The organism is Arcobacter siniprincipis (SeqCode), assembly GCF_048571125.1.
Classification (GTDB): Bacteria; Campylobacterota; Campylobacteria; order Campylobacterales; family Arcobacteraceae; genus Arcobacter; species Arcobacter siniprincipis.
On sequence record NZ_CP182343.1, the window covers coordinates 2,417,350 to 2,475,020 of the forward strand.

Genomic DNA, 57,671 nt, shown 5'->3' on the forward strand with positions numbered 1-57,671 from the left:
GTTTTATTTATAACAACACAAGTAAAAGAGCCAAAAGATGAGTTTGAATTTAGTGGTGGTGAATTGGTTTTTGATTTTTTATATGATGATAAATTTAGAAAAATATCAATCAAACCTAAAGAGGGAGATTTTGTTGCCTTTTTAAGTAACCCATACTTTTCTCATAGCGTGAAAAAAATAAAAGATGGAATGAGAGTCTCTGTTGTACAATGGCATAATGCCATTGTGCACTAATTAAGATCTTTAGGAAGTTTTTTCAGATTCTTTAAAAACTTATACTTATCAGATTCTGTGTAAAGAACTCTTAAGCCTTTTACATCTCTCTTTGAAGTTGATTCATATTCAATATAATATTCCCCATGTATACAAGTAAATATAACTGATGTTTTTGAAACTGGTGATTGAACACACTCTTGCAAATTTTGTGCAGAAAATAGTGAACTCACTAATAATGTTAATGCAATTAAATATTTCATTTTGATACTTCTCCTATTTGTTTTTCTATAGATTCAACTTTTGTTTTTAATCTATTATCATGACCTTTTCTAATGTCAAAGGTTAATGTAGCATAAACTCTATTACAATCAAGTGATTCTAAAACCTTATAACAATCCTCTATAAGCTTCAAAGCTTGCCCTATCTCTTCTGTTTCAATAATAGTACACATAGAAGTCAGTTGATAAGAATAACCACTTTTTCTAATAGTATCAATCACCTTAGCCACATGTGCACTCTTGCTTTCACCATAATCAGTTGGAAACATCGCCATTTCTAATAATACACTCATCTAAACTCCTAAACTTCTTTTTCTACTCTATTTTTACCACTATTCTTTACTTTATATAAGGTTTCATCTGCCCTTGAGATGATTTTTTCTATTGTATCATCCTCTTTAAAAGTACTTACACCAAAACTTGCTGTAATCCCCTCTTTTACTAGATTATTTAATTCTATATCATTCTCAAAACAATTCTTTAACTTTTGGGCTATGTCAAAAGTTTGTTCCAAATTTGAATTATTTAAAAGAATCAAGAACTCTTCTCCACCCCACCTTGATATGCTATCACTATCTCTAATTTGTAATTTTAAAATAGCAGCAATTCTTTTTAAAACATCATCTCCAACTAAATGCCCATAGTTATCATTTACAAGTTTAAAATCATCTAAGTCTAAGAATATGATTGATTTAGGTATTTTATCCCTTTTAAATTGTTTTAAAGACTTCTCAAAATAATCATTGAAGGTTCTTCTATTATGTAAGTTTGTTAAGCTATCATAAGCAGCTAAACTTTCCAATTTTTTATTATATATCTTTATTGTATACAAAATTATAATTATGATAAGAATAGTTACAAATAAAGAAATAATAAGATTTAAAATAAAAGTCTTCCTAACTTCTCCGGTAAAGGTATCAAGCTTGGCTTCAACAAATAAATATAGATTTAACTCTTTTACAAATTTACCATTTAAGATATATGTTTTGTCATTTTTTTTATATTCAAAAAGCTGTGGGCTTTCAAATTCTAAATCTTTATTTGCCAAATCTAATTCTTTTATTGTTATTAGTTTATCAGGATTATTAAATTCATTTTCACTTAAAACAACTTCACCATTTTTATCTGTAAAGAATACATTAAAATTATATTTGAGCCTAAAGTGTTTTAACATTTCATTTATATATGAAATCTTTATTCCTATTCCTGTAGCCCCTAAATAATGGAACTTATCATCAAAAATTTTATAATTTATAAACATGATTAAAGAATCAGCTAGTTTTTTATTAAAGTCTAAATTTATCTCATGATTTTCTGGGGTTTCTTTAAATTTAAAATACCAAGCATTTTCAGGATTGGATTTTTTAACTTTATCTATTAGGCCTTTAGAAGTATAATAATTACCCGTTTGATTAGAAACCAAAAAAGTACTAAACATATTGTATTTATTTTTTATACTCTCCAAATATCTACTTATTTTTTCAGTTTGATTTTCTTCATGAAGAATCCAATCTTTTAAAAAAGTGTCATTTGCCATCATTGAAGATACTAAGGTAGGCTCTATAATATTTTTTTGCACTTCTGAGTAAATATTATCAATAGACAAAGGAAGTGATCTTTCTTTAAGATTTATTTCCATTTCTTTTAATGCTTTTTCATAGTTCATTACAGAAGAACCAATAGTAAAAGTAAGCAACAGAAATGTCACTGTAATTACTACATAATTTTTAATATTCATTTCTTTTCCTAATTTTATTTTTTCAACTCTTGAGGTAACGAAATCTTAAAACTAGCACCTTTGTACATTTTTTTATCAATTTCATATTTTACATTTTCAACTTTTATAAAACCCTTTAAATGTTTAGTAATTATTTCTTGTGTCATATAAAGTCCTATTCCAGTGCCTTGACTTTTATGTTTAGTGGTAAAATAAGGTTCAAATATTTTTTGAATAATATTATCATCTATTCCACCTGCATTATCTCTAATGTCAATAATTATATTGTCATATTTTTTAGAGATTTTTATAATTATAAATTTTTTTTCTGATTTATTTTTCATAAGTGCATCATGTGCATTATTAAAAATATTCATTAAACATTGAACTAGTTCATTTTCTAATGTATAAGTAAATAAATCTTCGCATTCATCTTTTATTTCAATATTTAATGTATCAAATTTTGGTTTTAAAAGTTTTATTGTATTTTTATAAACTTCTTTTATATTGCATCTTACTATATTTTTATCTTTTGCAAAATATTTTCTAAAATCTTCAATTGTATTTGATAAGTATTTAGTATTATCAATGATATTACTCAAACCCTCTTCAATTTTTTCTTTATTTAAAATCTTATATTCACTTTCAAGTTTAAGACCACTTGCACTTATTGAAATAGCTGAGAGTGGTTGTCTCCATTGATGAGCAATATTTTCAATCATTTCTCCCATTGCTGCCATTTTGGACTGATTAAACAACAGTTGAGATTGTTCTTCGATTTTTTTATCTTTCTCATATTTTTCTGTAATATCTTGAAGTGTTCCTACTATTATCACAGCATTATTTTCAATAAAAACTTCACATTGATTATTGACCCATTTAATTTTTTTATTTATTACAAGTCTATGAATGATCTCATAAGGTTTTTTTTCTTTAACAAGTCTATCAAGAAGTACATTTACCCTTCTTTTATCATCACTATGTACAAAAGACAAAAGATATTTTGAAGAAATTCTTCTTTTGCCTTTTTCTATTCCAAAAAGATCATATGTCTCATCGGAAAGGACTAAATCTTCTGTTTCATATGAATAACTCCATGATCCTATTTTTGATATTTTTTGTGCTTTTTTCAAGTTTTCTTGACTTTTCAAAAGACTTACTTGATTATTCTTTATTCTTTTTCGAATTTTATAAAAAATAGTAATTGATATAGAAATCATTACTAAAGAAAAAATTATTCCCCAAATTAACGAATTTTTTATTAATTCTTTTAAATAAACATCTGTCTCATTTTTTAGTTTATCAATTTGTTCATTTAAATCTTCAAAATAAAATCCAGATGTTATAATCCAATTCCACTGTTTATTCCAATAAAAGTATGCATATCTTTCTTTTTCAATATCAAAGCCTGGTTTTTTAAACCAATATTTATGATAACCTTCCCCTTTTTCCTTTAAAAGTTTCAATACTTCTTTTCTATAAAAATTTCCTGTTTTATCTTTAACATTATCATCAATTTTTCTTTTTAAAACTTCTTCTTTATTATTGCTTACAATTAATTGAGCAAAATCTTTACCACCATTTATATCAAAAATATCAAAAATTAATATATATTCTTTTAAGTCAGGATTTAATTCTATTTTATTAATTAAATCTATTTTTTCTTCATTTAAAATATCACGAGGATATACTAATGTTCCTATATATATATCCAATGGTTTAAAATATATGACAGCAACTGCTTTTAAAAATACATTATCCCTAAGATTTGGCTTTTTAAAATAATATTGAGTAAATCCAATTTTTTCATTATTTGATAAACTATTAAATAATTTTAAGCCTATTTTTTTATTATCTGTATCAAAATAATCATTTAAGTTTTTTCCAATTAAGTCTTTTTCAGGATGGGCAAGGATAGTTCCTGCTTTATCAAAAATAAAATAATAACTCTTATCTTTGTTATATGTTAAAATTGAAAGCCTACTTTTTAGTACATTTATTAAACTCTTTTTTGATAAGTTTTTATTTTTTTTATATGTATTTTTAGCAACTCTTAATGCAATTATAATTTTTTCTTCTAATTGGCTTTTAACTTTTTTATTAACTTTATTGTTATCTATTTTTATTATATTATTTATATTATGAACTTTGTTATATATCAGATTTTTCTTTTCTTCAAAAAATTCGGCTTTTTTATTTTTTATTTGATTTTCTAACTGTTTCTTAGTAATATGTATATTATAAATAGTAATACTTGTGATGAGAAAAATTATAATTATTATTGGTAAAAATATAATTTCAAAAATATAATTATTTTGCTTTTGCATGATATCCCTTGTGTTGAGACAATATTACAAAAAATAATAGAAATAATAACTTAATTATATATTAGCCATTAGATAATACAATAAAATATTAACCAACATTTCAATTCATTTTTGATATATTTACTATTCAAAATATTAACAAAGGATTACTATGCAAATAGAAATGTCACCTGAAGTTGTTCTATCACAATTAGGTTATTCAAAAAGTGAAAGTGCACTAAAGCAAGCAGAAGTTATGATAAAAAATACAAAAGATTTTGAAAAGTTTGCAAAACATATTATTAGTTTAAATGACCATTTAAAAAAAATGAATGCTTATGTAGGGTTTTCAAATAAAACAGAATACTTAAAAATTAAGTGTGATGAAAATGATTCAGATGAAATTCTAAAAGAATTTCATAATGAAGTTTCACATTGGGCTGACAAATATGGGGTAAAAGTTCAACAAATAAGTGAAAGACCAATTTATTATATTTTAGGTGTAAATAACTAAAATATTTTCTTATAAGTATGACAATATGGCACCTTTTGGTGTCTGTCATAATAATTTTGATGATATTCTTCTGCTTCATAAAAAGTTGATGCTTCGTATAATGCAGTAGCCACTTTGTACCCTTTACTTTCTAACTCATCTATTATTTCCAAAGATTTTTCTCTTTGCTCATCATTTTTATAAAATATTGCAGATAAATATTGACTACCTATGTCAGGACCTTGACCATTGGATTGAGTGAAATCATGAATTTCAAAAAAATATTTGACTAACTGTTCAAAAGTGACTACTTTCTTATCATATTCTATTTTTACTGTTTCTAAATGCCCCGTTGTACCAGTACAAACACTTTGGTAATCAGGATGAAGTGTATCTCCACCCATATATCCAGAAACTGCACTATAAACACCTTTTAAGTGTTCAAAATGATATTCTACACCCCAAAAACAACCTGCTGCAAAATAACATATTGCTTGGTCTTCATTTGTTTTATTTATATAATCAAAATTTAATGAAATAGAATTTACACAATGTCTTGTATTTTTTGATGTAAAACCTTCACCTTCAAATACATGACCTAAATGAGCACCACAGTTTGCACAAACAATTTCTGTTCTTCTTCCATCACTATCTTGAACTCTTTTTACAGTTCCAAAATCATCATCAAAACTTGGCCAACCACAACTTGAGTTAAATTTACTATCAGATGAATACAGCTTTGTATCACATTTTTTACATTTATAAATACCATCCGAATAAAAATCATTATATTTACCAGAAAAAGGTCTCTCTGTTCCTTTATTTTCTATTACTCTTATTTCTTCTTCAGTTAATTTATTAAATGACATTTTATATCCTATAATTTATAATTTCTGAAATTCTATCTAAAGAAAAAAAGTTCTTTAATAAATTATAAATATAGTTTTTGCTCTTAATAAAAATTAAATTTTTGAAGATTCTTTAACATCAAACTTTACATTTATTAACACTTCATTTTTATATAAAAGCTTACCTTCAAAGATATCATTTACTTCAAATTTTCCTACACCACTAGGAGTTCCACTCATAAGTATATCTCCATCTTCAAAAGATGAAAAAGTGTTTAAATTTTTTATTATTTCATTTGGTTTATATATCATCATAGATACATCACCTTTTTGTTTAAGTTCCCCATTAATATATAACTCAATACCAAGATCTGAAACATCTCCATCAAAACTTACAAACTTTGAGAAAACAGCTGCTCCATCAAAACATTTAGCTCTTTCCCAAGGTAAACCCTTTTGTTTAAGCTTTGATTGTACTTCTCTTAAAGTTAAGTCTAATCCAAATCCAACAGCTGATATTTTATTTTCTTCCATTAAAAATGATATTTCAGCTTCATAATGACAACTAGTATTTCCTTTTGGAAATACCAATTCATCACTTATTGAAGAGTTTGGTTTGAAGAAAAAAACTGGTTCTTCTGGTGTCTCATTATTTAGCTCTTTTATGTGATCTACATAGTTTCTACCTATGCATACTACTTTTGAAGGGTATATCTTTTTATTATCTATTAGTATTTTATTCATTTTTCTACTTTTATATAAATTTTACATAGCTTTTACTTAAAACTGTAGTTGAAAAATTATATCGAAAATGAACTAATTTTGATAATTTATATCTCATAAATTTTGAAAGATCTTCTTATTTCTTTCTATGACATATATCTAATCACTTATTCATATGGGTGTTTTTGATAGACTAAAATACAATCTAGTTTCAAAAGGGTATAGTTATAGAAAACTATTTTGGCTTACTGGATTTTTATCTTTCTTTATCTCACCAATTGCAGATAACTTAACAACAGCACTTATTCTTTCAACTGTTTTAATTACAATTGAAAAAGAGAAAAAAGAGTTTTTAGTTCCAGGTGCAATTAATATCGTAGTTGCAGCTAATGCTGGTGGTGAGTGGTCTCCATTTGGTGATATTACAACTTTGATGGTTTGGACTTCAGGTAAGGGTCAATTTATGGACTTTTTATATCTATTCCCTGCCTCAATATTAGGATATTTAGCAACTGCTTTTTTATTATCTCTTGTTGTTCCAAAAACAAAACCAGAATTTGATTCAAAAGTTGAAGTTCCTCAAATGAAAGACGGTGCAAAAACTATCATTTTCTTAGGTGTTGTTACAATTGTCATGGCAGTAATTTCTCATCAATTCTTAGACTTCTCAGCTATGTGGGGTATGATGTTTGGTTTAATGTTATTAAAATTCTGTTCATTTAAATTAAGAAAAAAATATGGAAGTGAACACTTTGATATTTTTTATTCGATGTCAAAAATTGAAAATAATACTTTGATGTTTTTCTTTGGTATTTTAGCAGCAGTTGGAGCTTTATATTTTGTAGGTTGGCTAACTCTTACTTCAGTAGTATATCATCCAAATCATTTAGGACCAACTTTATCAAATATTGCAGTTGGGTTCTTATCAGCAATTGTAGATAATGTTCCAGTAATGTCTGCTATTTTAAAAGCAAATCCAAATATGGATATTTCAAACTGGCTATTAGTTACATTAACAGCAGGTATTGGTGGTTCTTTAATCTCATTTGGTAGTGCTGCTGGTGTAGGTGTTATGGGAAAACTAAAAGGTGTTTATACTTTTAGTAGTCATATGAAATATGCGTGGACTATTTTAATTTGATATTTTGTATCAATTGGTATTTGGTATTTTCAATTTGAGATGTTAAAACTTTATTAATTAAACTTAAAAAAAGAAGAATTTAAATCTTCTTTTTTTATAAAATATAGTAAATATCTTGAGATTTATCATAATTAATATTATTCTATATTACCCTTCTTTTTTAATTCTCTTCTAATACGACTCAAATGAGTAGGTGAAATACCCAAGTATGATGCTATATAGTGCTTAGGAATTCTTTTTATGATATTTTTAAATTCTTCGTTGAATTTTTCATATCTTTTTTTAGCATTATCAAGAACAAGAGAAGAGCCTATATCATCTCTTTCTAATACCCAATGTTTTTCTAAATAAAAAATATGAAAAAATTTTAAATCATCATATGTTTCTAAAAGTTTTCTATATTTGTCGTGTTTAATATCTATAACTATTGAATCTTCAATTGCTTGAACTACTGCATTTATAGGTTTTTTATATAAAAGTGCAACCATTGGTCCATAAAATTTAGTTTCCCAGAAAAATTTTTTTGTATATTCTTCTGCTTTTTCATTAAATGAAAATGTTCTAAATAAACCTTTATATACATAAGAAAAAGCATCTACTTTATCATAAAGTTCAAATGCATATGCATTTTTTTTTATTTCTTTTATTGTGCATATATTTTTAAACTCTTTCCATGTTTTTTCTGAAAGTGGATAATAAGAATCTAAAGTCTTTTTAAGTGAGTTAAATATTTCTTCTGTACTTGTGTTCATAAATAATCTTTAATATTTTAGAAAGGATATTACAAATTTATTTAAAAATCAATATATGTATATGACAAAGATAAATAATTTTGATAATCTGTATCAAAAAAGGATATTTTATGTCAAAAACATTATATGCACATATTTTAATTTTATTTGCAACGTTTATATCAGGAGGATCATTTATAGTATCTCAAAAATTATCAGGAGTAATTAATCCTATTTCGATTAATTTATTAAGATTTTTAATAGCAACTGTAACTTTGCTTCCTTTTATATTTTTAAAAAAAGAGTATAGAATAAAACTTATTTCAACTTTTAAAAGAGCATTTATAATAAGTTTTTTTTATACATCATTTTTAATAGGAATGTTCATCTCTTTAGAATACACAACTGCTTTAAACACTGGAGCAATATTTACCCTTGTACCTTTAATTACTGCAATATTATCAATGATATTTTTCAAACAAAAAATCCCAAAAAAACAATATTTAGTATATCTTTTTGGAATTATTGGAACTTGCATTGTTATTTTTAAAGCAAGCTTACAACTTTTTTTGTCACTTACTTTAAATAAAGGAGATATATTTTTTTTTATATCTATTTTATTTATATCAATGTATTCTATTTGTGCAAAATATTTTTATGAAAAAGATGATAAGTTAGTTGTTTTAGTTTTTATGACATTAGTTGGTGGTTGCATTTGGATGTCAATTGCTTTAATTATATTCAATATACCTTTACAATGGAATAGAATCAATACAAATGATTTTGTTTCCTTAGGTTATATTAGTATACCTGCAACTTTGGTTACTGCATATTTATATCAAAAGTGTACAGTGATTTTAGGACCTAAGAAAATTATGGCTTATACTTACTTAACTCCTGCTTCTATTGCAATACTTATGTTTGTTGTGTCATCACAAGTTTTAACTTATTGGGTAATTATAGGTATATTGATATCTACTTTTTCTACAGTAATGTTATTACGAAAAAGTTAAAAGAATTTTAATGGAGCAATTCAAACTATAGTAGAAAATATTCTATTTAACCTTATTATTTGCTTCACTAATTTTCCCTAATACTTTATACAACAATGCATAAAGATTTTCTACATCGTCTTTATCCATCTGTAAAGAACGCCCTAGTTCCTCTGGAACTTTAATGGCATTATCTTTTAGCTTTTCACCTTCTAAAGTAAGTCGTACAACTAAATTACGTTCATCTTCTTGTGCACGTGTCCTAGTAATATATCCTTTAGACTCTAGTTTTTTCAATAAAGGAGTTAATGTTCCAGAATCCAAATACAAATATTTACCCAATAATTTGCTATTTATTTCTTTGTGTTCCCACATAACCATCATTGTAAGATATTGAGTATAAGTTAAATCAAGCTTGTCCAAAAAAGGCTTATAAATTCTTACAACTTCTTTTGAACAAGCATACAAAGGAAAACATAGTTGATTTTCAAGTTTTAAAATTTCATCTTTGTTTTCTTCTAGCATACAAATCCTTGTTTACAATATATTTCATACAATGAAGTGTATCAAGATTTGCATTAATAAAAGAAGACTTATAGGAGTGCCTTGATTTGTTCTTCAATAACCTCAATATCAACAGTTGGTTCGAATCGTGCTACAACATTTCCATTTTTATCAATTAAAAACTTTGTAAAATTCCATTTGATAGATGGATCATTTTTATAGTTAGGATCAACTTTAGCTAGCATTTCATCCAATCCCTTTGATAGAGGATGTTTTGCATCAAATCCTTCAAATCCTTTTTGTTCAACTAAATATGAGAATAAAGGTTCAGCATTATCACCATTAACATCAATTTTCCCAAAAATTGTAAATTGAATTCCAAATCTTGAATTACAAAAACTTGCTATTTCGGCATTGCTTCCTGGTGCTTGATTACCAAACTGATTGCAAGGGAAATCCATTATTTCAAATTTTTCACCTTCTAATTTTTCATATAATAGTTCTAAGCCCTCATATTGGGAAGTAAATCCACACTCAGTTGCAGAATTAATAATTAATAAAACTTTCCCTTTATATTTATCTAAATTGACAACATTTCCGTAAGAGTCTTTCACTCTGAAATCGTAAATTGACATGTAAATCCTTTATTTATTTTTTAATTTTAATTGTATACAATTAAATTGTACACAATTATATAAGGTTTTATTTTTTTTGTCAAGATAAAACATTTTTTCTTCACACATTTATAAAACGTTAGGTTATCTTTAACACTGGAGCTTATTTAATTTTTGAAAATGAATATGCCAATGTAGAGTTGAGAATTATTACTTTCGCAATTGGCAATATTTTTTCAAGCTAGATTAGATAGTGAACTTAAAATTTAAGTTTAGATTTGATAGGAGTTCTCCTATCAAAATTTCTTTGGCATGGAATACTAAAATCAAAATGATGATTTTGATAATTTATATCTATTTATTTTTTAAATATAAAATTATCAAGTGAAATCTTCCCAGCTCCATGTGTAAGAAAAATTCCTAAAAATAATAAGTAGTATAAAGGTATTTCAAATCCATTATCTCCAGCTCCAAAACCATTTCCTAGATGTACTGTAAAAATAGCAACTACCATTACAACCATTAAAGGAATAGATATTAGTCTAGTAAATAATCCAAGGGTTAATAAAACAACTCCTAAAATTTCAGTTGTTGCAGCCATATATGCATTTATAATAGGAAAAGGGATTCCAATTGATTCAAACCATTGTGCTATACTACCAATATCTGCCCACTTTCTCATTGCAGGATCATAGAAACCATAAGCAAGAACTAATCTAGCTAAAAGTAAAAACAGTGATTGAATATTTTCAAAAACTCCAAAGATTTGATTATATAGTTTTACAAACATTTTTTATCCTTCTTTATTTATTTTTATTATATTCTCTAAATATTTACTTTTTGTGTATTAATATTTCATTATAATAACAAATGTAATAAAAAATATCAAGAAAAAGGTTATAAAATGTCTAAATCAAACTTATTAATCGTATTATCAAATCAAGATAAAGAAGTTGCAAATAAATTTCCTTTGCTTTATTCTTCTGTAATATTAGAAAGAAAATATTGGAAGAAAGCTCATTTAATGCTATGGGGACCTTCAATAAAACTTGTAAAAAAAGATAAAAAAATTCAAAAAAAACTACTAGAAATCCAAAAAACAGGTGTAAAAATGAGTGCTTGTATAGTGTGTGTTGAAGATTATAAAGCTATAAAAGAATTGGAAAAACTAAATATAAAAATAGAACATACAGGTGAGTTACTAACAAAAGCTTTAAAAAGTGAGAAGTGGTCAGTAATGACTATTTAGAAGATTAATATCTTCTTAATAGGTCATTTAAAATAACAGCTGTTAAACCCCAAATAACTTTTTTCTTATATTTATAAACATAAACTTTGTGTTTTTTATTTCCCCAAGGTTTTTGATAGGCTTCAGGAAGTCTTAATTCATCAACGGGGAAATAAACCTCTTTATTTCCATTTTCATCTATGTGATAAGGTTTTACTTCTGTTCTTAGATTATAAATTTCTGGTTCATTTTGTTTAAAATAATCCAATGGAATTAAATATGTATTTTCAACTTCATTTTTATCTATCTTCATATTTTTGATAGCTTTTTTCTTTATAAGCCCAATAAAAGGCTCAATAATAGTTCCAAAAGAAGCTACCATCGTATCCAATTGACCAATTATTTTTATGTCTTTTCTAGAAATACCTAGCTCTTCTTCTGTTTCTCTTAAAGCTGTTTGTTTAAAGTTTTTATCAATGCCCTCTTCATAACCACCTCCAGGAAAACAGATATCACCACCTTGTTTTATTCCCATGGCTCTTTTTTGAAAAAGAATAAAATATTCCCCTTTTATTTTTACAAAAGGTATTAAAACTGCACTATTAAAAAATCTATCTCTACCCATTACTCCGGGATTTTTTGGTAAATTTGTTATAAGTCTTTTAAATCCATTTTTATTCATATTATCTCTTTATACTTCTTATTGCTTCAACCATAGTTTTAGCAACTTTTCTTAAATCATCTTCTTCTATTGTATAAGCAACTATAGAATAAATAAGTCTACCAAAAGGTCTTATCCAAACCCCATTTTTCACACAATAATCTTGTATCTCTTGGGCATAACTATCATCATTAAGTTCAACTATTCCAATTGCTCCTATATTTCTCACATCTTTTACTATAGATAAATCTTTTAACTCTTTTAATTCTTCTGAAAATATCTCTTCAATATTTGAAACTTTTTTTTCCCAAGGTGTTTCAAGAAGTAAATCAATAGATGCAATTGCAACACTACAAGCTAATGGATTAGCCATAAAAGTTGGTCCATGCATAAGTACACCAATTTCACTATTTGATATAGTATCACTTACTTCTTTTGTTGTAAGCATTGATGCCATTGTCATATAACCACCAGTCAAACCTTTTCCTAGAGTCATTATATCTGGTTTTATATTTGCATGCTCGCATGCAAACATTTTTCCAGTATGTCCAAAACCTGTGGCAATTTCATCAGCAATAAGTAAAATATCATATTTGGTGCATAATTGTCTTGCTTTTTGCAAATAGATAGGATTATATATTCTCATTCCACCTGCCCCTTGAACGATTGGCTCAAGTATAAATCCAGCAAGTTCATTATGGTGTTTTTCAAATTTTTCTTCTAATTGTTTTAAAGAAGCTGTACAATCACTATCAAAACCTAACTCAGGCTCTTGTGTAAAAATATGTTGTGGTAAATATGAGCCATAAATAGTATGCATAGAATTTTTTTGATCACATACACTCATTGCACCTAAGGTATCACCATGATAAGCATTATTTAAAGCCAAAAATTTAAATTTTTCTTTCCCTTTTGCTTTTTGATAAAGTATTGCAGTCTTTAGGGCAACTTCAACAGAAACTGAACCACTATCACACAAAAAGACAGAATTTAGACCTGTCAAATCAACTAATTGTTTTGACAAAATTGCTGCATTTTCATGGGCAATCCCACCAAACATGACATGTGGCATAATGTCAACTTGTTTTTTTAATGCATCATTTAACTTTGGATGATTGTATCCGTGAATAGCACTCCACCAAGAACTCATTCCATCTATTAATTTTGTATCATCACTTAAAAATATAAAAGTCTTATCAGTTTTTTTTACAGGTAAAAGTTTTGTTTTAGATGGAAGAGAATTATAAGGGTGCCAAACATGCTTTTTATCTATTTCTAACCAATTCAATATAATTCCTCATTTAATTTATTAAAAGATTATATCAAAATTAAAATTATTCACCATAAAAAGTAATTGTAAATAAAGCACCTTTATATTTTTCATTTTCATATTCATATTTGCTATTTGACACTTCAATTTGTCCATCCATATGCTTTGTTATTATTTGATGGCTCATGTATAATCCAATACCAGTACCTTGGCTTTTATGTTTTGTTGTAAAATATGGATCAAATATTTTATCAATAATTGAAGAGTTAATTCCACCTGCATTATCTTTTATCTTTATAACAATTTTTGATTTTTCTTTTAAGATATCTAAAAAAATAATTCTTTTATTTACTTTTGCTTCACAAAAAGCATCTTTAGCATTATTTAATATATTTATAAATACATGAACCAATTCTGATTCATATCCAACTATTTCTACTTTTTCAATATTTTTAATTATTGTTATCTTTTCATTATTTAACTTTAAACTTAAGACATTTAAGCTTTTCTCAAAACATGATTCCAATGAAAATTTGTCTTTATCTTTACTAGGTTTAAAGAAATATTTAAAGTCATCAATTGTTTGTGATAAATAAGAAGATGACTTTAAAATTGATTCTAAGTATCTGTTAAAAATGAATCATCTAAAAGTTCTAATTCTTTTTTTAGTTTTATTCCACTAGCTCCCATAGTTATCACAGAAAGGGGTTGTCTCCATTGATGTGCAATATTTTCTAACATCTCTCCCATAGAAGCCAATTTTGATTGTCTTTGTAAAAGATGGTCTTTTTTTAGATTTTTTTCTACTTCTTCATTTATTCTTTTTTCAAGTTCACTATTTATTTTCAATAATTCTTCTGTTTTTTGTTTTACTTTGTCATTTAGTGATTTATTCATTCCACTTAAAACTTTATGTCTATACATAAAAGCTAAAAATATTACTCCTGCAATAAATAAAGTTATCCAAAGGTAAGTAAAATCAGTACTTTTTTTATATTCTATTGTCACCCATGACTTAATAAGTGCTTCAATTTTTGCATCATCAATATCATTAACTGCTCTACTTATAATCTCAAATAGAATTTTATTTTCTTTTCTAACAGCAACTCTTAAATTTGAATCAATATCAAGTTTATTAGAAATCTTTAGATTTGAATTATCATCATACAGTCTATATAAAGTTGTATATAATAAATCAACATGACCATCAATTTTATTATTTAAAACTTTTTTAATACCTTCATCCAAACTTTCTACACCTATAAACTGTATATCAGGATATTTTTCTTTAACTCGTTTACTTATATTATAACTAGCATTTATTCCTATTTTTTTATTTTTTAATGTACTTAAACTATCTACAAAAGGAAAGTTTTGTTTTGTAATTAAAACAAAAGGAATATTGACATATGGCTTTGTAAAATTAGCATATTTTTCTCTCTCTTTTGTTTTTTCTAAAGAAGCAAAAATATCACACTTTTTATTTTTGAACAAATCAACATAATTTTTAAATTTATCATCTTTTATTACTTCAAATTCCATACCAGCTTTTTCTTTAATTATCTTAAAATAATCTGCTATAAAACCCTTAAATTCATTCTTTTCAAAATAACTATAAGGTTTAATATTAGGAATAATGCACATTTTAAATTTATTATTTTTATTTAAATAAGAAATCTCTTCTTTAGATAAAAATATCTTTTTATTATCATTTGTATAATAAACAAATTTTTTGGCATCAGTTTTTTTAGGTATTAAACCCATTACATTATACAAATCATAAATTCTTTGTACTTTATCTTCTTTTATTTCGCCTAAAATCTTTGTATCTTGGTAAGATAATTTTTTTAGTTCTTCACCTTCGAAGATTAGGGCTTTTTTTGTAATATGTTGAGAATTATATTTTTTTGATATTAAATTAGCTGTCTCTTCTATATGGGAATAAGCATATTCCCAACCTTTTAAAGATGCTTTTTTAAAAGCTGCTACTGTAGCAAAATGGTTATTTATCATATCTTCACTAGTAAACAAGAAATCACTATACATATCAAATCCATAATCTTTTGGATCAAATATTTTGTATTGAATTCCTCTTTCAACAAGATCAAATGGTGATTTTGAAATATATGCTGAGATAATATCTGTTTTTTTATTGATTAAATCATTTATATTATGTGTATGTTTTATAAAATGTAATTGTTCGAATTTTACTTTTTTTGAACTAATCATAGCTTTGATAGAAACTTCACTAGAATCATCATCTGTGGTCATAATTTTCTTATTTACAAAATCTTCTACTTTATTTATGTTTTTATTTGTAGTTATTAAAATTAGAGGTGTTGATTGAAATAAAGAATAAAGAGCAACTATTTTTTTGCCTTTTGCTCTATCTAGTATTAAAGTTTCTCTTCCAATTCCAAAATCAGCTTTGCCCTCATCTACTTCTTTAGGTGCATGAATTCCAAAATTGAATGGTTTTATTTCCACATCCAAACCTAGATTTTCATAGTAACCTTTTTCTTTTGCAATATAATATCCTGCAAACTGAAATTGATCAAACCAAGATAACTGTAAGCTAACTTTTTTTAATGCTTTAGCACTTAAAGTTTCAAAAGAAATAATTATCAATATAGATATAAATATTAATCTCAACTTAACTCCTCGATAGTGTTAAGATTATATCTAAATTACATATAAAATATCTCTAAACTATTCTAAACTATTTTTTGTTGTTCATCAACCCAATCTTGATCTTGTCTTGGATCGATTTCTGGCATAACAGAACTAGAAGTAACTGGTACATTCACAAAAACACTCATATCATCATCCGCTACTCTTTTTTTAGATAATGAATAAAGGGCTAAATAAACCCCTAAAATTGCAAAAATAATAAATAATGTTTGGTATCCAAAATAATTAAAGCCAAGCCCTATAATAATTGGTGCAATAAAAGAGCCTGTTCCATATGCAAAAAGTAAAGCTCTAGAAATCTCTACTATATCTTTATTTTCATCAATAACATCATTAGCACGAGATAAACTTAAAGGATAAATACAAAAAATACTAGCCCCTAATAAAATCCCCAAAGCATATATCAATAAATCATTGGAAGGTAAAAAAATAAATAATAATGAAACAACAGTTGTAAAAAAACCAGTTACTGAAATAAGTTTTCGTCTACCATAAATATCTGAAAGTTTTCCTATTGGCCATTGGGAAATTAATCCGCCTAAAATAGTAAATGCCATAAAAAGAGATAATACTTCTTTAGAATCATAAATTTTGATAATATATAAAGGAATCATTGTAAAAAATCCACCAACTAAAAACCCACTTATAAAACTTCCCGTTAAAGCTAAAGGAACCACATTATAAAGTTTTGGAAAACTATATCTTTCAAATGGTTTAAGAATAGGCTCTTTAATCTTTGTCATTGCTATAAAAACAACAGAAAAAAGTACTAAAACTGCACCTATTGAAAAAATTATATGCTCTAAGTCTTCATCAATATTTAATAACAATTGACCAATAGCATTTGAAAGATAAAAAACAGTCGTATAGATAGCTAATATTTGTCCTCTTTGTTCATTTGAACTCTTTTCATTTAACCAACTCTCTAATATAATCAATAATCCATAATATGCAAATCCACAAATAAGCCGAAGAATAGCCCAAAAAAATTCATTTAAAAACATAGAATGTAGTAAAAATGTAATAACCATAATAGATGCAAAAGTCACAAAACTTCTTATATGCCCAATATTTGTAATAATTTTTTGACTAAAAATAGAAGATGCCATAGCACCTAAGAAAAATGCAGCATTAATTAAACCAATAACCATATCAGAAAATCCATGTTCTTTAAGAAACAGACCTATAAAAGTCATAATCATCCCATATCCAATGGCTAAAAAACCAATTGAAAAGAATAACGAAGATATAGCTATAAAAACTGATTTTGTTGCTTGCATTTCACCTCTTTTGTTTATTTTTCGTGATAATAGTAGATATATGATTAGAAAGTAATAAAGTGTAAAATATTCCACTAATTGTTTATATTATTTTACACTATCCTCTACAAATTTTATTCAAATAAGAAATTTTATCTTAATATATTATCTTTTGCAACTTCAATTAATTCATCACCTTTTCCATTAATTATTGCCCGTAACATATATATTCCAAATCCTTTTGCACTTTCAAAACTGATTTTAGGAGGCATTGTTAACTCTTGTTTTGCTGTTGTAACATCCAAAAGTGCTGCTCCGTCATATTGTAAAAACTCTTTTATTGTACTTTCTAATTCTTCTGGTTCTTCAACTCTAAAACCTTTCACTCCAACTGCTTTTGCAATTGCAGAAAAATCAGGATTTTCTAATTCTGTATTATCATACAAATATCCACCAGCTTTCATTTCAATGGCTACAAAGCCCAATGAACTATTATTATAAATAACTATTTTTGCTTTTATTTTATGTTGAAGAAGAGTTAAAAAATCTCCCATAAGCATAGCAAAACCTCCATCACCACATAAAGCAATGACTTCTTTATTGGGACAACTTACTTTTGCTCCAATTGCTTGAGGAAGAGCACTAGCCATTGAACCATGATTAAAAGATCCTATAAGCTTTCTTTTTCCATTCATAGTTAAATATCTTGCTGCCCAAACAGTAGGTGTTCCCACATCACAAGTAAATATTGCATCATCACTTGCATGTTTATCAATAAGTTTCGTTAAATATTGGGGATGTATTAATCCAAACTTACTATTTCCACTTGCTAATTTATCAAAATTTTCAACTGTACCTTTATAATGTTTTAGTGCACTTTTTAAAAAAGTGTTATCTTCTTTTCTATGAATTCTTGGTATTAACATTTCCAAGCTCGATTTTATGTCACCTACTAGACCTAAGTCAACTTGAGTATGTCGTCCAATTGCTTCAGGTTTTATATCAATTTGAACTATTTTTGCATTTTGTGGATAAAAAGATTTATAAGGGAAAGCTGAACCCAAAATAAGTAATACATCAGAGTTTTCCATAGCATAATAGCCTGATTCATATCCTATAAGTCCTGTCATTCCAACGCTATTTGGGTTATTGCCTTCTATATACTCTTTCCCACCAAGAGCATGAACAACTGGTGCATTTAAAAGTTGGGCTAATTTAACTACCTCATCATGTGCATCCTTACACCCTGCTCCACACATAAAAGTAATTTTTTTATTTTCATTTAAAATTTTTGCTAATTCAATTATATCTCCCTCATCTGCTAGTACTTTTGGCAAATTTGGTTCATTCCATAACAACTTTGAACTCTGAGGCATTGGTTTTAACATAATATCACCGGGAATGACAATTACACTAACACCATTTTTCAAAATAGCTTGTCTAATTGCAGTTTCTAAGATATGGGGCATTTGTTCAGGGTTTGAAACTAACTCACAAAAAACACTACACTCTTTGAATAAATTTTCTGGATGTGTTTCTTGAAAATAACCACTACCTATTTCAGTTGATGGGATGTGAGAAGCAATTGCTAAAATAGGAACTCCTTTTCTTTGACAATCAAAAAGGCCATTTATAAGGTGTAAATTCCCAGGTCCAGAGGAACCAGCACAAACTGCTATCTTGCCACTAACTTTTGCATCAGCACCAGCTGCAAAAGCAGCTGTTTCTTCATGTCTTGTACCTATCCACTCAATCTGTGCTAATTTTTCCAAACTATCACTTAGTCCATTTAAAGAATCACCTGTGATTCCCCATATTCTTTTAATACCAACTTTTGCTAAAAGTTTTGCGAAATACATTGCTATACTATCATTCATAAAAAAATCCTTTTAAATAATTATTGACATATGCTCATTATAATCTTTTTATTTTTATTTTTATTTAACTATTTATTGTAATTTTGGAATTTATTTTCAAAGGCATATTCATAACTTTTTTCATATTTTAAACTCTCCAAGCCCTTTTAATTACACACCTTTTAATTATTTAATCTTTAAGAATAGAAAAAACTTATTATTAATATTAAATAAATAATATAATTTATACTTATAATTATTTCTTATAATAAATTTTATAATTGTTTAATATTTATAATAGTAATATAAATTATAATTATAATGGAATTAAAAAAAATGAAAAAAATACTTATACTAGGAGGTGGTTTTGCTGGGATTGATGCAGCATCTCACCTTAAAAAAATGAATTATGATGTTACATTAGTAAGTGATAGAGACTATTTCTTTATATACCCAACTTCTATTTGGATTCCAACCCATGAAATTGCATTTAAAGAAACTTGCATTGATTTAAATGAACTTCAAAAGGCACATGGTTTTAAACTTGTAATTGATGGAGTTTATGAAATATCAAAACAGAATAATAGTGTCACTTTAAAAAGTGGTAAAGTTCTTGATGATTACGATTATCTTATTATTGCAATAGGAGCATCAAAAATGAAACCAAAAGGTGTAGAGCATACTCTTTCTATTTGTGGAAAACCAACCCAAGCACTTGATATAAGAGATGCATTAGACTCACTTATAGAAAAAGAAAGTGGAAAAATAGCAATGGGTTTTGGAGGTAATCCAAAAGATAGTTCTGCTGTTAGAGGAGGTCCTGCCTTTGAGTTACTTTTTAATGTTCACAATTTGCTTAAGAAAAAAGGAATAAGAGATAGATTTGAATTAACATTTTTTGCACCTATGGAAGAACCTGGAAAACGCATGGGAAAAAATGCCCTTAAAATGATGGAGACTATGTTTGGCAAGCTAAATATAAAAAAACACTTTGGAAAGAAAATTAGCCATTTTGAGGTTGATGGTGTAATTTTTGAAGATGAGAGTAAATTAGAAGCTGACTTGGTGATGTTTATATCAGCAGGAGATGGTCACAAAGTTATCAAAAAATCTGATCTGCCGACAAATGATGCTGGATTTATTAAAACAGATGATTTTTCTTGTGTTCTAAATAAAGATGGAAGTTTAAGTAACATTTATGCCATTGGTGATGTAGCTTCCTTAGAAGGTTATGACTGGAGAGCAAAACAAGGTCATGTTGCCGAAGTTATGGCAAAAAATGCTGCACATAATATAAATCAAAGAGAACAAAATAAAACCAACTTCAAAGGATACCATGAACACTTAAATATACTTTGTGTGATGGATACAGGCAATGGAGCAGCCTTTGTTTATAGGGATGAAAAAAAAGCATTTATGCTTCCTATGCCTATATTTGGTCACTGGCTTAAAAAAGGTTGGGGAGTATATTGTCGAAATACTAAGCTTGGTAAAATACCTAGAATACCTGGAATGTAAAAAGTTCAAGCATACCTTGAACTTTTATGAAAAAATATAGCCTAATAAGCTATACTTTTTTCATGAAATATATAATTACTGTACTGTTAGCCGTCTTATTTATAGGTTGTAGTGTATCTAATACTCAAGTTGAGAAAAAACTAACTAAAGATAACTTATCTGTTTTATTATCCTCTTTAAGTAATAAAGTAAATAAAAAAGAAGCTAAAATCCTCTCTTCTGAAATGTTTAAACAATCACTATTTTTAAAAGAATCATACGATTTAGTAAGCCCTCCTCTATTTCAAAACTTTTTAGTAAATATCGGAATAAAAGATAAAGGCTTATGCTGGCAATTTGCATATGACATGCTAAAACATGCGAAAAGTTTAGATTTAAAAAGCTTTGATTATTATATAGGTGGAGCAAATATTGGTGACTATTGGAGAGAACACACCACTTTGGTAGTTACCTGCAAAGATTGTAACTTTAGTGATGGAATAGTTCTTGACCCATGGAGAAATTCAGGAGAATTATTTTACTCAAAAGTGAAAAAAGATACTCAATATGTTTGGTCTCAAAGGGGTGAAAAAAGGAATTGATAAAATAGATATACAAATTACTGATCTGTGTAAATTTCCCCATTTTAGCGATATCATAAATAGATAAGATATAATGCATTTTTTATAAAGGAGAATAATGAAAAATGAAAAAAACTCAACTATTTTAAAACCAGTATTTTATCCCTCGGTTGCTATTATTGCAATACTTGTGATATTTGCAATGACAATGCCTCAAGTAGCAGGTGAAACTTTTAATGGAGTGAAACATTTCATAGCAGATAAATTTGGTTGGCTTTATATGCTTAGTGTTGGAATTTTTGCTATATTTGTAATCTTTCTTGCAATATCTCCTTTTGGAAGATTTAAATTAGGGCCTGACCAATCAAAACCTGCCTATAGTCATATTTCATGGTTTGCTATGCTTTTTAGTGCAGGTATGGGAATTGGATTGATGTTTTGGGGTGTAGCAGAACCTGTTATGCACTATGGAGCACCTCCTGTTGGTGACAAAGAGACAATTGAAGCTGCTAAACAAGCTATGCGAATCACTTTTTTTCACTGGGGATTACATGCTTGGGCAATATATGCTGTTGTTGGTTTAGTACTAGCGTATTTTTCTTTTAGACATGGATTACCTCTATCTATTAGATCAGCTCTTTATCCATTGATAGGAGAGAAGATTTATGGGAAAATAGGACATACAGTTGATACAATTGCAATACTTGGAACTGTTTTTGGGGTTGCTACCTCATTAGGACTAGGAGTACTACAAGTCAATGCTGGACTTAATTATATTTTCGGTATTCCTGTTGGACTTACAACACAAATTATTTTAATTGCTATTATTACAACTATGGCAACAGTTTCTGTTGTTTTGGGACTTGATGGAGGGATTAAACGATTATCTGAATTAAACCTTTACCTTGCATTAGCACTTGTTTTATTTGTATTTTTAGCAGGTCCAAGCTTCTTTTTACTTGGAGCATTAGTTCAAAATATAGGAAATTATTTATCTCATATTGTACAAATGACTTTCAACCAATACATTTATCTAGATACAAAATGGATGGGATCTTGGACATTCTTTTATTGGGCTTGGTGGATTGCATGGGCACCTTTTGTTGGGATGTTTATTGCACGAGTTTCAAGAGGTAGAACTATAAGAGAGTTTGTTCTTGGTGTTTTATTTGTTCCTGTTGGATTTACTTTAGTTTGGATGACAGTTTTTGGTAATAGTGCATTGCATTCAATTATGAAAGAAGGATTTACTAGTCTAAGTTCAGCTGTATCAGCAGATGTTGCAACTGCCTTATTTAAATTTTTAGAACACTTCCCTTTTTCTAGTGTTATTTCAATCCTTGCTATTATATTAGTTATTACTTTCTTTGTAACTTCTTCAGATTCAGGTTCATTGGTAGTTGATACTATTTCAAGTGGAGGAAGAGAAAATAATCCTGTATGGCAAAGAATATTTTGGGCAGTACTTGAAGGTGTTGTTGCAGCAGCATTATTAATAGCTGGTGGATTAGGAGCTTTACAAGCAGCTTCTATTGTTATTGCTTTACCCTTTGCTATTATTATGCTTATTGCATGTTGGGGACTTTATAAAGCCTTACATTTAGAATCTATTCGGTACGACTCACTTCAACATCATATGAATGCAGGACGACATGGAGAGGTATCTGGAACTTGGCAAAATAGACTTTCAAGACTTATTGAATTTCCAACGCCAGATGAAACACGAAGATATATCAATGAAGATGTAATTACTGCTATGAAAAATGTAGAAGAAGAGCTTGAAAGACATGGTTGGAATGTAGAAGTTACCAATAATAAAGAAAAAAGTGTTTCTATTTTAACGGTAGAACACAATGGTGATTTAGACTTTACTTATGAAGTAAGATTTAGTAGATATGATACACCAACATATGCATTTCCTGAAATACTTAATCCAAATCATGAACAAAAGAAATACGCTAGAGCAGAAGTTTACTTACAAGATGGGAATAAAGCCTATGATATTTATGGATATGAGATGGATGTAGTTGCAAGTGATATTATTGATCAGTTTGAAAAACACAGACACTTTTTACATATTACTGCAGGACTAAATCCTGTTATACCTATAGATTAAAAAATTTAAGCCAATAGCTTTTAAGGCTGTTGGTTTATTAAAACTTTCATTATATTTTTGCTGATGTTCTAATCATATCTATATGAGGAATCCCATCTTCATCGTATGGTTCAGTTATAGCTTCAAATCCTAATGATTCATAAAATTTTTGTAAATAAACTTGAGCGCCGATTTTAATACCCATTTCTGGAAATTGCTCTTCTGTGAAGCGAACTGCTTCATTCATTAAGGAACGTCCAATTTTCAAATTTCTAAATTTTTCTAAAGTCATAACACGACCAATAGAGGGTTGTACATATTTAACCCCAGAATCAACAACTCGAACATATGCAGCTAATTCACCATTTAAAAAAACAGAAAGATGCCATGAATGAAGATCCATATCATCAGTTTCTTGGTAAGGACATTGTTGTTCTACAACAAATACTGATTCACGTGCTTTGATTATTTCAAATAATTCCAAAGCGCTTAAAGACTCTAATCGCGACCACTTAAAATCCAATTTCATTAATTATTATCTCCTATTAATACTTTTAATTACTAGTTATAAATATCGATAAGTTTAGCAACTATAGACTATAAATACCCTTATTGATATACAATATTGATTAGTATCTTGTTCACAGGTTTATATTTTATTTTTACTCTACTCTCTTAAAGAACAAGTTCTCCTATTCTCTTATTTTTACCTTTCAGTATTTAGTCACTTCGTTCCGATATGTATTGACGAAAAGTAAGCAAAAACAAGAAGATTTAGGTGTTTATGAGAGTACTTGATATAGATACTTTTTAAGTACCTATATTTTAGAGAAGTTATAAATTAAAGTAAAATTCCAGCTAATAAATAAACAATAGCAATAGTTACAAGACCTTGAAGTAAAGTAGCTGTAGTATATGCTTTATATGCAGTTGCTACATCCATTTGACTAAATCTTGATACAACCCAAAAGAAACTATCATTTGCATGACTTACAGTCATTGCTCCTGCCCCAATTGCCATTACTGTTAATACTTTTCCAAGTTCACTATCTAAACCTAGACTTGCAAGTAAAGGATAAATTATAGTAGAAGTTACAACTAATGCGGTTGTTGATGAACCTTGAGCTGATTTTAAAGCGGCTGCAATAATAAAAGGAACAAGAATACCTAAACTTAGGGTTTGAAGAACATCACCTAAATATGCTCCTATCCCACTTGCTTTTAACACAGCCCCTAAAGCTCCACCTGCACCTGTAATAATTAAAATCTCACCTGCATTTTTAATCCCTTCACCTACCCAACCTGACAATCTCTCTTCATCAAATTTTGGTAAAAGCATCGTAGCAAATAATAAACCTATAAATAAAGCATTTGTAGGATTCCCTAAAAATATAAATAATTTATAAATAGAAGTTTCACTCATATCTTTAAAAACAAGTTTTATTATACTAGCTAATGCCATTAAAAGAATTGGAATAAAAATAGGTGCAAATGATTTAAAAGCACTTGGCAATTCTCCATATTTTTCAATAACTTCACTATCCTTTTCCAAATCCACAAGAGTATCTTCTCCACTTTTATAGATTTTTCCAGAACGCAAAGCCCAAAAATATCCTGCAAGCATTGTTATAATAGATATAAAAATACCAAAGATAATTACAAGTCCTAAGTTATCAACCATCAAATTACCTGCTGCTGCAATAGGACCAGGTGTTGGAGGAACTAAAGTATGAGTTGCGAAAAGTCCAGTTGCCAAAGCGACACTCATAGCAACACCTGAAACTTGTAATTGCTTAACCATAGAGCGTTTTAAAGCATTTAAAATTACAAATCCACTATCACAAAAAACAGGAATAGAAACAATATATCCAATTACTGACATGGCTAATACAGGTCTTTTCTTTCCAACAATTTTTAAAATAACATTTGCCATTTTAATTGCAGCACCACTTTTTTCAAGTATTACTCCAATAATAGTTCCAAGAACAATCACAATACCAATATAAGCTAATATTCCACCAAAGCCTTTGGTCATAGTACTTGCAATTTCATTGTAGCCCATACCAACACTGATTGCGATACCATATGCTGCAATTAACAAAGCAATAAATGGATGTAATTTCCACTTGCTTGTAGCAAGAACAATAAAAATAACAGCAAGTAATAAAATAACTACTAACATAAAACCCCTTTTGTATTTAAGAATATGTTCTTAAATTATTTTTAATTTTTAAAATTAATATAACAAAAAAGTATAACAAAAAAAAGTAAAATTTTTAGATTTAAAATGCAAATGTATTTTAATTTTTAGAAATTATTTCTTTTGGTTTTTGATTCTTTATTCTACAAAAAAATACAACAATTGAATATATAAGAATAAAATATAATAATATTGGAGTAAAAGCCATAAAAGCAGAAATAAGTAAGATCCCATATAACCAATCGCTTATGTATTGAAAATAAGGAATAATATAACCAGTTCCAGACATTGTTCCTTCATTCCAACCTGTTGCATTTATTAAAAATAGTATATTTACCAAAACTATTAAGAAAAAAGCAATTTTAATAGAGTGTTTGTTATTTTTCAAAAAAATTCTTACAAAAAGCGATATAAGACAGCTTATAACAAATAAAGAGAGAATAGCTTTTGAATCATCTCCATAATCACCACTTAATAATATAGTTATAATAAAGTATACAATTATGAAAAAAACTATTTTAAAAAATAAATTCATTTGTGTCCTATGTCAAGATTTTATTTGAGTGTTTTATTTAAAATTTCTGTAGTTAAAACATGCATTATTCTAACAAAATAGTGTATATCTTCTCTTTAAATAATTTATTCAGTATATTTATTCTTTTTAGGAAAAGTTATAACTTAGAGCTTTTCTTTATTATATATTTTGTTCTCTTGAAGAGGTAAACTTCTTCGCTTCTCTTACTTTTTGGTCTCGAAAAAGTAAGCAAAAAAGACTGCCGAATTGATGAAGGAAAAGCTTCCTTCCAGTTAAATATTTATTTTCTGCCCTGCAAAACTCACTAAAGAGTGCATTTAGCACTCTTCTTAACGTTCAAGCAGTTTCGGGCTTTACCGAAAATAAACATCTAACTTCCAGCTTCATCAAAGGCAGAAAGAAATTCCTATAGTTCAAACTATCATTTGTAAATTTACTAGATAAAAGTTACAAGTATAAACAAATTAAAAATAATAACTGAAGGAATCCGAAGGGCTTTGTAGCCATTGGTGGTTTTCACAAAGAGAGTGCAAGTACAAGGCTTACTTTGTCCACACAAAGTAAGAGAGGCAAATACCTTTAGGTGTTTATAAAAAACATTGGCATATCTCATTAATTAAATAAGTATCCTGTCACCGGAATTTTTTCTTATACATCTAACGTTTGAATACACTAATAAAGTGCCGTAGATACTTTATTAGTGTGCTATGATTTGTTATGATAACTACTTTTTTAAACCCATCATTTGAAATAATTGAACATAGTGATTAACATCCGATGTGTTCTCCGCCATTCTATATTTTTCAATTTCTGGCATCTCATTCCATCCTTTTAATGTTTTATAGTCAATGCCTTTATATTCTAACAGTTTTTCCGCGGTAATTTCTTTAATAGTAATGTTAAATTTTTCTATTTCTTTGTCTATATTTACACTAATTGGAATAATTAAATTAGAACTAATTATTTTCAACATTAAATTAAATATTATTTTTGATATCAAATCATAAAATTTTATACTTGTTTCATTTTCTGTTAATGGATATAGTAATTCTTTATCTTCAGATAAAAAAATGATATTATATTTTGATAAATTTGCATGAGCAAGTAAATTTCTAATTTTTCTTATACCATTGTCTTTATTATTCAAAAACTCACATTCTATATTATTGATATAATTTTCAGATTTTAGTTTATCTATAGCTTTAACAAAACTAGCATCATAATCATGTATTTGGGATTTAATTATATTTTCTAGTATGTTAAATAAATATATAAGTGAAGCATGACCATTTAAATTTTTTTCTTTTGAAAGTTCTTCACAAGATATTAATAAATTTCCATAATATTTTGAATATTGCCAAATATAATCAATTACTTCACCTTTATCGTATATCATCTCAGTAATTTTCCTTTATGTATCATAACTATTTATTAGTAATACATTATGTATTCCTTACATCTAAAACTACGTAATAGTTTTACACTTATGATGTTAGCCTATTAAAGATAAGAAAATATCTAAAATAAGCTCTTTTAAATAAGAACATTTCATTTTGTAATATATTTTACAATATTTCTGAACTTTTTATATACTTTTTATGTTAGATTATTGACGTATATCCTTAATAGCTTATCAAAATGTATATATATTAAACAAAAATCGTAATAGTTTAACAAAATGTATTGTTACTATAATGAATTTTATTATTAAAGCAATCTACAAAAGATTGATTATAAGAGCGAGATTTTAAAATAAATCAAGGCAGAGATAATTTTATTCGTAGGAGCTTACTTGAAGTAAGTGACTAGAATGAAATTATCTCTAACGCAGAGTTATGAAGAAAGATTGCTTTTAGAATCAATCTTTCTTAGTGTAAGAAATGTCTTTTACCGCTAAAGTATAAAGACATATCATACTCATCAGCCGCCTCAATAATCTCATCATCTCTAATACTTCCACCTGGTTCAATTACACATTTTACACCGGCTTTATTTGCTTCATCGATACTATCTCTAAATGGGAAGAATGCTTCAGATGCTAGAACTGAACCTGTTACATCTATACCTAAATCTTCTGCTTTTCGTAAAGCTGCTTTTGCTGCGTCTACTCTACTTGTCATACCCATACCAACTGCTACCATAGCTGAGTTTTTCACGTATACTACACAGTTTGATTTTGTTAAGCTTGCTACTTTATATGCGATTTCCATATCTTTTACTTCTTGTTCGCTTGCTTCTCTTTTTGATTTTAGTTCTGAGTTTCTTACCTCATCATCTTCTACTTTATCAGCATCTTGATAAACAAATCCACCATCAACTATTTTGAAGTTGAAAGCATCATTTGCCATTTCAAGTTTAGATGTTCCTTGTTTGAATAGTTTGATTCTTTTCTTTTTGTTTAATTCTTGCTCAGCTTCAAGAGTGAAGTCTGCTGCAAATACTACTTCTAAGAAGATTTCATTCATTTTAACAGCTAGGTCTAAATCAACTACACCATTTACTGCAACTACTCCACCAAATGCTGAGATTGGGTCACATCTTAGTGCTTCTGTATAAGATTCTAAAAGAGTATCTTTGATAGCAAAACCACATGGATTTCCGTGTTTTACTATACATACTGCATTGTCAGTTCCAAATGCTGATGCTATTTTTGCAGCTCCTGAAATATCTCCCATGTTGTTAAAACTTGCTTCACCTTTTAAAGTGATAAATTTATTTGATAGGTGTTTATCAAACTCATATAATGCACCTTTTTGGTGTGGGTTTTCCCCATATCTTGTATCAAATACTTTTTCACCTACGATGAATTGTTTTGCACCCATTCCATTGTTGAATCTTTTGTTCATATAGTTTGCAATCATAGCATCATAGGCAGCTGTATGCTCATATGCTTTTATCATCATATCTCTTCTGAACTCTTGAGTATTTGTGTCATTTTTAAGATTGTTTAATACTAAGTCATAATCAACAACATCAGTTACAATAATAACGCTATCATGGTTTTTTGCAGCACTTCTAACCATCGCTGGACCACCGATATCAATGTTTTCTATAATCTCTTCAAAGTCATCAGTTTTTTCAATAGTTGCTTTAAATGGATACAGGTTAACACATACTAAATCAATACCTTCAACACCTAATTCTTTTGCTTGATCTAAGTGAGATTGTTTGTCTCTTCTATGTAAAATTCCACCATGAATATATGGGTTTAAAGTTTTTACCCTTCCTTCAAAACACTCTGGGAATTTTGTAACTTCGTTTGCTTCTATTACTGCTATTCCTGCATTTTGTAAAGCTTTATAAGTACCACCTGTACTAATTATCTCGTAACCTAATTTTACTAACTCTTTTGCAAAATTCTCAACACCACTTTTATCGCTAACACTGATTAATGCTCTCAAATTAATTCCTCTGTCGTTTATAATTTTTCGTGATTATACAAAAAAAGTAATTAGGAGTTGCTTTGCATAAAACTGTATATTAAATATACATAGTTTCAATTATTGGATGTAGCTTTTTGGATATTATTAATTCTTATTTAATGATAGGATAACTATATGACTAGCATAGATTTATTATGGATTTTGCTTTGTGGCTTTTTAGTATTTATGATGCAACTTGGATTTGCACTTGTAGAAACAGGAACTGTAAGGACTAAAAATACTATTAATGTAGCTATGAAAAATCTTATTGATACTGTTTTTAGTATAATTTTCTTTTGGATTATTGGCTTTGGCATAATGTTTGGAACTGATAGTTTAGGTCTTATAGGTCAAGATAAATTCTTAATAGATGGACTTAATTTAGAAGAAAATGGAATTTTTTTCTTTCAAGCTATGTTTGCCGCTACTGCTATAACTATCATCTCAGGAGCAGTGGCGGAGAGAATCAAATTTACTAGTTATATTGTAGTTTCAATTACAGTATCTGCTATTATTTATCCTATATTTGGTCATTGGGCATGGAATGACAATGGTTGGTTACATGAACTTGGATTTATAGATTTTGCAGGTTCAACTGTTGTTCACTCCCTTGGTGCTTGGATTGGATTGGCTGGAACAATTATTTTAGGTCCAAGACTTGGTAAATTTAAAAAAAATGACAAAATAAAATATTTTGCTCCTAGTAATCATAATTTTATTGTATTTGGTGTATTTATTTTATTTTTTGCTTGGTTTGGTTTCAATGCAGGAAGTCTTTTAAAATTTAATTTTTCTGTAACTTCAATTTTATTAAATACCCTTCTATCAGCTGTTTTTGGTGGATTTGGTGCTTGGACTATAACTTTATATAATAAAGAAAAAGTTGATGTTGAACTATTTAGTTTTGGAATTATTGCAGGATTAGTAGGAATTACAGCAGGTTGTTATGAATTAACTATAGCACAATCTGCATTTGTAGGTTTTATATCTGCTTATGTGATGCACTATAGCGATCAATTTTTAATAAAAAAACTTAAAGTAGATGATCCTCTAAGTGTTGTTAGTATCCATGGTTTTGTAGGAGCATGGGGAACAATTGCTGTTGGGCTATTGGGAAAACTTCCAGAAGGTTTTACTAGAGTACATTTTATTTATATACAAACATTAGGAGTATTGGTTGCTTTTGTTTTTGCATTTACATTAGGTCTAGTTTTGTTTTACTTTTTATATAGAATAAATTTACTAAGAGTTAGCAAAAAACATGAAGTTTTAGGATTAAATAGAAGTGAACATAATGCAAAACTTCCTTGGGTTGATACTATTGAAAGCATTGTAAATATAATGAAAACTGGAAATCTTCAGAAAAAGATCCATGAAGAAAGAGATACAGAAGTAGGAATAGTAGCTAAATTTTTCAACCATCTTTTAGTGATTTTAAGAGATAAAAATGCAAAACTCACTACCACAAATAATAACTTGCGAACAAAAGCATATAATGATGCATTAACAGGTATTCATAATAGAAGAGGTCTACAAGAGAGAATAAAAGATAAAATCCTAAATTTCAATTATTGTCTTGTAATAATTGATATAGACAAGTTTAAATTGGTAAATGATACCTATGGACATGATGTAGGAGATGAGATTTTAAAAGAATTAGCAAATACTGTTTCAAAAAAAATAAGACAAAATGACATTTTTGCAAGATGGGGTGGAGAAGAGTTTGTTTTATTACTAAAAACAAAAGATTTACAAGTTGCCGAAAATATTGCAGAGAAACTAAGAATTGATATATCAAAAACTGAATTTCCTACTGTAAAACATATAACTGCATCTTTTGGAATAAGCAGTTTCAAAAGTTCAGAACAAAGCTTCGATGAAGTATTCAAAAATGCAGATAAAGCTTTATATCAAGCAAAAGAAAATGGAAGAAATAGAGTATTTACCTTTTAAATTAAGCTTAAAAAATCTGATATCATATTAATCATATTTATGCTATACTAGTACTTACTAACAAAAATTTCACTACTTAAAAAACAACTATTTATTAGCTGTAATATTAAATATAAAACCTATTTATTAGCAATATTACCCTAGCAAAAGTTTTAAATTATAAAAAACAAAAGGGGAAAATGAATGAAGATAGAGATTATAACTGCTGTAAATGAAAACCTAAAAGAGAATGGCTTTGGTACTTTAGCTGTTTGTACAAATATATTAAATACTTTAAAAATCTCATATGACAATGCCAGAATGAATATCTGTAAAAGTGAAGAAGACTTAGAAAAAGTACTAAAAAGAAAACCTGACTTAATTATTTTAGCAGTTAAATATATTGAACTAAAAAACAAATCCAATATTTTATTGTGTGAATATTTTAAAAAACATAATATAAACTATACAGGATGTGAAAAAGATGTATTAAAATATGATTCAAATAAAGCCCTTACAAAATCATTTTTAAGAAGAAAAGGTATAAATACAGCAGATTATTTTATAGCAAATCCAAAAGAATATAAAGAAAAAGAATTTCCAATAGAATTTCCAGTTTTTTTAAAGCCTGTAAATGCTTCAAATAGTTATGGAATAGATGAGTTTTCATTGGCTAATAATTTTAAAGAATATGAAAGTAAAATATTATCTTTATATACTCAATTTAAAGAACCAATTTTAGTTGAAAAATACCTCGATGGAAGAGAATTTACAGTTGCTATTATAAAAAAAGATGAAAATGAACTATTAGTAAGTGCAATTGAGATATTGGCTAGTAATTCAGAATCTAATCACAATATATTATCAGAAAGAGTTAAAAGAGAAAATAGTGAGAAGCTCTTAGTTATAGAAGATACTATACTTAGAAGTAAAATTGAGAAAATAGCCCAAGACTCTTTTATTCATTTGAATATAAGAGATTATGGAAGAATTGATATAAAAACTAATAAAGAAGGTGAATGTTTTTTTCTTGAAATCAATTTAATACCAGGAATGAATGAGAGAAGTGATTATTTTCCAAGAGCATTTAAACTAACTCAAGATATAAATTATGACAAAGTTTTAGAGATGATGGTTGATAGTGCAAAAAAAAGAGTTTCTTCAATAGAAACTAATTGTCTCAAATAAAATTACAAAGAAGTAGTAAGAATTGCTTTACTGGGGTCACTTAAAAATTCATAACCATGGTACATGGTATAAATACCAAATATAATTACTAAAATTGCAGCTATACTAATAAAAAGATTTCTTAAGGCAATTTGTTTAAAAATCCCTACAAAAAAACCTAATGAAAACATTGCAGGAATTGTACTTAATCCAAAAATCAACATAACAAAAGCACCCCATAGAGCACTTCCTGTACTAGCAGCTGTTATTGCAAATACATAAACAAAACCACAAGGTAAGAGTCCATTTAACATGCCCAATAAATAGATACTAATAAAGCTATTAGAACCTAAAAGTTTACGAAAAGTTTGTTGATAGATTTTTGATTTTGAAACTGAGTGCTCTATACTAGTAAGAAATTTCAATTTGCCACTTAATGATAATCCAACTAAAATCATCAAAAAACCAGTAATTAAAAGTAATATGCCATTTGTGGTGTGATTAAAAGTTACAACACTTCCAAAATATCCAAAAATAAAACCCAATATTGTATAAGTAGAAACTCTTCCAAGGGCATATAAGATATGAGATAAAGATTGTTTTACTTTACTCCAAGAGTTATCTATCTTTGTACTTGAATAAGCTACAACTATTCCCCCACACATTCCAACACAATGTCCAAAAGAACCCAAAAAGGCAATTGCTATTATAGTTATTATGCTTATATTTTCCATTGAGTTCCTAATTGTATTAGATTAGCAGTTTTATAAAAAAGGCCAAAAAGCCTTTTTCATTATAAGTCTTGTTCGATTACTTTTTTAAATTTATTAAAGTAAATATCTTTTGCATTTTCTAAAGAGATTGTCACATCATTGATTGAGATTATATCTCCTCCAACTGTTCCAATTTTTGTACAAGAGATACCTTTAGAAGTTGCAAGGTTAATAAATGCTTCGATATTCTCTTCTTTTACTTCTACAACTGCTCTACTTAATGATTCACAGAAGATATCTTTTGAATCATTTAATTCAACAGATACATTTACACCTTTGTTTCCAACAACTGCCATTTTAGCAATTGCAATTGCTAATCCACCAACATTTACATCTTTAGCACTTGCTAAAAGAGATGATGTATTTGCATCAATAACTGTGTCCCAAAGTGCTAACTCTTTTTCAAAATCAACTTCTGGATGAACACCAGCTACTTTGTCATACATTTTTTTCATATATAAAGAAGCCCCAAATTCACCTTTTGTATCCCCTAAAAGGAAAAGTGTGTTTCCATCTTCTTGTAATCTTGAAGGTAAAACTCTGTTTGCATCTTCATTTACACCAACCATTGCAATTGAAGGTGTTGGGAAAACCCCTACTCCATTTGTTTCATTGTATAAAGATACATTTCCACCAATAACTGGAGTTACAAGTGCTTTACAAGCTGATTTGATACCTTCACAAGCCATTTTAAACTGCCACATAACTTCTGGGTTTTGAGGGTTTCCAAAGTTTAGACAATCTGTGATTGCTTTTGGTCTTGCTCCACTCATTGCTACATTTCTTCCTGATTCCATAACAGCAGCTGCAGCTCCTAGTTCTGGATTGATATAACAAAGTCTTGTATTACAATCAGCACTCATAGCAAGTGCTTTTCCTGTCTCTTTGATTCTAATTGATGAACCATCTAAAGTTCCAGGTCCTTCGATTGTATTTGTTTGTACCATAGAATCATATTGAGAATAAACCCATGATTTATCTACAACTTCCATATCACTAAACATAGCATCAAAAGCTTCTTGATTTGGGATATTTTTGTCTAATGTTATATTTTTTATATCTTTTAGATATTCAGGTTCTTTAACTGGTCTATCTAAAATAGGAGCTTCTTCTGATACTGGTTGAACAGGAACTTCTGCACACTTCTCTCCATGCCAAAATAATTCCATATTTCCAGTACCAGTTACTTCACCAATAACAGCAACATCTAATTCCCATTTTTCAAAGATATCAATAATTGCTTGCTCGCAACCTTTTTTAGCACAAATAAGCATTCTCTCTTGTGATTCACTTAACATAAAATCATAAGGAGTCATACCCTCTTCTCTTGCAGGTACTTTATCTAAATGCATAATCATACCTGAACCACTTCTTCCCGCCATCTCAAAAGAGGATGAAGTAAGCCCTGCAGCTCCCATATCTTGAATACCAATGATTAAATCAGTTTTAAACAACTCTAAACAAGCTTCTAAAAGTAGTTTTTCAGTAAATGGATCCCCAACTTGTACAGTTGGTCTTTTTGATTCTGAGTCTTCTGTAAATGAAGCTGATGACATAACTGCTCCACCAAGACCATCTCTCCCAGTTTTAGAACCCACATACATAACTGGATTTCCTAAACCTTCTGCTTTTCCATAGAAGATTTCATCGGCTTTTGCTAAACCTAAAGTAAAGGCATTTACAAGGTTATTTCCAGCATAACACTCTTCAAAAGTAGTCTCTCCACCAATAGTTGGAACTCCCATACAGTTACCATATCCACCAATACCAGCAACTACACCTCGAAGTAAAAATCTATGTTTAGCAGCAGTTTCAGAATCTCCCTCAATAGAAGCAAATCTAATAGAGTTCATATTTGCAATTGGTCTTGCACCCATTGTAAATACATCTCTTAAAATACCACCAACACCTGTAGCAGCACCTTGATAAGGTTCAATAAAGCTTGGATGATTGTGTGATTCCATTTTAAATACAGCAGCATAACCATCACCAATATCAATAACCCCAGCGTTTTCACCTGGACCTTGAATAACCCATGGCGCTTTTGTTGGGAAACCATTTAAGTATTTTTTACTAGATTTATATGAACAGTGTTCACTCCACATAGCAGAAAAAATACCAATTTCTACATGATTTGGTTCTCTTTTTAGGATATTTCTTATGTTTTCTAACTCTTCAAGTGTTAAAGAGTGGGCAAGAGCCATCTCTTCAGTTGTCATCTCTTTTTGCATTATTAACCTTAAGTTGTTTTATTAATGCGTGATTATAACTAAAGAAGATTTAATAAAAGTTTTAACCCTCTGAAAGGATTGAAATTTTTCCATTTTCAAGTTGAATATAAAGCTCTTTTACTCCATCAAAAAGATATGAATTTGTTTTATAGTGTTCATCCATAACTATTTTAAACATTTTTTTATTGAAAGAGTTTGGATATGGCATTATATTTATATTTGAGAAATCAATTGTTTTTTCTTCTTTTCTTGAGAAAATATACTCTTTTTGTTTTTTAAATGCATCAAAATCTTGTCCATTTGCTCTTTTAAAATCTTTTGAATAATAAGCTAAATATTTATCTACATCAGAAACTCTCCAAGCATCAGTCCAAGAGAAAATAAAAGCCAATACTTCACTCATCTCTTTTTTAGTTGTTGGTTCAATATCTTTTTCTGAAATCAATAAAACAGATTCATCATAATTTATGCTTTTATCTAAAATAACTAAACTTTCATTATCTAGTGCAATACAACCTTTTGTATAGTCTGATCTAGTCTCTTCAAAAGGCATACCATGAATCCAAATTCCATGACCTTCTTTATTTAAAGATTTATCAAAAGTATTTGGATAGTTTGTTACTAATGCTAAAGGACCGTAAAATTGATCAAGTTTAGTTAATTTTCTAGTCAATCTATAAGCTCCAATAGGAGTTTTTAAATCTCCTTCAAGAAATTTATCACCATCTTTTTCTCCACTAATCATTGTTTGCGTAAGAAGTTTTAAAAACTTTTTATCTTCTCTTTTAAAAAGTTCAAACTTTTTTGATAGTTTATCTGCTACTAAAACATATTTTTTTGATTCATAATATCCATATCTAACATCAACATTTTCTAAATACTTATTCCAGTACTCTTCACTTTTAAGTTGTCTATCTAACTCTTTTTGTACTTCTTCTATTCCCATTGTTCTATATATTGTTACAAAATCAGCTAAAAGATATGTATTAAATAACACTAAAACTAAAAACGCAATTTTCTTCAAAAACTTCTCCAAAATTATATTTAAGGTTGCAATTGTATAATAATACTCTTGATTTTATAATAAAAAGAGAAACGATTTGAAGTATTTAATATGCATTTTATTAATAGTGAGCTCACTATTTAGTTTAGAAGTAAAAAAACTGTCTTGGCCCAAAGGTGATACCTTTCTAACATTTCTACAAGAAAACAATATTGATAACAAACTTTATTTTAACTTAGAAAGAGAAGACAAAGAGTTATGTTCAGAGATTAGAGCAGGTGCCACTTATTATGAAACAAAAAATGAAAAAGGTGAACTAATTCAAGCCTTAATAGAAGTATCAGAAGAGATACAACTACAAGTTTACAAAGATGGTGATTCTTATAAATTTTCTACTCTTCCAATCATTTTTGATGAAGCTGTTGAAACCGTAACTATTCCTATTACATCATCACCCTATCAAGACATATTAAATATGACTTCAAATAGTGAATTAGCAAATGAGTTTATTCGAGCATATAGTGGAAGTGTAAACTTTAAATATATGAGAAAAAATGACACCATTACAATAAAATATAGACAGAGAATCAGACTAGGTCAATATCATGGAACACCAGATATTATTTCAGCAGTTGTAAAAATAAGAAATAAAGAATATTTTATATTTAAAAATGAAGATGATGGGAAATATTATAATGAAGCTGGTAAAAGTTTAACAAGTTACTTTTTTAAAATACCTCTAACTTATACTCGTATTTCAAGTGCTTTTACATTGAAAAGATGGCATCCCGTATTAAAAAGATACAGAGCCCACTTAGGAATTGATTATGCAGCCCCAAGAGGAAGAGCTATTCATTCAGCTGCTGATGGAAGAATTGTATTTAGAGGTAGAAAAGGTGGATATGGGAATGTTATTGAGATAGTTCACAAAAATGGATATAAAACTCTTTATGCACACCAAAGTAGATTTAAGCCTGGACTTAGAGTAGGAAGTAGAGTTAAACAAGGACAAACAATAGGATATGTTGGTACAACGGGTGTTAGTACAGGCCCACACTTACACTTTGGTTTGTATAAAAATGGAAGAGCAATAAATCCAGCTAAAATAGTAAGAGTAACAAAAACAAAACTAAATGGAAATGCAAAGAAAAAATTCCTTAAATATACAAAAGCCTTATCAAAAGAACTTGAAGAAAAAAGTAAAAATCCAACGCAAGAAGTTTTAGATTTAAAAGAAATACCAAATAAAAGCTTACTGAAAGTGTAAATTTGAAAGTAAATGGAAAGTTTATAGAAAAAAATCCAACAGAACTTCTAAAAAAGTTAGATAAGCTACATCCAAGTGATATAGCTTATTCTTTAAAAAAAATAATAAAAAATGATCCAGATGATTTTGTCTTTATTCTAAAAAATTTACCTGAGGACATACTTGGTGATGTAATTTTAGAACTTCCTGAAAAACTAAGAGAATATGCTTATAAAGAGCTAACTATTGAAAAACTTACAGATGCTGTTGATGAATTGGAATCTGATGATCAAACAGACATTTTACAAGAAATAGAAGAACTTAATATTGATAAAGCTAAAGAGATTTTTGATGGTCTTGAAGTTGATGACCAAGAAGAAATTAATTGGTTAAAAAGATATGAAGCAGGAGAAGCTGGTGCATATATGCAAACAGAGCTTTTCAGCGCAAACTTAAATGAAACAATCAGTAGCTCAATAGAAAAACTTAGAATTGCAAAAGAAGAAAAAGAACTTGAAAATATCCACCAAGTTTATATAGTAGATGATAATAAAATTTTAGTAGCTTCTATTTTGTTAGAAGATTTAATTATTTTTGATTATAAAAAAACTTACAAAGAAATAATTGAAGAACATGGTGCTAAAAGATTCAAACCCTATAAAGTAAATGATGATGAACTTATAAAAGATGTTGCAAAGCAATTTGAAAAGTATGACCTTAGCGTTGTAGCTGTAGTTGGTTACCAAAATATGCTAATAGGAAGAATTACATCAGATGATATTTTAGATGTTATTGAAGATAGTGCAACGGAGCAAATGTATCAATTAGCTGGGGTTCATGATGACTTTGAACATGATAGTTTTATATTTACAGCTAAAAAAAGAGCTATGTGGCTTTTTATAAATCTAGGGACTGCTATATTAGCTTCTATGGTTATTGGTTTTTTTGATCAAACTATTCAGGCATTTGTTGCTTTAGCTGTACTTATGCCAATAGTAGCTTCAATGGGTGGAAACGCAGGAACACAAACCTTAGCTGTAATGGTTAGAAGAATGGCATTAGGTGAAATAGATTTTGAGAACTCAAAAGATGCTATTATAAAAGAGGTTTTAGTATCGCTACTCAATGGTTTCCTATTTGCTTTAGTTGTTGGTATAATTACTTATTTTTGGTTTAATACACTTCTTTTAGGTTTAGTAATAGCACTTTCTATGATAATAAACCTATTTAGTGCAGGTTTTTTTGGAGCAACTATACCACTTTTTCTAAAAAAATATAATATTGATCCAGCAGTTGGAAGTACAGTTTTACTTACAACAGTAACTGATATTGTCGGCTTTTTTAGTTTTTTAATGCTAGCAAAATTGATTTTACTCTAATTTTTAATTGTGATATAATTAATCTTTAAAGGGTATCCATGAAAAAAGTTTCTTCAGCATTTTATATAGCTTGTATTTATTTTATTCTTAGTTTTTTTTGGATTTTATTTTCTGATAAAGCTATTTTATTACTTACTCAAGAGAATCAAATATTAACTTACATCCAAACAATAAAAGGTTGGATTTTTATATCAATTACTTCAATTTATTTATATTTTATTATTTCAAAAGAGTTTAAAAAAGAACAAGACTTAAAAGAGTATTTTAAAAAAAGCCTTGATAACTTAGCTTCACCAATTATAGTTTTTAATGAAGAGGGTAAAGTTTTAACTATAAATAAAACTTTTGAAAAACTAACTGGCTACAAATATAAAGAAGTAGATACCATAGATAAATGGACAAAGCTTGCCTATGAGAATAATGCTTCAAATGTAAAAGAGATAATAAATTCACTTTACACAATCAACGAAATATTTGATAATGGGATATTTAATATTAAGACAAAATCAGGAAAAGTATTAATTTGGCATTTTTATTCTGCACCTTTTGGTATAAAAAAAGGTAAAAGAACAATTATATCAAATGCAGTGGATATTACAGATATAAAGAACAAAGAAAAAATAATGAAGCAACAATCTAAAATGGCAGCAATGGGAGAAGTTTTAGAAAATATTGCACATCAATGGAGACAACCATTATCAAATATATCTGCAATTTCTACTGGTATTGGATTAAAAAATGAATTAAAAACACTAGAAGAAAAAGAGATTCATGATTCAATGAATCAAATTAATGATTCTGTTCAATATTTATCAAAAACTATAGATGATTTTAGAAGCTTTTTTAAACCCTCAAAAGAAAAAACAAACTTTACAATTGAAGAGACATTTGAAAAATCTTTAATGATTATTGGAAGTAAATTTAAAAATGAGAATATTGAATTTATAAATGAAATAGATAATATAGATATAATAAATGATAAAAATGCCCTAATACAAGTATTAATAAATCTTTTTAATAATTCAAAAGATGCTTTTATTGAGAATAATTTAAGTAATAGGCTAATATTTATCAAAACAAACATAAAAGATAATAAACTTATTATTGAAATAAAAGATAATGCAGGTGGAGTTAATGAAAGCATTATTAATAAAATATTTGAACCATATTTTACAACCAAAGACAAATCTCTTGGTACAGGAATTGGATTATATATGAGTGAAGAAATTGTTGTAAAGCACATGCAAGGAGAAATAAATGTTGAGAATATAGAATTTGAGTACAATGAAGAAAAACAAAAAGGTGCAAAATTTTCGATAATTTTACCCCTGAAAAATTAAAGAATTTCTAAATCTAACTCCAAATAATCTTTTCCAAAATTAACTTTATAACTTAATTCATCATCACTATTTTTTATCAACTTTGTAAATTCTTTACTATTTGCAAAATAATTTGTTCTAAAAGAAAGTTTATCATTTTCAGCTTTTAAATATAAAAAAACTTCTCCATTTGCACTTAAATTTGTTGCTTTACAATACATATAACATTTTAATTGATTATTTTCAAATTTTGAGCTGTCTTCAATCATCTCAAATGGATAAATATATCCATTTGAGTCAAAATATGAAAATTTGATTTTATTGATTTTTTCTAAATTAAGCACGAAGTATTATTTATGTAAAGATTGAGCTACTATTGATAAAAACTCATCTTTTGTTTTTTTCTCTTTTTTAAATAACCCTCTAAGCGCTGAAGTGACAGTCGTAGAGCAAATTTTTTCAACTCCACGCATTTCCATACACATATGTCGTGCATCTATCATAACAGCTACTCCTTTTGGATTTAAGGCTTCATGTAGGGCATCACAGATTTGTTCTGTCATTTGTTCTTGAATTTGTAATCTTCTTGCAAACACATCAACTACCCTTGGAATTTTTGAAAGTCCTACAACTTTTCCATTTGGAATATATGCCACATGTGCTTTTCCAATAATTGGCAACATATGATGTTCGCACATAGAATAAAATTCTATATCTTTTATAACAACCATTTCATCATTTGAACTTGTAAAAAGTGCTGAATTTATTATCTCTTTTGGATCTTGATTATATCCGCTACACATAAAATCAAAGGCTTTTCTCACACGACTTGGAGTTTTTTCTAAGCCTTCTCTAGTTACATCTTCCCCTACATATTCAAGTACACTTTTTATTGCATCTTCAAATTTTTTTTCATCTTTCATATATTCCCTTTAAATATTTAACATCTCACTCATATTCCATATGGGAGTAAAAATTGCAAGCATAATCCATAATATCAGCGATGAAATAAGTATAAGAAAGATTGGTTCAATAAGAGAAGTTAAAGACTTAATCTTTTTATCAAACTTTTTTTCATACAAAACTTGTAATCTCTCTACACATATATCCAAAGAATTACTAACTTCACCACTTCTTATTAAACTAATAACCAACTCATCAAATAATTCTGTTGAATTAAATGAGTATGAAATTGATTTGCCATTTTTAAGATGTTCATTAATAGACGATATTCTAGCCAAAAGGTATTTAATCTTTTATTTGCTACAAAATACTAAAGAAGGCAACCATACTTTCATCATTTATTGGTTTTCTTAGTATACTGTGACACGAATTGTGTCACGCGATTACAACTCACTTATTACGCAAACCCTATACCGCTTCCATTATAATTAATAGAATACAATAATTTATATCAGTTATAAAAAAAGGCATGACTTCGGTTGTGCCTTTTTTTATGCTTGATAAATAGTGTAACTTAACTATTTGTTATCATAAAAATAATATAATCACGATACCAAAGGAAAAAAGATGTCAGAAAAAAGAGTATTAGAAACTATTGAAATAGAGAGTGGCTTTGAGGTGGATTGTATATTACCAGAGTTTTACTCTATAGAAGAGTTTAAACAAACTATTAAAAATGAGCTGTTTAAAGTTTATGATACTATTGATGTAATCAAAAAAGATTTGATAATTATTGAAGTCATTATTGATGTTGAACCTATTATTTACTTTTTTACAAAGTATACTGTTAAAGAAAGATATTTAGGAGATAAAGGGAATTTTTTCAGATTTAAAGCAGGAATAGCAAAAGAAAATATTATTGGTTCGCTAAGAAAAAAAGAAGTACAAGGCAATATTGTAAAAAAAGTTTGTGAAGAACTTTCCTTGACTCCAAAACAGTTAGCTGAGGAAATAGGAATAAAAGAACAAAGCTTACGAAATATGAATTCTAATGGTAGAATTACTGAACAAGTAGAAAAATCAATTAACCTTTTAATAAAAAACCACAATTTGAAAACTGAGTTAAAGAATTATCATATACTTAAAGAAGCCCTAAAAAATCTTACTAAAGAAGTATGACGGTTTTAAACCGATGTACTTTTTTAGTATAAACAAATAAATATCTATAATAATTAATTACAATATTCTTGACAAATATAATTTTTTAGTATATCATTCTTTTAAATTTATACTTTAAAAGGATAAAAAAATGGAAAATATACTTGAATTTACAGATGGTCAAATAACAGTTTCGACATTAATTATCGCAAAAAATGTTGATAGGCAACATAAAAATATAATAGAATTGATAAGAGATAATATTTATGATTTTAAAGAATTTGGTAGACTAGATTTAAAATCCGAGCTATCAAGAGGGCAAAAAGGTTATGCTACATATTATAAGTTAAATGAACAACAATATAGTTTACTTATGACTTATTTTAGAAATAATCCAAAAGTTAAAGAATTTAAAAAAAATATGGTAAAAGCATTTTTTTTAATGAAAAATCAACTGGAAACTTTGCATAAAGGCAAAGACCTACAAAAAGTAATATCAGGTCTTAAAAGTGGTATGAGTAGAAAAGATAAGAAAATCCAAAGATTAGAAGACGAACTAGAGCAGTTAAAAATAGAACATAAAAAAATGTTAGCCTTACCAAATTTCACTAAGGATGAAAAGCTAGAAATCATTATGAAAAAAGCAGATGATTTGTTAAAGCAAAACTATGATAGTGGTTATTATGGATTTCTTCAAAATAATTTAAAATTTTATAAAGAGTATATTGAAGTTTTAAAATCAGGTGGAAGTGCTTTAGAAAAATTCGCAGTCAATCAAATAGAAGAAGAGCGAAGAAAAAGAAATGAAGCAAGAGATAAAGAAGTAACTGTAACTATGAAATATAATAACTTAGTTGATAGAATACAAGGCTTTATTGAAGCTTCAAATAAAATCACACTTTTAAAGAAGATATAGACAAGGTGGGTCAATAAAGACCCTTGCCTAATAAAAAGAATCTCGAATCTTCTTAGTTAGAGCCACTTGCCCTTTCCCTGTTATTTTTGTAGTAACAGTTATTCTCGTAGAGCCATCTGGATTATTAATTGTTCTTTCAATAACTTCAAAATAGCCATTATCAATATGTTGTTGTAAAGGCTGATTAAATCTAGTTCCAGAAGATATTAAATACTTATTATGTCTTAACCATTTAAATAGTTTATTTTGACCTATTTTAAAATCATCAGAACTTATTGCTTTAGCAAACTCTCCTATTAAAATAGATGTATAGCTTTGAGAAACACTATCTGCAAATAAGACTTTTGGCTCATTCTTCTCAACTTTGTGTTCTAATATAACGACTTTGTTTTGTAGATTATCAATCATTTTTGCATTTTCTAAAAGTAATTGTTCTACTGTTAAAGGTTTATTAGCTTCTTTTTCTACTTCAATAAAGTATCTTCTTACTTGCTTACCTTTAGGAGTATTTGAAACCATACATAACTCTTTTGCCATATCCATAGTTACTATGTAGTCTATTTTGGGGTTACTACCATTCTCCCCATTTTTGAGGAGTATATAATCTTCACTTTCAACAAAGTCATATTTATCTATTGCTCTTTTAATCCATGTGTTGTAATCTGTACTTATTCCCAAATACTCATATAACTCTCTACTATTAACAGAATTTAACTCTTCTGTACCAATATCTGTTTTAAGAATTTTGATTAATTCTTTTTTCTCTACTACACTCATGAATTTCCTTTACATTAAATCGTGTGAATTCACACTGTTAAGCTTTTAAAAAGCTTCGACATATCCTTTGAATTTCAATTTTTTTTTATTTATATTTAGCACATTTAAATTATTATATTAAAAAAATATTTTAAATACTATTTTTATTGCAATTTGTAATATCTACTTTTAGAAGTTTTAAATTACATAATATTTATTCTTTCACCAAAGACTTAACTCTCTCTAACTTCTCTTTACAACTATTCGCAACTTCCCAAACATCAGTTAATAATGTAGCAGTATCACTTTGCATGGCATAGTTTTCTTTTTTATTTGGCAAGTCTTTACAATCTAATAGTTCACCTGGTATTGTTTGTTTGACATAGATAGTTTTAGTTACTGTTTTTGTTGTTTGAATTTGTTTGGTCCCACAACCTGTTAATAGTATCAATAAGGATAGGGGCAGTAGGTGCATCATCATTTTTTTTAACATGGGTTATTTCTCCTTTTATTTTTTCATATATTATTGCATCGTTTAACTCTTTTTTATGTTGTTCACTAAGAGCTGTTAAACTTTTCTCCTGATCTAGTTTATATTTATCAAATTCTTTTTGATTTTCTTCATTAGTTAGAATTGTTTTATTTAGTTCTGTTCCTGTAAATGTTAAAGCATCTTGAAACTCTAATATTGTTTTATCTTTTTGTTCTATCTTATAATCCATATAATAAAATCCACTACCAATAGCAGCTATAAAAACAACTATTGCTAAATATAGATATATAGAAGAACCACTAAAAAATCCTACAGCACTTTTGACTATTGTTCCCCACATCTTCACTCCTTACCAAAATATATATTTACCATCTGAAAAGAGTTTATATTTTTGTCCGTATTTATAAACCTTTTCAGAATACTCATAGTTAATGTCACATGCGTTTATCTTTTGACCATTATTAAAAGTGATAGTTTTTCTTTTACAGTACTTTTTTGCTATATCATGTGGTATTTCTCTTATACCTAATTCATTTCTTGCCCTTGTAATCTCTTTGTTTACTAGACTTCCACCATTATAAACTTGGTATGCAACCCAAAGGTGCGAACTATATGCTTGTTTTTTAGCATCTTTCATAATATAGGCTTGGGCTAGAAGCTGATTTTTTATTGAACTTATATTGTCAATACCTTTTTTGGATAAAAAGCCTTGCCACCATCTATAAGTAATTTGAGCAACTCCTTGACTTCCTACTCCATCACGACTGATAACATCACGACAATTGCTCTCTTGTCTAAGTTGACCTACTGCATACCAATATGGGTAATCAAGCCCAAAAACTTTGTAGTGGGCTCTTCTTACTTCTTGAACATAACTATTGCATCTATCCGCCGAAGCAGTAACACAAAGGAATAACAATATATAAAGCAATCCTCGCATAATAAGCTCCTGTTTGTTCTACTAAGGGTTTATCCCAATCTATCTTTGTAAAAAAAGCTTTTCCCATGTAGTGTGCATGAAGTCCACCCCAACTTGCTAATAACATTTTTAATATAACTAGCTGAATTGGATTAGGAAATGAGTTATAAATCCCTTCCATAAAAATTGTCATTGTTATTACAAAAATAATTAAGTCAAATAAAACTCTAGTTATGTTTTTAACTGTACAGCCATTAAGTCCACATGAGATATATTTCATTTTTTATCCTTTAGTCAATTAACTTATAAAATTTCTCAATAAACTTTCTTATCTTATGGGTAAGTTTGTTTATTAAATCAGGTTTTTCAATCTCTTCGCCACTATAAATACTTATTGCATTTAGTAAAATACTTATTGTTTCAGCTATTATCAAAAGCTTTATAATAGTACTTACATATCCACCAAATACATCAAATAACTTTATTCCAATGAACATAAAAGAAATAGATATAGGGATGATTAAGATAACTACCTTAGCAACTATTCCACTTATCATTACTTTGTATTGAAAGGTTTTGAACTTAATAGACTTGATAAGTCCTAAACTATAGTCTATAGCTATTAAGACACATAATATAGTGACCATTTCAACATCAAGTTTTAAATAAGCTAATAACCACATAAATGGAACATACGCTGAGTTACTAGCTATTAATTTTGTCTCCATCATCCTCATACTCCCCAATCAATATCATCAATCAAAGTTCCATTACTCTCAGCATTATTGCTTATGTCTCTGATATTATCTATCCAAGCATAATCATTTGCAAAAGCACTATCCATTCTAGGATTGTTAAGTTGCCAAAAGATTGGATATTTTGCTTCAATAATTTCTCTTGCTTTTTCTTTTATTGCAGATACTCTCATTTTTTCTTTTAAGTCTGTATCTTCTACCCATGTATTAGATTGAGCATCCCATTTATCAAACTCTTTTGGTGTAAGAAGAGTAAATCCCTCTTTAATGTCGCCAATATAATCTACTAATGAGATAGATTTATCAGCAGTTGAATAGACAGTTTTATTTCTATAGTCTTTTTTGGCTAACCATTTATTATTATTCTTATCAAAAATAGCTACTTCATCATTTAATAAATTACAAAGTTCTATCTCTGTTGAGTTATCAGGTAAATCAAAAAGGTCACTATCTTTTAATTTAAATTCATCAACTTTATTGAGATATTCAAAAGTATCTACATCATATATATATCTTGTTTTTGGAAGTGGTATTTGTTTCCATTCATCATTTACTAATACTAACTTTGTATCTTCAATTAATATTGGCAATGGTTTTGTTGTTTTATTTGGTAAATCATTACCCAAAAATTTTAAATCTAGTTTTTCAGTATAAAGATATTCTTTAGTGACTGCATCTACTGTATGTACATTTGTTTTCATAATTATTTTCCTTTACTTAGCTACTATTAGAGGTAAAGCCCCTATACTTCGAACTGTGTTATATGTGTTTCCTGTGTTATTAATTGAAAGAGTATGACTATGATTCCCTGTAGTACTAGTATTAGAATTAATATCATTTTCATATCCACCATTACCAGAACCAGTATTTCCAGTATAAGCTTTATGTGTATAATTATGACTATGATTCCCAGTTGTATTAGTACTACCACTATGATTATGACTTTTAATACCATCAGGATGATAAACCCCAGCATTTGTATCACCTATTAAGGTAGCATCAATCAAATTCATAAGTCTAAATGTTGTACTTCCATTACCAGTACTAAAATAACCACACATACCATTTGCATTTTCTGTTTGCCAATCTGTATCACTTTTTAATAGTGTTGTTTGAGTTTGAATAAAAGCCCATAAATCAGGATAATCAGTTCTATTAAAAGTACCACCACTTTGTATAAGTTGGTTAGGTCTTGGAGATTCTAAAACTTCCAATGATTGTGTACCTATGGGGATTGCTTTTGAGATAGATTCAGTTAAATCTTTTTTTAATGTTGCTATCGCTCCACTAGTTTGATTTAAATTATAGGCTAAGGAATCATTTAATACTTCATTCAATGCTTCATTCAATGCTTCATTCAAACTATCTATCTTATTACTAGAATAAGTAGTAGTACCACTAGCTGTAGTATCATTAATAGAACCCTCAGGCATACTTGCCATTGTGGTTGTTATTATTTCTTTTGATTCTAAAACATACTGTTTATTTTCTGCTACTTGTAGTGCACTATTATTTATCTCTGTTGCTACTGTATTTGCTTGGGTCCTAAAAGTATTTAGGTTTAAAACTATACTTCTTAGTTTCCCCCAAACATATCCTGCATTTGATCTAAAGATTTCAGGGTCCTGCCCTTCAACAGGAATTTTAACAGGGTCTAATTCTGTTATGGTTTCTGTTATTTGTGATGCTGCCATTATTATGATACTCCTTCGATTTCAATTTGATACTCTGACATTTGATAGCCTATAGGTATGTCAAAGTCTTTAAAAAACCCATAAACCAACAATGATGAAAAGCCTTTTTCTCTTTCATCTACGATAAATAAGCAAGGAACCCCGTTATAAATCTCTACAAGTTCAAATACACTATCTACTCTTTTATTATCTACTAAGACATTTGCTGTGATTCTTTTCCAAGTCAAGGAATTATCAGTCTTAACACTTCCGTCTGATTCTTTTGATTTAGAGATTAGATTTCTAGTACCTAAAGTTGGACTTGAATTTATAAGTGTTATTCCCCAATCCATACTCGTACCAAATGCCATATGAGTGCATTTAGCATCTGCTAAATCGTTATCAATAGTTATTTCCATCGTTGCATTATAAATCATAGGTAATTTTGTAAAATGCACTGCAGCTCTTCTTTGTGCTTTGACATAAGTCCAATCATACCAATTAGATACAGGTCTTACAGTTGCTTCTATAGTATGATTGTATCTCTCATCGCCATTTGCATCTTTAACAACTATATTTATAAACTTTGCTTGTATTCCAAAAAAAGCTACAGTATCAACATCACCTACATTTAGTGTGTATTTTATACTTTGAGCATTTATCGTTGAGTAACTTCTTCTTGGGTCAAAGATTTTATATCTATTTGTTTTTCTTTCTGCCTTCCAAATCAGATTATTAGTACCAGGTGTTATATCTTGTGTAGCTGCTTTTAGACATTTCCAAACAGTATCACCCAATTGTGTTAATTCATCTACTGCATATACTTTTGAAGCTGACTCATCATATACATCAATATCAGCTTCATATTCTGATACATTTGTACTTTTTATATCAATAGTTGCTTGTGGTGCTATTAACATCTATGCTCCCTGTTCGTTTGTTGATAAATATGATGATTCTATATTTTCAGTCATTTTTCTTAGTTTTTTTATTTCATTTGCTTGTGCTCTTATGATATATCTTGTTTCTTTTAACTCATTTATTACCCCTGACATATCCACAGAAATATTCCCACCACCTGTTGGAATACCATATCTTCTAAGACTATCTGAGAAGTTTTTATCAAGTACCATTTCCCCTTGATGTATTTTTGCCACTTGATCATATGGTACATATGAAGTTCCCACATCATAACTTGGTAAATCAACTAGTTGGCCATTTACCATTACTTGATTATTTGAGATTGCTCCTATTGAATTAAAGAACTCAATCATATTTCCAAAGGCATTTTCATCTAGTGATTGTAGTTTTGTGAAAAAGTCTCCTGCATCTACTGTGCTTAAATTTATATATGATAGATTTGTTCTTAATTTTGCTAATTCATCTGCATAAGTCAAAGCACTTTGTGCTTCAAATGATGTTCTAAAAGTAATTTCATTAGCTGCTGTTAGATTTCCACCATTTGAAAAATTAGAAATATCAAGAGGATTAGAATTTGTTCCTGCAAGTGCCTGAGCTAATGCAGTTATTACTCCTACACTTGCTACATCTGTTGCATTTCCACCTGAGTCTAAAACTTTTACTTTTAATATAGAATTATCAAGGTCAAGTCCATCTTGCAATGATTGAAGTTCATTTACTAAAGTATTTGTAATATCTGTATTATCTCCATTTTGTGCACTTTGTATTGAAGTTGAAAGAGAATTAATATCAGAAATAAGAGAAGATAAATTTGATGCTTCACTATCTGTTAGATTTCCATCTTTTGCTAAAAGAGTATCAATACTTGCTCTTTTTTGCCAAAATGATTTTATAAGCTCTTCTTGTGCATTTGCACCATCTGAGTTTGACAATAGTTTATTTACTGTAGTTTCTACACTTTGAGTTAGCTGTGTAAACTTATCAGACATTTTCTGAACAGCACTTACTGCTGTATCAAAGAGTTCAAGACTTAGTTTATCAAGGTCAAGTGCGTTTTGTACTTGCGTATAAAATAGTTCTTCTGTATTATCAATCAAACTTTTATAATCATCACTAAGTAAAACTATTCGACCTAACAACTCTTGACCTTCTGCAGTTGATATATCAATACCTTCTATAAGTTTTTTAAACCCTTCAATACTAGAAGGCATACTTATATTTAGGTTATCAAACTCTTTTTGCATCTGTTGAGTATAAAAAGTTAGCTGTTCTTCACCATTTAGAAAGTTTTTAAAATAATCCTCTAATGCCCCTGAAAGTTCATCCGCTCCCCCTGCTCCTAAAAGCATGTCAGATGTCAAATATTTAGACTCTTTTCCTACAAGAGACAACATATCTCTTACATCTTCAAAAGTTGTATATAAAGTATAAAGTTCTTCTGTAGTGCCTGAGAAGTTTTCTATCATCTGAACTACACCATTGTTAGTTCCGTATACTGCTTCATCAAGTTTTTTAATTGACTGAGTTAAAACTTCAACTCCAACATCACCTTGTTTATTTACAATATCTTTATAATTTATATCTTCAAAGCTATTACCCAGTCTATTTATATAATACTCAGCAACTTCCATACCTGATGCAACTCTTGTGAGAGTTTCAAACAGTCCTTCTCCTATACTCTGAAACTGTGTCAATGCAGGGAAAGCAGTTTGAGCTATATCATCACCTATCTTTGAAAATATATTTGATATTTGTTCTTGTAATTGTTCCCCTGATTTTCCTTTTGTAGAGATTTTCCCAATACTTACTATAAAATTTGACAAACTATTTTCTATATCAGCCGAGCTTGTATCAAGTGCCTCACCTGCTTGTAAGGTACTATCATATAGATTGCTCAAAACTAAACTAAACTGTCTTTCTACTTCATCGTCTAAACCTTGAAAGTATGTTTTTACTTTTGTTTTTGTAGAACTATGAAACCAAGACTTTTTTTTGATTTTAGTTGTTATCGTTTGATAAGCTTGTCCGTTTATTTGCTCTATTGCATCTGATAATAATGCATTGTTAAAATTTATACCATAATCTGTAAGCTTCTGTTTAACAGATGTCTTACCAAATAATCCACCAAGTATCGCACCTGTCAATTTATCAGTTGCTCCACCTAAAAAATTAGATACGGGATCTATTGCAGTTGCTATTTTGTCAAGTTGATTTTGAAAAGTTATTCCTAATCCCTTATCATCAAAACTTACCTCTGTATAACCTTCCCCAAAAGCAAAACCACCATTTTGGATAAGTAAAGCTGAAACTCCACCTATCTTTTCATCTATTGATAAAAGGCTTTGATTCATACTTGATAAAAGTTGGAATTCAGGTCTTGCATAATCTTCTAAAATCCCTAAAGAGTTCGTAATAGATTCACTTGCTTTACTTGTATCACCTAAGACACTTCCTGTACCTATATTTTCAACTTGTGCTGAAAAAGAATCAGAAGATGAAGAAACACTATCACCACCAAAAGCAATATTTGCAGAACTTAAAAGTGAAGCTACACTTGCAGCCATTGCAGCCATACGAGCAAAAGCAGTATAAGGGTCACCACTTCCTTGTGTAAGAATCGCTCTAATACCTGCAACCATAGCAAGTCCACTCTCAACGACATGAAATGCAGCAGCATCTTTTGAACCTTCATCAAACATTTGACTTACAGCCCCTGCTAATGTTCCATATCCTACTATTTGCGATTGGATTGAAGCTTCATTTATAGCTTTTGTTTTTTTAGTAAGATTTATCTCAGCAGTTTTGTATTGTTCTGAGTCTTTTGATATATCTTTAGTAAGTTTATAAAACTCATTTTGTGCTTTTAATTTCTCTTTTTCACTTTTCTTTTCTATGGTACTAAGTTGCATAGATGATTTAGCAATATTTTGAATAGTATTAGCAACACCTTCTAAGTTTGCATTCCAATCAAGAGCAGATTCACTTAAAGAGATTTGTGAGTCTAGTAAGCTCATATACTCTTCATTTGCTGTGATTAGATTATCTGTTTTATATTGGTTTTCTAAAGTATCATATACATTTTGTAACTCTTGTGCAGTTAGTATCCCTGTACTTGAAAGCTCTATGAGTTTTTGATTTACAGTTTCAATCCATTTATCATAACCCGTTCCCATTATCTGAGTATATGCACTTTGAGTTTTTATAAGATTGTCTAAATTTTTATCTTGTTCTTTTTTAATTTCTTCTATTGTATTGAGTCGTTCTAATTGCAAATTTCTTAAAGTAGACTCTTTAAATCCCATTACATCAGCTAAAGATAATGCATCTTCTGTATATTGTAGATGATTTTTTAATAACTCTATATTTGATTTATCAGTACTATTTATATTACTTTTTATCTCTTCTAATTTTAATTGATGTAATATTTCTGACTCTGTATCTGGTTCTTTTATTGAGGTTTTAACTTTTGGAGTAGTAATATCTTTTACTTTATTTTCTTTTAAAATACCCTTTAAAGCATCTTTTACCTCAATACTTGATTTTCTTAGATTGTTAAATCTATTTCTTACTTCATTAAGATATTCTAAGTCTTTTCTTTTCTCATTTTCTGATTCAAAGAAACCATTATTTGCTACATCTGCTTTTGCATTGGCTAAATTTAAACTTGCTTGTGCTAATTCTGTAGCTATCAGTGATTTTCTATATTCAAGTTGTTTTTTAGTAAGTTGTTTTAAATTTTCATTCAATCCACTATATGCATCGTCTAATATTTCTGATTTTTCTGCATTTTCTATAAATGCCTGTGTTAATTCATATACTCCAAAAGCTACAATCCCAAATATAGAAGCTCGAAGAACAATATTTAATGCTTTCATAGATATTGTACTTAACACTATACTTCTATTTACAGCTCCAAAACTTCCACCAAATGCCAAGTTATAAGCTGTCGCCATTTTTACAACACTATTGTATGTTTTATATGCGACTACTGTTGTTCCAACTGCAGTTGATACTTTAAAAATCTCATTTGCGATAAACCCTATTGTTTCAGGACTTTCGTTTAATGTATCAATACTTTGTGAAAGCTCAGTAAATCCATCAGATACAACTTTTGTAATACCATAAGTTTTATCAAATGTACCTATTATCATAGTTGTTGAGTTATTTAATTGTGAAAGTGATTGTCCAACAGTTTTATTTACACTAATAAACTCTTTACTTACCCCTTCTGCTTGATTTTGTAGGGCTTTTACTATGGCTTCACTTGTTATTTTACCTTCTGCTCCTAGCTGTCTTAGTTCTCCAATAGTTACACCCATACCATCAGCAATTGCTCTTGCTAGTCTTGGAGATTGTTCCATAACAGAATTTAACTCTTCACCTCTTAAAGTACCACTTGCCAAACCTTGTGAAAGTTGAAGAACAGCAGCATTCATAGAGTCACTACTTCCACCACTTATAATCATTGATTTAGAAATAGTATCAGTAATATTTATGAGGTCTTGTTGACTTACATTTAAGGTCTCTGTACTTCTTGCTAACCTCGAATATAAATCAACATTGCTTAATAAATCAGTTCTTGTATTTTGTGATATTGCAAATAGTGCAGCCTGCACTTCTGATAGTTGCTTAGTATTATCTGTAACTAACTTTAGCTTACTATTTACAGCTGTCATATCATCAGCAACACGAGTAAAACCTTTTGCTGATTCCAAAGATATATAAGCTGCTGCAAAACCTGCAACTGCTCTTTTCATAGATGTAGTAGTTTTAGTAACAGCATTTTCAGCTCTATCGAATCCAGATATTAATTTTTGTGTATCAGCTTTTACATCAATTAAAACTGTTCCTATTGTATTTCTACCCATTTTTTACTCCAAAAATAGCTTTTATTTTTTCTTCTAGTTGATCCTCATTAGAAGAACTACTATCACCTATATCTCTTATTAGGAACTGATTCCACTCATTATTTCCACCCATTACACTTGAAACTATATAAGTCAGATTTGCCATTTGATATTCAAGCCTATCTGCCATAAATGGTTCTTCTCTGTAATATTCAAACCATTTTATAAACTCATCATAAGACATAGTATTTTTCAACTGAGCAACGGTCTTACCTAAGTTCAATGCTAATTTAAAGAGAAACTTTTGTTCCTCTTTTACTTTTTTTCAATATCTTCTTCACTTAACTGCTTTTTAGCAGTCTCTTTTATTTGGATTTCTAATTGCTTTTTATAATCTTCTTTTTCTTTTTTTGATTTTCCAATCATAGGAATCTCACTATAAATCTCAAAAATTAAAGCTTGTCCAACACTATTAAGTTTTTTCAACTCTTCATCTGTAAAAAATGTAGGTTCAACCATAGAACACTCAACAGCATAATGAACTGCTTCTTTTTGCTTTTTTTCTCTCATTAGTTTTTCTACTATTTCAACTTCTGATATTAAAAGTTGTCTAATTTTAAAACTTTTTTTGCCACCAAGAACTTGAGGCTTAATAACTTCATCTTTTAAAAAACAATCACTTAACATACTTCTATCTGACATAATATTTTCCTTGTAGTTTTTTTATGTAGTATTTGGGAGGGGAACTACTAAAACCCCTCTTTTATACTCCTGCTGTTGCAGCAGCAACTGTTGCTAAACCAATTCTTTCAGCATTGAAAGATGATTTAAGTTTTCCGTTTTTCTCACCATCAACTTTGAAGTTAGATACTCCACAAATTTGTTTGATAGTTGTACCTGTTCCTGTTGCATCTATCTTATTATTTAACTCAATAATAATTTGAACATCACTATTTGCATCAATTGCATCTTCAAGAATATTAATCCCTTCACTTCCCTCAGGATCATATAATACACTCATAGAAAAAGCAGCTTGTGATAATGAACCAAGAGCAATAATCTCATCATATTGAGTATCATTCATAGGAGTATACTTTGTAGTATCTCTTGACTTATCTACAATTGTTCCAACTGAATCTACATGTCCAATTGCTACTGGTGAACCATCAGCTACACCTGCTGTAACTGTATCTACTAAAATTTTAATCCCACTTGCGTTAGGTGCTTTACTTTTAGCCATCTTTTTTCCTTATATATTAAATTTAAATTCAATCATCTGTCTATAAAGTTTTGTATCATCTTCATAAGGCATATCCCTAGAAACTAAATCATATGGATAATGCTTAAACTCATACAAAGCCTTTTTAACAGCAACTTTTAACTCAAAAGCTTCGCCGTATTTGAAACTGTAACAGTCCAACTGAATTGCTACATCTTCATAGCTTACTTCCCCTTGTAATGACTGAATATCTTCATCATTGACAATGGTATAAACAATCGCAGGTTTACTACACCCTTGTGGCATCACTTTTGGATATATATTTTCTCCAATAAGATTGCTTATATCAGCGTCATTTTCTAAATGCGTTACTAAATCATTTATAAAATTCATCTTCTTTTAGCCTTTTCAATTTCTCTTGGAAGTCTTTCTTCTATATATTTACCTGTGGCTTCTATTGACTGTCTACTTTGTTGTTCATATGCAGGTCTCATAAATGGAGAAGGAACTGATGTTGAACTTCCATACTCTTTTCGTGCCCAATTATTTCCTTTTCTTCCTTCTTCAACAATATTTGAGTAGTTATAATGTTTTTCATTTTTCCTATCTTGAATCTTATGCATTTTTTTTGTTAAAGGAGCAACTGCAAAACTAATAATATTTTTATTTTTAGAATTGATTTTTACAACACCTATTGCTTTTTTTAATGTGCCTGTATCATCATTTTCAATATTTGAACGAGCATCATCAACAATAGGTTTACACCCTGCTCTAACTGCACCATTCATTACATTTTTTTGAATATTTTTAGGAAGATTTTTAAGCCCTTTTAAAACTTCTTCTAGTCCTTTAAATTCTGAATCAATCACAATATTTCCTTTGCTATGATTTCTAGTTCTTTACTTCTCTCACCTACATTTATTACTGAAATAATGTCAAATGTTCTATCACCATATTTAATACTCATCTTCGTATCTATACCAGGTATGTATCTGCATTTGATTTTATGAGTTGATTCAGAATAACGCTGATTACTCATATATTTTTCACTTCCAGATATTGGAATAATATTTGACCAAGCCATTTCAAATGATTCTGGGATTTGAGTTGGTGAGCCATAATCATCCCGTCCACTTTTCATTGATATAAACTCAATTTTATGTTTTAAAGAACCTGCTCTCATCACAAACTTCTTATCTTATATCTATCAAGTACATTATTTACATGATTTGTTTTAGCAACAATTGTCCCTATTACTAACTCTTCTTTGTACTCATTTAATGTAGATACTCTAACATTGAGCCAATTTCTTAAATCCTCAGGGAAATTATCCCCATAACCACACTTAAAAGTGATTTTTACTGCTTTTTTATGTGTTTTCCCAAGAGAAGGGATTGTTTCAAAATAAATAATCCCAACTTCATGTTTTTCATAAAGATAATAAGTACTTGAATCCACCTCTTGATAAACTCCATCTAGGTCCATTGTCTCAATTTTATCTACTGAGATAATCGGATTTTTTGGAAGTTTTATTTCATGAGAATGAATACAAGGCAAATATAGCTCATAAGTAGCATCTGCAAACTGTCTATTTGTAATATCCTCAGCCTCTTTGATTGCTGATTTAATTAGTTCTTGTATATTTGCATCATCATTATTTCCAATAGCTTTTAAAAAAGATTTTGCATCATCTAGTTTTAAAACTTTGTCAAGTGATATTGGTGCTACTATTTGAACTAACATCTATTTACCTTCTCCCTCATTGTTATCTTTTGATAAATCATCTTTTTTATTGTCATTAGCATTATCATTATTTTCACCTAATCCTGCATATGATTTATAATAGTTTTCACCATCACCTAAAGAGTGAGTGATTTCATCCACTCTTATTTGAAGTTTTGATCTCTCAGCTTCAAGTTCATCTTTATGTAGTATTGCTGCAGCTTGTTCTTCTTTTTCTTTTTGAATAGTTTCTTCTTCTTCAATTTCTTTAAGAGCTGTCTCATATGCTTTTTTATTAGTTGGTTTTGCAATACCTGCTGCAACCAATCTAATAGCTTCTTTGTTTCCAAAGTCATGTTTAGAATTGACTTTGAAAACTTTTTCACCACTCATTCCCTGTAAAAATTCGACATTCAACATGATTTATCCTTACGCTGCAGCGTTTTGTCCTACAACAAATGCTTCATCTATCATTCTTTTT

60 protein-coding genes and 1 pseudogene (2 of these 61 only partly in view) are annotated in these 57,671 nt (G+C 28.5%); 15 read left to right on the forward strand and 46 right to left on the reverse strand.

Annotated features, from left to right (window positions below):
- Positions 1–234: the 3' end of a 2OG-Fe(II) oxygenase gene (locus tag ACNI3D_RS12280; protein WP_375724389.1), read on the forward strand. The gene continues 519 nt to the left of window position 1, outside the view; only the last 234 of its 753 coding nucleotides appear in the window; its start codon lies beyond the left edge, outside the window; its stop codon occupies positions 232–234.
- Here ACNI3D_RS12280 and ACNI3D_RS12285 read toward each other — a convergent pair.
- The 4 genes from ACNI3D_RS12285 to ACNI3D_RS12300 are packed head-to-tail and all read right to left on the reverse strand — an operon-like array spanning position 231 to position 4,538.
- Complete coding sequence (locus ACNI3D_RS12285) at positions 231–476, reverse strand: hypothetical protein (RefSeq protein ID WP_375724390.1); 246 nt, start codon at positions 474–476, stop codon at positions 231–233. The genes ACNI3D_RS12280 and ACNI3D_RS12285 overlap by 4 nt on opposite strands.
- Complete coding sequence (locus ACNI3D_RS12290) at positions 473–787, reverse strand: MTH1187 family thiamine-binding protein (RefSeq protein ID WP_375724391.1); 315 nt, start codon at positions 785–787, stop codon at positions 473–475. The genes ACNI3D_RS12285 and ACNI3D_RS12290 overlap by 4 nt, the downstream gene beginning before the upstream one ends.
- 8 nt (positions 788–795) lie before the next feature.
- On the reverse strand, positions 796–2,232 hold the full coding sequence (locus tag ACNI3D_RS12295) for a sensor domain-containing diguanylate cyclase (RefSeq protein WP_419767201.1): 1,437 nt from the start codon (positions 2,230–2,232) through the stop codon (positions 796–798).
- Positions 2,233–2,246: 14 nt separating this feature from the next.
- On the reverse strand, positions 2,247–4,538 hold the full coding sequence (locus tag ACNI3D_RS12300; protein ID WP_419767202.1) for a cache domain-containing protein: 2,292 nt from the start codon (positions 4,536–4,538) through the stop codon (positions 2,247–2,249).
- A gap of 151 nt (positions 4,539–4,689) precedes the next feature.
- Between ACNI3D_RS12300 and ACNI3D_RS12305 the strand changes: the two genes are divergently transcribed.
- Positions 4,690–5,031 carry a hypothetical protein gene (locus ACNI3D_RS12305; protein WP_129101800.1) on the forward strand — a complete coding sequence of 114 codons (342 nt, stop codon included), beginning with the start codon at positions 4,690–4,692 and terminating at the stop codon, positions 5,029–5,031.
- Here ACNI3D_RS12305 and ACNI3D_RS12310 read toward each other — a convergent pair.
- Both ACNI3D_RS12310 and ACNI3D_RS12315 read right to left on the reverse strand, forming a co-directional pair.
- Positions 5,028–5,879, reverse strand: a complete 852-nt coding sequence (locus tag ACNI3D_RS12310) for a bifunctional methionine sulfoxide reductase B/A protein (RefSeq protein ID WP_419767203.1) — start codon at positions 5,877–5,879, stop codon at positions 5,028–5,030. The two genes, ACNI3D_RS12305 and ACNI3D_RS12310, sit on opposite strands and share 4 nt — an antisense overlap.
- Before the next feature lie 93 nt (positions 5,880–5,972).
- Positions 5,973–6,602: a fumarylacetoacetate hydrolase family protein gene (locus ACNI3D_RS12315; RefSeq protein ID WP_419767204.1), complete on the reverse strand. Its 630-nt coding sequence runs from the start codon at positions 6,600–6,602 to the stop codon at positions 5,973–5,975.
- Between the two features lie 112 nt (positions 6,603–6,714).
- Here ACNI3D_RS12315 and nhaD point away from each other — a divergent pair.
- Positions 6,715–7,722 (forward strand): annotated as a pseudogene (gene nhaD, locus ACNI3D_RS12320) (sodium:proton antiporter NhaD); the annotation flags it as partial.
- 137 nt (positions 7,723–7,859) lie between these two features.
- Here the strand turns inward: nhaD and ACNI3D_RS12325 are convergent.
- Entirely contained in the window at positions 7,860–8,474 is a 615-nt protein-coding gene (locus tag ACNI3D_RS12325) for a Crp/Fnr family transcriptional regulator (protein ID WP_419767205.1), read from the reverse strand.
- 110 nt (positions 8,475–8,584) lie between these two features.
- On the opposite strand from ACNI3D_RS12325, the gene ACNI3D_RS12330 reads away from it, so the two are divergent.
- A complete protein-coding gene (locus ACNI3D_RS12330; RefSeq protein ID WP_419767206.1) occupies positions 8,585–9,466 on the forward strand; it encodes a DMT family transporter in 882 nt (293 codons plus the stop codon).
- Positions 9,467–9,508: 42 nt separating this feature from the next.
- Here ACNI3D_RS12330 and ACNI3D_RS12335 read toward each other — a convergent pair whose 3' ends face one another.
- The 3 genes from ACNI3D_RS12335 to ACNI3D_RS12345 form a co-directional block, all read right to left on the reverse strand.
- The gene (locus ACNI3D_RS12335) at positions 9,509–9,970 is read right to left on the reverse strand and encodes a MarR family winged helix-turn-helix transcriptional regulator (RefSeq protein ID WP_129101805.1); all 462 of its coding nucleotides are present in this window, start codon (positions 9,968–9,970) and stop codon (positions 9,509–9,511) included.
- 68 nt (positions 9,971–10,038) lie between these two features.
- A complete protein-coding gene (locus tag ACNI3D_RS12340) occupies positions 10,039–10,584 on the reverse strand; it encodes a glutathione peroxidase (RefSeq protein WP_419767207.1) in 546 nt (181 codons plus the stop codon).
- Between the two features lie 337 nt (positions 10,585–10,921).
- A complete protein-coding gene (locus tag ACNI3D_RS12345; RefSeq protein ID WP_419767208.1) occupies positions 10,922–11,353 on the reverse strand; it encodes an HvfX family Cu-binding RiPP maturation protein in 432 nt (143 codons plus the stop codon).
- Between the two features lie 114 nt (positions 11,354–11,467).
- Here ACNI3D_RS12345 and ACNI3D_RS12350 point away from each other — a divergent pair, with 114 nt between their 5' ends.
- On the forward strand, positions 11,468–11,812 hold the full coding sequence (locus ACNI3D_RS12350; RefSeq protein ID WP_419767209.1) for a DsrE family protein: 345 nt from the start codon (positions 11,468–11,470) through the stop codon (positions 11,810–11,812).
- Positions 11,813–11,816: 4 nt separating this feature from the next.
- On the opposite strand, the gene ACNI3D_RS12355 is transcribed toward ACNI3D_RS12350, so the two are convergent.
- From ACNI3D_RS12355 to poxB, 6 genes are all read right to left on the reverse strand, one after another.
- Entirely contained in the window at positions 11,817–12,473 is a 657-nt protein-coding gene (locus tag ACNI3D_RS12355) for an NUDIX hydrolase (RefSeq protein WP_419767210.1), read from the reverse strand.
- Between the two features lies 1 nt (position 12,474).
- Positions 12,475–13,740: an adenosylmethionine--8-amino-7-oxononanoate transaminase gene (bioA, locus tag ACNI3D_RS12360; RefSeq protein WP_419767211.1), complete on the reverse strand. Its 1,266-nt coding sequence runs from the start codon at positions 13,738–13,740 to the stop codon at positions 12,475–12,477.
- Between the two features lie 46 nt (positions 13,741–13,786).
- Positions 13,787–14,248 (reverse strand): sensor histidine kinase, encoded by a 462-nt coding sequence (locus ACNI3D_RS12365; RefSeq protein WP_419767212.1) that lies wholly within the window; start codon positions 14,246–14,248, stop codon positions 13,787–13,789.
- A gap of 92 nt (positions 14,249–14,340) precedes the next feature.
- Positions 14,341–16,374 (reverse strand): ABC transporter substrate-binding protein, encoded by a 2,034-nt coding sequence (locus tag ACNI3D_RS12370; protein WP_419767213.1) that lies wholly within the window; start codon positions 16,372–16,374, stop codon positions 14,341–14,343.
- 62 nt (positions 16,375–16,436) lie between these two features.
- Positions 16,437–17,693, reverse strand: a complete 1,257-nt coding sequence (locus ACNI3D_RS12375) for an MFS transporter (RefSeq protein WP_419767214.1) — start codon at positions 17,691–17,693, stop codon at positions 16,437–16,439.
- Positions 17,694–17,824: 131 nt separating this feature from the next.
- Complete coding sequence (gene poxB, locus ACNI3D_RS12380) at positions 17,825–19,549, reverse strand: ubiquinone-dependent pyruvate dehydrogenase (protein ID WP_129101813.1); 1,725 nt, start codon at positions 19,547–19,549, stop codon at positions 17,825–17,827.
- A gap of 315 nt (positions 19,550–19,864) precedes the next feature.
- Here poxB and ACNI3D_RS12385 point away from each other — a divergent pair, with 315 nt between their 5' ends.
- The 3 genes from ACNI3D_RS12385 to ACNI3D_RS12395 all read left to right on the forward strand — a co-directional run bounded on the left by ACNI3D_RS12385 (position 19,865) and on the right by ACNI3D_RS12395 (position 23,722).
- Entirely contained in the window at positions 19,865–21,046 is a 1,182-nt protein-coding gene (locus ACNI3D_RS12385) for an NAD(P)/FAD-dependent oxidoreductase (protein WP_419767215.1), read from the forward strand.
- A gap of 62 nt (positions 21,047–21,108) precedes the next feature.
- Complete coding sequence (locus ACNI3D_RS12390) at positions 21,109–21,627, forward strand: hypothetical protein (RefSeq protein ID WP_419767216.1); 519 nt, start codon at positions 21,109–21,111, stop codon at positions 21,625–21,627.
- A 97-nt stretch (positions 21,628–21,724) separates the two neighbouring features.
- A complete protein-coding gene (locus tag ACNI3D_RS12395) occupies positions 21,725–23,722 on the forward strand; it encodes a BCCT family transporter (RefSeq protein ID WP_013136191.1) in 1,998 nt (665 codons plus the stop codon).
- Between the two features lie 49 nt (positions 23,723–23,771).
- Here the strand turns inward: ACNI3D_RS12395 and ACNI3D_RS12400 are convergent, their stop codons facing one another.
- The 5 genes from ACNI3D_RS12400 to purH form a co-directional block, all read right to left on the reverse strand.
- Positions 23,772–24,230 (reverse strand): GNAT family N-acetyltransferase, encoded by a 459-nt coding sequence (locus ACNI3D_RS12400; RefSeq protein ID WP_419767217.1) that lies wholly within the window; start codon positions 24,228–24,230, stop codon positions 23,772–23,774.
- A gap of 312 nt (positions 24,231–24,542) precedes the next feature.
- Positions 24,543–25,883, reverse strand: coding sequence for a GntP family permease (locus ACNI3D_RS12405; protein ID WP_419767218.1), 1,341 nt, complete (start codon positions 25,881–25,883; stop codon positions 24,543–24,545).
- A gap of 118 nt (positions 25,884–26,001) precedes the next feature.
- Positions 26,002–26,436 (reverse strand): hypothetical protein, encoded by a 435-nt coding sequence (locus tag ACNI3D_RS12410; protein ID WP_419767219.1) that lies wholly within the window; start codon positions 26,434–26,436, stop codon positions 26,002–26,004.
- 724 nt (positions 26,437–27,160) lie between these two features.
- Positions 27,161–27,832, reverse strand: a complete 672-nt coding sequence (locus ACNI3D_RS12415) for a hypothetical protein (protein ID WP_419767220.1) — start codon at positions 27,830–27,832, stop codon at positions 27,161–27,163.
- A 472-nt stretch (positions 27,833–28,304) separates the two neighbouring features.
- The gene (gene purH, locus ACNI3D_RS12420) at positions 28,305–29,837 is read right to left on the reverse strand and encodes a bifunctional phosphoribosylaminoimidazolecarboxamide formyltransferase/IMP cyclohydrolase (protein ID WP_419767221.1); all 1,533 of its coding nucleotides are present in this window, start codon (positions 29,835–29,837) and stop codon (positions 28,305–28,307) included.
- A gap of 156 nt (positions 29,838–29,993) precedes the next feature.
- Here purH and amt point away from each other — a divergent pair, with 156 nt between their 5' ends.
- A complete protein-coding gene (gene amt / locus ACNI3D_RS12425; protein WP_419767222.1) occupies positions 29,994–31,811 on the forward strand; it encodes an ammonium transporter in 1,818 nt (605 codons plus the stop codon).
- Positions 31,812–31,994: 183 nt separating this feature from the next.
- Positions 31,995–32,978: a D-alanine--D-alanine ligase family protein gene (locus tag ACNI3D_RS12430; protein ID WP_419767223.1), complete on the forward strand. Its 984-nt coding sequence runs from the start codon at positions 31,995–31,997 to the stop codon at positions 32,976–32,978.
- 2 nt (positions 32,979–32,980) lie between these two features.
- Here ACNI3D_RS12430 and ACNI3D_RS12435 read toward each other — a convergent pair whose 3' ends face one another.
- The 3 genes from ACNI3D_RS12435 to ACNI3D_RS12445 all read right to left on the reverse strand — a co-directional run bounded on the left by ACNI3D_RS12435 (position 32,981) and on the right by ACNI3D_RS12445 (position 36,985).
- Entirely contained in the window at positions 32,981–33,691 is a 711-nt protein-coding gene (locus ACNI3D_RS12435; RefSeq protein ID WP_419767224.1) for a sulfite exporter TauE/SafE family protein, read from the reverse strand.
- Positions 33,692–33,750: 59 nt separating this feature from the next.
- The gene (gene purL / locus ACNI3D_RS12440; protein WP_419767225.1) at positions 33,751–35,961 is read right to left on the reverse strand and encodes a phosphoribosylformylglycinamidine synthase subunit PurL; all 2,211 of its coding nucleotides are present in this window, start codon (positions 35,959–35,961) and stop codon (positions 33,751–33,753) included.
- Between the two features lie 61 nt (positions 35,962–36,022).
- The gene (locus ACNI3D_RS12445; RefSeq protein ID WP_129101747.1) at positions 36,023–36,985 is read right to left on the reverse strand and encodes a L,D-transpeptidase family protein; all 963 of its coding nucleotides are present in this window, start codon (positions 36,983–36,985) and stop codon (positions 36,023–36,025) included.
- Positions 36,986–37,061: 76 nt separating this feature from the next.
- On the opposite strand from ACNI3D_RS12445, the gene ACNI3D_RS12450 reads away from it, so the two are divergent.
- Genes ACNI3D_RS12450 through ACNI3D_RS12460 form a run of 3 tightly spaced genes read left to right on the forward strand, consistent with a single transcriptional unit; the run spans position 37,062 to position 40,929 of the window.
- Positions 37,062–38,231: a peptidoglycan DD-metalloendopeptidase family protein gene (locus ACNI3D_RS12450; RefSeq protein ID WP_129101748.1), complete on the forward strand. Its 1,170-nt coding sequence runs from the start codon at positions 37,062–37,064 to the stop codon at positions 38,229–38,231.
- Positions 38,232–38,233: 2 nt separating this feature from the next.
- Positions 38,234–39,589, forward strand: a complete 1,356-nt coding sequence (gene mgtE / locus ACNI3D_RS12455) for a magnesium transporter (protein WP_129101749.1) — start codon at positions 38,234–38,236, stop codon at positions 39,587–39,589.
- Positions 39,590–39,627: 38 nt separating this feature from the next.
- The gene (locus tag ACNI3D_RS12460; RefSeq protein ID WP_419767226.1) at positions 39,628–40,929 is read left to right on the forward strand and encodes a PAS domain-containing sensor histidine kinase; all 1,302 of its coding nucleotides are present in this window, start codon (positions 39,628–39,630) and stop codon (positions 40,927–40,929) included.
- On the opposite strand, the gene ACNI3D_RS12465 is transcribed toward ACNI3D_RS12460, so the two are convergent.
- The 3 genes from ACNI3D_RS12465 to ACNI3D_RS12475 are packed head-to-tail and all read right to left on the reverse strand — an operon-like array spanning position 40,926 to position 42,149.
- A complete protein-coding gene (locus tag ACNI3D_RS12465) occupies positions 40,926–41,252 on the reverse strand; it encodes a hypothetical protein (RefSeq protein ID WP_419767227.1) in 327 nt (108 codons plus the stop codon). The two genes, ACNI3D_RS12460 and ACNI3D_RS12465, sit on opposite strands and share 4 nt — an antisense overlap.
- Positions 41,253–41,258: 6 nt before the next feature.
- Positions 41,259–41,831 (reverse strand): GTP cyclohydrolase I FolE, encoded by a 573-nt coding sequence (gene folE, locus ACNI3D_RS12470; RefSeq protein ID WP_129101752.1) that lies wholly within the window; start codon positions 41,829–41,831, stop codon positions 41,259–41,261.
- Between the two features lie 9 nt (positions 41,832–41,840).
- Entirely contained in the window at positions 41,841–42,149 is a 309-nt protein-coding gene (locus tag ACNI3D_RS12475; protein ID WP_164969800.1) for a type II secretion system F family protein, read from the reverse strand.
- A 289-nt stretch (positions 42,150–42,438) separates the two neighbouring features.
- Here ACNI3D_RS12475 and ACNI3D_RS12480 point away from each other — a divergent pair, with 289 nt between their 5' ends.
- Positions 42,439–42,990 (forward strand): hypothetical protein, encoded by a 552-nt coding sequence (locus ACNI3D_RS12480; RefSeq protein WP_419767228.1) that lies wholly within the window; start codon positions 42,439–42,441, stop codon positions 42,988–42,990.
- A 130-nt stretch (positions 42,991–43,120) separates the two neighbouring features.
- Entirely contained in the window at positions 43,121–43,885 is a 765-nt protein-coding gene (locus tag ACNI3D_RS12485; RefSeq protein WP_419767229.1) for a Rha family transcriptional regulator, read from the forward strand.
- Between the two features lie 27 nt (positions 43,886–43,912).
- Here ACNI3D_RS12485 and ACNI3D_RS12490 read toward each other — a convergent pair whose 3' ends face one another.
- The 19 genes from ACNI3D_RS12490 to ACNI3D_RS12580 all read right to left on the reverse strand — a co-directional run.
- Positions 43,913–44,662, reverse strand: coding sequence for a phage antirepressor KilAC domain-containing protein (locus tag ACNI3D_RS12490; RefSeq protein WP_419767230.1), 750 nt, complete (start codon positions 44,660–44,662; stop codon positions 43,913–43,915).
- Between the two features lie 193 nt (positions 44,663–44,855).
- Positions 44,856–45,092 (reverse strand): hypothetical protein, encoded by a 237-nt coding sequence (locus ACNI3D_RS12495; RefSeq protein ID WP_419767231.1) that lies wholly within the window; start codon positions 45,090–45,092, stop codon positions 44,856–44,858.
- Entirely contained in the window at positions 45,034–45,474 is a 441-nt protein-coding gene (locus ACNI3D_RS12500) for a hypothetical protein (protein ID WP_419767232.1), read from the reverse strand. The genes ACNI3D_RS12495 and ACNI3D_RS12500 overlap by 59 nt, the downstream gene beginning before the upstream one ends.
- A gap of 9 nt (positions 45,475–45,483) precedes the next feature.
- The gene (locus tag ACNI3D_RS12505) at positions 45,484–46,053 is read right to left on the reverse strand and encodes a hypothetical protein (RefSeq protein WP_419767233.1); all 570 of its coding nucleotides are present in this window, start codon (positions 46,051–46,053) and stop codon (positions 45,484–45,486) included.
- A complete protein-coding gene (locus tag ACNI3D_RS12510; RefSeq protein WP_419767234.1) occupies positions 46,019–46,333 on the reverse strand; it encodes a hypothetical protein in 315 nt (104 codons plus the stop codon). Before ACNI3D_RS12510 ends, ACNI3D_RS12505 begins: the two co-directional genes overlap by 35 nt.
- Positions 46,334–46,343: 10 nt before the next feature.
- The gene (locus ACNI3D_RS12515; RefSeq protein ID WP_419767235.1) at positions 46,344–46,781 is read right to left on the reverse strand and encodes a phage holin family protein; all 438 of its coding nucleotides are present in this window, start codon (positions 46,779–46,781) and stop codon (positions 46,344–46,346) included.
- A gap of 5 nt (positions 46,782–46,786) precedes the next feature.
- Positions 46,787–47,509, reverse strand: a complete 723-nt coding sequence (locus tag ACNI3D_RS12520; RefSeq protein ID WP_419767236.1) for a hypothetical protein — start codon at positions 47,507–47,509, stop codon at positions 46,787–46,789.
- 12 nt (positions 47,510–47,521) lie between these two features.
- The gene (locus ACNI3D_RS12525; protein ID WP_419767237.1) at positions 47,522–48,502 is read right to left on the reverse strand and encodes a hypothetical protein; all 981 of its coding nucleotides are present in this window, start codon (positions 48,500–48,502) and stop codon (positions 47,522–47,524) included.
- A 2-nt stretch (positions 48,503–48,504) separates the two neighbouring features.
- Positions 48,505–49,401: a hypothetical protein gene (locus tag ACNI3D_RS12530; protein WP_419767238.1), complete on the reverse strand. Its 897-nt coding sequence runs from the start codon at positions 49,399–49,401 to the stop codon at positions 48,505–48,507.
- Positions 49,402–54,270 carry a tape measure protein gene (locus ACNI3D_RS12535; RefSeq protein ID WP_419767239.1) on the reverse strand — a complete coding sequence of 1,623 codons (4,869 nt, stop codon included), beginning with the start codon at positions 54,268–54,270 and terminating at the stop codon, positions 49,402–49,404. It lies immediately after the preceding gene.
- Entirely contained in the window at positions 54,263–54,505 is a 243-nt protein-coding gene (locus ACNI3D_RS12540; protein ID WP_419767240.1) for a phage tail assembly protein T, read from the reverse strand. Before ACNI3D_RS12540 ends, ACNI3D_RS12535 begins: the two co-directional genes overlap by 8 nt.
- 59 nt (positions 54,506–54,564) lie before the next feature.
- The gene (locus tag ACNI3D_RS12545) at positions 54,565–54,951 is read right to left on the reverse strand and encodes a hypothetical protein (RefSeq protein ID WP_419767241.1); all 387 of its coding nucleotides are present in this window, start codon (positions 54,949–54,951) and stop codon (positions 54,565–54,567) included.
- A 61-nt stretch (positions 54,952–55,012) separates the two neighbouring features.
- Entirely contained in the window at positions 55,013–55,489 is a 477-nt protein-coding gene (locus tag ACNI3D_RS12550) for a hypothetical protein (RefSeq protein ID WP_419767242.1), read from the reverse strand.
- A 9-nt stretch (positions 55,490–55,498) separates the two neighbouring features.
- Positions 55,499–55,861, reverse strand: coding sequence for a DUF3168 domain-containing protein (locus ACNI3D_RS12555; protein WP_419767243.1), 363 nt, complete (start codon positions 55,859–55,861; stop codon positions 55,499–55,501).
- Positions 55,858–56,337 carry an HK97-gp10 family putative phage morphogenesis protein gene (locus tag ACNI3D_RS12560; RefSeq protein ID WP_419767244.1) on the reverse strand — a complete coding sequence of 160 codons (480 nt, stop codon included), beginning with the start codon at positions 56,335–56,337 and terminating at the stop codon, positions 55,858–55,860. The genes ACNI3D_RS12555 and ACNI3D_RS12560 overlap by 4 nt, the downstream gene beginning before the upstream one ends.
- Positions 56,334–56,651: a phage head closure protein gene (locus ACNI3D_RS12565; protein WP_419767245.1), complete on the reverse strand. Its 318-nt coding sequence runs from the start codon at positions 56,649–56,651 to the stop codon at positions 56,334–56,336. The genes ACNI3D_RS12560 and ACNI3D_RS12565 overlap by 4 nt, the downstream gene beginning before the upstream one ends.
- A complete protein-coding gene (locus tag ACNI3D_RS12570) occupies positions 56,651–57,211 on the reverse strand; it encodes a head-tail connector protein (protein ID WP_419767246.1) in 561 nt (186 codons plus the stop codon). Before ACNI3D_RS12570 ends, ACNI3D_RS12565 begins: the two co-directional genes overlap by 1 nt.
- Complete coding sequence (locus tag ACNI3D_RS12575; RefSeq protein WP_419767247.1) at positions 57,212–57,610, reverse strand: hypothetical protein; 399 nt, start codon at positions 57,608–57,610, stop codon at positions 57,212–57,214.
- Between the two features lie 9 nt (positions 57,611–57,619).
- Positions 57,620–57,671, reverse strand: the final stretch of a protein-coding gene (locus tag ACNI3D_RS12580) for a phage major capsid protein (protein ID WP_419767248.1). Its footprint extends 1,088 nt past the window's final position; only the last 52 of its 1,140 coding nucleotides appear in the window; its start codon lies off the right edge, out of view; its stop codon occupies positions 57,620–57,622.

Coding starts and splice junctions, on each gene's coding strand:
- ACNI3D_RS12530 (WP_419767238.1), bottom strand. CDS start 49,401: ATGTTAATAGCACCACAAGCAACTATTGATATAAAAAGTACAAATGTA.
- ACNI3D_RS12295 (WP_419767201.1), bottom strand. CDS start 2,232: ATGAATATTAAAAATTATGTAGTAATTACAGTGACATTTCTGTTGCTT.
- ACNI3D_RS12500 (WP_419767232.1), bottom strand. CDS start 45,474: ATGTGGGGAACAATAGTCAAAAGTGCTGTAGGATTTTTTAGTGGTTCT.
- ACNI3D_RS12510 (WP_419767234.1), bottom strand. CDS start 46,333: ATGAAATATATCTCATGTGGACTTAATGGCTGTACAGTTAAAAACATA.
- ACNI3D_RS12330 (WP_419767206.1), top strand. CDS start 8,585: ATGTCAAAAACATTATATGCACATATTTTAATTTTATTTGCAACGTTT.
- ACNI3D_RS12435 (WP_419767224.1), bottom strand. CDS start 33,691: ATGGAAAATATAAGCATAATAACTATAATAGCAATTGCCTTTTTGGGT.
- ACNI3D_RS12285 (WP_375724390.1), bottom strand. CDS start 476: ATGAAATATTTAATTGCATTAACATTATTAGTGAGTTCACTATTTTCT.
- ACNI3D_RS12325 (WP_419767205.1), bottom strand. CDS start 8,474: ATGAACACAAGTACAGAAGAAATATTTAACTCACTTAAAAAGACTTTA.
- ACNI3D_RS12520 (WP_419767236.1), bottom strand. CDS start 47,509: ATGAAAACAAATGTACATACAGTAGATGCAGTCACTAAAGAATATCTT.
- ACNI3D_RS12345 (WP_419767208.1), bottom strand. CDS start 11,353: ATGTTTGTAAAACTATATAATCAAATCTTTGGAGTTTTTGAAAATATT.
- ACNI3D_RS12575 (WP_419767247.1), bottom strand. CDS start 57,610: ATGTTGAATGTCGAATTTTTACAGGGAATGAGTGGTGAAAAAGTTTTC.
- ACNI3D_RS12340 (WP_419767207.1), bottom strand. CDS start 10,584: ATGTCAATTTACGATTTCAGAGTGAAAGACTCTTACGGAAATGTTGTC.
- ACNI3D_RS12480 (WP_419767228.1), top strand. CDS start 42,439: ATGTCAGAAAAAAGAGTATTAGAAACTATTGAAATAGAGAGTGGCTTT.
- ACNI3D_RS12570 (WP_419767246.1), bottom strand. CDS start 57,211: ATGTTAGTTCAAATAGTAGCACCAATATCACTTGACAAAGTTTTAAAA.
- ACNI3D_RS12525 (WP_419767237.1), bottom strand. CDS start 48,502: ATGGCAGCATCACAAATAACAGAAACCATAACAGAATTAGACCCTGTT.
- ACNI3D_RS12405 (WP_419767218.1), bottom strand. CDS start 25,883: ATGTTAGTAGTTATTTTATTACTTGCTGTTATTTTTATTGTTCTTGCT.
- ACNI3D_RS12415 (WP_419767220.1), bottom strand. CDS start 27,832: ATGATATACGATAAAGGTGAAGTAATTGATTATATTTGGCAATATTCA.
- ACNI3D_RS12555 (WP_419767243.1), bottom strand. CDS start 55,861: ATGAATTTTATAAATGATTTAGTAACGCATTTAGAAAATGACGCTGAT.
- ACNI3D_RS12300 (WP_419767202.1), bottom strand. CDS start 4,538: ATGCAAAAGCAAAATAATTATATTTTTGAAATTATATTTTTACCAATA.
- ACNI3D_RS12545 (WP_419767241.1), bottom strand. CDS start 54,951: ATGTCAGATAGAAGTATGTTAAGTGATTGTTTTTTAAAAGATGAAGTT.
- ACNI3D_RS12305 (WP_129101800.1), top strand. CDS start 4,690: ATGCAAATAGAAATGTCACCTGAAGTTGTTCTATCACAATTAGGTTAT.
- ACNI3D_RS12410 (WP_419767219.1), bottom strand. CDS start 26,436: ATGAATTTATTTTTTAAAATAGTTTTTTTCATAATTGTATACTTTATT.
- ACNI3D_RS12460 (WP_419767226.1), top strand. CDS start 39,628: ATGAAAAAAGTTTCTTCAGCATTTTATATAGCTTGTATTTATTTTATT.
- ACNI3D_RS12550 (WP_419767242.1), bottom strand. CDS start 55,489: ATGGCTAAAAGTAAAGCACCTAACGCAAGTGGGATTAAAATTTTAGTA.
- folE (WP_129101752.1), bottom strand. CDS start 41,831: ATGAAAGATGAAAAAAAATTTGAAGATGCAATAAAAAGTGTACTTGAA.
- ACNI3D_RS12310 (WP_419767203.1), bottom strand. CDS start 5,879: ATGTCATTTAATAAATTAACTGAAGAAGAAATAAGAGTAATAGAAAAT.
- ACNI3D_RS12335 (WP_129101805.1), bottom strand. CDS start 9,970: ATGCTAGAAGAAAACAAAGATGAAATTTTAAAACTTGAAAATCAACTA.
- ACNI3D_RS12535 (WP_419767239.1), bottom strand. CDS start 54,270: ATGGGTAGAAATACAATAGGAACAGTTTTAATTGATGTAAAAGCTGAT.
- ACNI3D_RS12515 (WP_419767235.1), bottom strand. CDS start 46,781: ATGGAGACAAAATTAATAGCTAGTAACTCAGCGTATGTTCCATTTATG.
- purL (WP_419767225.1), bottom strand. CDS start 35,961: ATGCAAAAAGAGATGACAACTGAAGAGATGGCTCTTGCCCACTCTTTA.
- ACNI3D_RS12490 (WP_419767230.1), bottom strand. CDS start 44,662: ATGAGTGTAGTAGAGAAAAAAGAATTAATCAAAATTCTTAAAACAGAT.
- ACNI3D_RS12430 (WP_419767223.1), top strand. CDS start 31,995: ATGAAGATAGAGATTATAACTGCTGTAAATGAAAACCTAAAAGAGAAT.
- ACNI3D_RS12290 (WP_375724391.1), bottom strand. CDS start 787: ATGAGTGTATTATTAGAAATGGCGATGTTTCCAACTGATTATGGTGAA.
- ACNI3D_RS12375 (WP_419767214.1), bottom strand. CDS start 17,693: ATGCAAGCAACAAAATCAGTTTTTATAGCTATATCTTCGTTATTCTTT.
- poxB (WP_129101813.1), bottom strand. CDS start 19,549: ATGAATGATAGTATAGCAATGTATTTCGCAAAACTTTTAGCAAAAGTT.
- ACNI3D_RS12485 (WP_419767229.1), top strand. CDS start 43,121: ATGGAAAATATACTTGAATTTACAGATGGTCAAATAACAGTTTCGACA.
- ACNI3D_RS12385 (WP_419767215.1), top strand. CDS start 19,865: ATGAAAAAAATACTTATACTAGGAGGTGGTTTTGCTGGGATTGATGCA.
- ACNI3D_RS12350 (WP_419767209.1), top strand. CDS start 11,468: ATGTCTAAATCAAACTTATTAATCGTATTATCAAATCAAGATAAAGAA.
- ACNI3D_RS12315 (WP_419767204.1), bottom strand. CDS start 6,602: ATGAATAAAATACTAATAGATAATAAAAAGATATACCCTTCAAAAGTA.
- ACNI3D_RS12355 (WP_419767210.1), bottom strand. CDS start 12,473: ATGAATAAAAATGGATTTAAAAGACTTATAACAAATTTACCAAAAAAT.
- ACNI3D_RS12400 (WP_419767217.1), bottom strand. CDS start 24,230: ATGAAATTGGATTTTAAGTGGTCGCGATTAGAGTCTTTAAGCGCTTTG.
- ACNI3D_RS12565 (WP_419767245.1), bottom strand. CDS start 56,651: ATGAGAGCAGGTTCTTTAAAACATAAAATTGAGTTTATATCAATGAAA.
- ACNI3D_RS12395 (WP_013136191.1), top strand. CDS start 21,725: ATGAAAAATGAAAAAAACTCAACTATTTTAAAACCAGTATTTTATCCC.
- amt (WP_419767222.1), top strand. CDS start 29,994: ATGACTAGCATAGATTTATTATGGATTTTGCTTTGTGGCTTTTTAGTA.
- ACNI3D_RS12390 (WP_419767216.1), top strand. CDS start 21,109: ATGAAATATATAATTACTGTACTGTTAGCCGTCTTATTTATAGGTTGT.